Below are 57,671 nucleotides of genomic sequence, written 5' to 3' on the forward strand. Positions count from 1 at the left end.
ATCGGTGCGCGGATCACGGTGTCCTGTTCGTCCTGCTCGGCCAACTGTTGGCGGGCCTGCGCGCGGGTCAGCGCTGCCGCGCGCTGTTGCAGTTCTGCGTCAGCCTGGGCTGACCGGGCCTTGGCCATGGCCAGTTGTGACCGTTGTTGGTGCAGCGCGGCCTGGGCACCTTGCAGCGCGGCTTGTGCCTGGGTGGCATGGGCGCTGGCGGTTTCCAGGCGCTGCACGGTCGCGGCCTCGTCTCGCACAAGGCCACGGTAGCGTTGCATGTCCAAGTCACTGCGCCGCTGTTCGGCAGTGGCACTGCGCATGGCCGCTTCAGCCTGCAAGATGGCTTGTTGTTGCTGGTTGATACGCTCGCTGGCCACCTGCTGGCGGGCCTGGGCGGCGATCAGTGCCGCCTGGGCCTCGGCCACACCTGCCCGTGCCTGGTCGAGGCGGGCGCGGTAGTCGCGGCTTTGCAGGCGTACCAGTACATCGCCGGCTTTCACGGGCTGGTCGTCAGCCACTGCGACCTCGGCCACGTAACCGGCCACGCGTGGGCTCAGGGCCACCCAGTCGGCGCGCACGTAGGCGTCGTCGGTGGTCTCCAGGTAGCGGCCGGTGGTGAGCCAGTAGCTGGTGAAGGCCAGCAGGGCGATTGCTGCCAGGCTACCGCTGACGGTGTAGGCCAGGCGGCGACGGGATCTGGCTTTGGCCCGCTGTTCAGTTTCGGCTGGTGCGGTTTGTTCTACGGCGACATTCATGTACGGTTTCCATGCTTGATTTTTGGGGCTGCACAGCAGCCCCATTTGTTGTTACCTGGAGCTACCACCGCCCGCCCAGGGCGCGGAACAGGTTGACCTGTGCCTGCGCCAGCCGCCCTCGGGCTTCTACGTGGCTGGCCCGCAGGCGGATCAGTTCTCGCTCGCTGTCGAGCAAGGCCAGCCCGTCCAAGGTGCCGGCGCGGTAGTTGCCCTGGGCCAGGGCATAGCCGCGCTGGCTGTGCGCCAGGGCTGCATCCAGTGCCTGCAACCGCTGCCGCTCACCGTCATAGCGTGCAAGGGCCTGGCGCACGTCCTTGAGCGCGCTCAGCGCCATACCGTGGTAATGGGCAACCTGCGCCTGCTGCAACGCCTCGGCTTTGCCGACCCTCGCGCGGTTGGCTTTCATATTCGGAAACTCCCAACGGATCAGCGGGCCAATGCCGAACATCACCGCGCGGCTGTCGCCGAGGTTGGCCAGGTGATGGTCCGAGGAGGTCAGCGAAGCGCCGAAGCTGACCTTCGGATACAGGTCGGTCCGGACGATGTCGGTTTCCAGGGTGGCAGCCTGCAGTTCCCGTTCTGCCTGGCGCACATCCGGCCGGCGTTCGAGCAAATGCCAACCATCGCCGGCCGGTAGCGGCGCCGACAGCGTGGGGATGGTTGTGCAAGTGGTGGTGTCGGCCAGCGAGGCCTGGCCACTGAGCATGCCAAGTTCGTAAAGCGCCATCTGCCGCCCGGCTGCGAGCATCGGCAGCTGCGCCCGCACTTGTTCCCGTAAGCCCAGCAGGCGCTCGCTGTCGAGGGCAGTGGCCACGCCGGCCTGGCGCTGGCGTTCGCTTAGTTGCACGCTGTGGTCGAGGGTTTGCAGGGACTGCTTAGCCTCGTCCAGGCGCGCCGTGTAGATGCACTGGTCGAGGTAGGCGCGGCTGGTCTGGGCGACCACTTGCAGGCGCACCAGATCCAGCGCCGCAGCGCTGGCTTCAGCCTGGGCCCGGGCGCGCTCGATGGCAGCACGCACCTGGCCCCAGACATCCACCTGATAGGCCAACTCGATGCCTGGGTTGAATTGCCATTGCGACGGCGCGTGGCTGTCGGTCGCCTCGGCCAGGGTCTGGTCATCGGCGCTCTTGCCATAGGTGGCGGCAAAGTCCATCGAGGTTGACGGCCAGCGCCTGGCATCGAACTCGCCTATCCCCGCCAGCATGGCCTGCACATTGGCTTCGGCCTGGGCCAGGTCCTGATTGTGCGCCAGGGCTTGCTGTACCCAGTGGTTAAGTTGCGGGTCCTGGAACAGCGCCCACCATTGTTGGGGCAATGGTTGCCGGCTGACACCCGCCGGCACATTCGCCAGCGGGTTGGCCAGCAGCGCTGCGGGTGGCTCGGCAGGTGCGGGTTGCCGGGTGCACGCCGCCAGCACGCCAAGTATGGCGAGTACGGCAAACCGGGCAGGGGAGGGAAATGAAGGCAGTAAGGGCATCACACATGTCGCTCAAGGGTGGTGATGCGAGGTTAACGAGGGTGGGGCGCCCGCCGCTGCCGCAAGCGGGACAACCCTGCGCGCAAGTGGGACAACCTGGAGCTCAGTACCCGCGCGGAGTACTGTTTTGCCAATCACTCGGCGCGTAGCCGAGGATGCGCTTGAACATGGCGGCAAAGGCGCTGGCGCTCTGGTAGCCGTGCTCCAGCGCCACGTTCAGGATCGGTTGGCCATCGGCCAGGCATTGCTGGCTGAGCATCACCCGGGCACGGGCGCGCCATTCGCCATACGACATGCCCACCTCACGCTGGAACAGCCGTGCCACGCTGCGGGCACTCATGTTCAGTTGCGCGCCGCATTGTTCCAGCGTCAGGTCCTGGGCCGGGTCCTGCAGGAAGCGCTCGCACCAGGCGCGCAGTTTCGCCTGGTGCGGCAACGGCACAAAGGCATCGATGCGCCTGGCAGTGGCCAACTCAAGCCGGATCAGCGCCCGCACGTGCTCGCCGTCACGCAGGTCGAGCATGCGTGACGCAGCCAGGATCAGTTCGTGCAGCAGGCCGGTTACCACGATGACCTGGCAGCGCTCGATACGTGCTTCGAGCAGCAAGGTCCGCATGCAGACCACGCCTTCCATGCGGATGGCATGGCTGACCCCGGCGGGCATCCACAACGCATGCCCGCCAGGGATCACCCAGCTACCGCCTTCGCTGCTGACCCGCATGACGCCGCTGGCGGCGTAGATCAGCTGATCTTCGGCGTGGCAGTGGCTGGCCACTTCTTCGCCGTGTCCGTAGTCCATTTCCAATGCTTGCATGCGGGGCATCCTCGGTATTGGATCCGATTATACGGCGGTTTATTGATGCTTGATTGCGAAGGTTGGCGGTTCGGCGCAATTATTCATCGCCTGCGAGATCGAGCGCCGCCCGCGTGGCGCTTCGCGGGGCAAGCCCGCTCCCACATGTGTTTTGGGGCCAATTCTGCCTGTGCGATTTGCGCGCGAACGCCTTGGCGCATGACTCGATATCGCGTCGGACAAACAAGGCGGTCGCGCGCACCTGTCACAGGAGTAATTGGCCCGGAACAAATGTGGGAGCGGGCTTGCCCCGCGAAGCGCCGCGCGGGCGGCGCTCGGTCTTGTAGGCGCTGAAAATGTTGCGGCAAGCACCTGGTGGCCCTGACCGATCCCTTGGCAGGCACCTCAAAGCCATCCCCTGTAAGACATTTCTGAACATGAAACCAAACGCTTCAGAATCAACCCGCTTAGGAATTATCCTACGCGCGCTGCTGAACTATCGCCGTTGTCGGCGAAGTACCTCAGGGATAACGTTTTCGCGTCGCTCCGGCGACCGGGCATGAGAACCCGACAGTCAAGCTAGCAGCACCTTCATGGTGGCCGTACGTGGGCGGGCTTTCGCCTGGCCGGGCCTTTGCTAGCTTCTGCCCGGTTTTCTCACACCTGCGTACGGCTGCCGCCTTCAATCCATGAGAAAGATTCAGGTGGTGGTTCCTTCCCTAGAAGCTGGAATTACACAATGAAAAAGCTCGTCCCCGATCCACAGGATCTGCTGCGGGTCCAGCCCGGCATTCCTATCGATGATGCCTATGAGCAAGTTTCGATCCTGCTGAGCTACATCAAGCATCTGCTGCGCGAAGGCGATATGGAGGACGACCACAAATTCCTGGGCGCCGCCGATTACCTCACGGCGTTGGCCAAGGCATTGATGAACGAAGTCGAACTGACCAAAAATACCTTGCGCTGAACGGCTGCCCTGGGGGGCCGCTTTGCGGCCCTTTTTGCGACACATGGCCCGATGGACCGGTCCATCGCGGTGTGTGCCTTCTAGTCATGTCTTGGTGGGCAAGCTCATATGCAGCAAGGGGAACGGCCGGCCTTCGCCATCCAGCGGCGAGCGGCCGGTCTGGACGAAGCCGTAGTGCTCGTAGAACCCTGTTGCCTGGGGGTTCTGCTCGTTGACATCGACACTCATCGCGTTACGCGACTGGCGGCCAAAATCCAGCAGCGCACGGCCAATACCCTGGCCATGTCGCTCGGGGTCGACGAAGAGCATTTCCACGTGGTTTTCATTGAAACCGATGAAGCCCAACGGCTGGTCATCGGTATCTACTGCAACCCACAGCTCGACGGCCGGAAAGTACACGTCTTGCAGCTGTGGCAACAGCGCGTCGATGTCGGACGGTTGCAGAAAGTGGTGTGTGGCGCGTACGGCGCGCAGCCAGATGTCGAGCAGCTGCGGGAAGTCTGCAGCAATGCCTTGGCGAATGATCATAGGGTCATCCTGAATGTATAGATGGCAGATGGGCGCGCCAAAAGGTGGCGGCCATGCAGGTGTCGGCATCATGAATGACCGCTTCGCGATTTAACGCCTGGGCGGTGCACGGCAGGGGAAGCCGGAAGGGAAGATGGCAGAAGGTTACCCGGATTGCGCAGTGTGGGGCAATGCAGCCTGAGTCGGGTTTCCGGTTTTTACTCGACCGCAATCCATATCGATGCTGGAATTGAGTCCGCACGTCATGGCCATGGCCGGGAGCCCCAATGAACCGCAACGAACTGCGCAAAGCCGATATCAACCTGATGGTGGTGTTCGAAGCCCTGATGCAGGAGCGCAACCATGTCCCCGGTTGAAAATGTCAACGATGTCTCCGGTCTGTACCCTGGACAAGCCCGCTCCCACAAGTAGCGTGCTTGCGCCCTCATAGAACGACCGCCAGCCCGTTGATCCAGCACGGGCTTTGTGGGAGCGGGCTTGTCCCGCGAACACCGGCAAAGCCGGTGCCAGGCACCGCCTGTTCCATTCGCGGAACAAGCCTGCCCCCACAAGTGGCTTACCTGCCGTCTTTGTTCTCTGCACAATCTCCCACAACTGCGTCGTGATCGCTTAGAACGTGCCTTGCAAGGTCACCATGAAATTGCGTGGCTCACCATAGAAATTGCCCCACGCCGGCGCACCGATGGTGGCGTAGTACTTCTTGTCGAACAGGTTGTTGCCGTTTAGCGCGACTGTCCAGTTCGGGTCGATGCGATACTGCACGCGGCCGTTCCATACGGTGTAGCCTGCCTGCTCGACGCGGGTAGTGCCGGTGGTGCGGAAGTTCTCGCTCTGGCTGTTCAGGCCGGCGCCGACGGTGAAGCGCTCCAGTGCACCGCCCAGCTGGTAGTCACCCCACACCTTGAGCATGTGCCGCGGGATGAAGCTGGAGGTGAAGGTCAGCTCGGTGGGGTCGCTGTCTTCGATGGTATTCAGGTATTTGGTCTGGGTGTAGGTGTAGCCTGCAAGCAGCTGTAATCGCTCGATCGGCGAGCCGCTGATCTCAGCCTCGAAACCCTGGGCACGAACCTTGCCGCTGTCGGTGTAGCAATAGCCGTCGCCTGACGGGCAGGCTTCGTTGTAGTCGGTTTCCGCACGGTGTTTCTCCACAGTGCGGAACAGGTTGAACGAGGTGTTCAATGCGCCGTCAAGCAGTTCGCCCTTGATGCCAATCTCGTAGTTTGCACCGGTCTTGGGCTGAAGCGACTGCCGCTCGGCGTTCACCTTGTCGCTCTGCGGCTGGAAGATGTCGGCGTAGCTGGCGTAGGCGGTCCACTGCTCGTTCAGGTCGTACAGCACGGCGGCGAACGGCGTGACCTGGCCGTTTTCCTGGCTACGGTTATTCACCCAGTAATCGTAGAGCTGGGTATAGGAGTCGCTCTTGTTGCGGTACCAGCTGACCCGTGCGCCCAGCACCAGGGTCAGCGGCTCTGCCAGCTTCAGCCGCAGGTTGGCGTAAGTGCCATATTGGGTGGTGGTGGAATCGGTTGGCACGCTGCCACCGCGGCTCGGGTTGACCAGATAATCGCCTTTGGACGGGTGTGGGAAGTTCGAGGTTGGGTTGAATGGGTCCTGCTTGGCGTTCAGCAGCATCAACGCGAAGTAATCATGGGTTTTCTGCCGGCTGGCGTTGGCGCCGATGATCAGCTCGTGCTGCAAGCCGAACGCCTCGAACTTGCCATCGACATAGCTATCGAAGCCGTAGTCGTCCTGGTCGTAGTCGAAGCGGCCGGCGCGCACGTTCATGCTGGCGGTGCTGGCGCCGACCGGCACCGTACCTTCGGAGTAGGCGTATTCGATGTCCTGGGTGTTGTGGGTGTAGATCGAGGCGAAGTTCAGCGTCCAGTCATCATTGAAGCGGTGCTTGAGGTCGGCAAAACCGGTAATACGCTGGCTTTGCAGGTCGTTCCAGCTGGCCCCCAGGCAGGTAGAGCGCGACAGCTTCAGGTCACTGCCATTGGCGTAGCGTGGCAGGCCGGAATAGCACGGTGTGGCATCGACATCCTCGTAGGCCAGGCCAAAGCCAAGGGTGGTGTCGGCGGTGACGTCCCAGTCGATGGCACCGTACAGTATCTGGTCCTGGCGCTTGGCCGTGTCATAGAAGTACTGGCGGTCCTGCAGCGAGGCCACGGCGCGCCCGCGCACGGTGCCCGACTCGTTCAGCGGGCCGCCTACATCTACTTGGCCGCGGTAGTTGTCCCAGCTGCCGGCAGACAGGGTGACGGTGGTGGTGGCCTTTTCCTGGCCACGCTTGCGTACGAAGTTGACGCCGCCGGCGGAGGAGCCGGAGCCCTTCATCATGCCGGCCGCGCCCTTGAGGATTTCGACGCGGTCGTAGAACGCCATGTCGCTGGAAAAGCTGTTGGCCTGCACGTAGTTGCCGCCCACGTCCAGCGGCACGCCGTCATACTGGTACTGGCCGTCCAGGTTGAAACCACGGGAGTAGAAGTACTTGCCGCCCATGGGCGAGTCGTACACGGTGATGCCCGGGGTCTTGTCCAGCACCTGTTCCAGCGTATTGAGGTTCTGGTCGTCGAGCATCTTGCGGGTCATCACGGTGACCGACTGCGGGGTTTCCTTCAGCGTGTGCACGCCTTTGCCGATGGTTACTGCACGTGCCGTGTACGATTGGGTGCCCTCGCTGGTGGCGTCCAGCCGGTTGGCATCGATGTTCAGTGGGCCCAGTTCCATGGCCGCGCCGTTGTTGGCAGGCATCAGCACGTAGCCGCCATTGCCCTGGCGTTGTGCCTGCAAGCCGCTATTGGCCAACAGCCGCACCAGCCCTTCCTCGATGCTGTAGCTGCCTTCCAGGCCGGCGCTGCTCAAGTGGCGGGTCTGTGCGGTGTCGAACGAAATGGTCACGCCCGCCTGCACGCCGAACTGGGTGATGGCATTGCCCAGCGGGCCAGCGGCGACGTGGTAGGCGGTCTGGCTTTGGGCCATGGCCTGGGCAGGCATCAGCAGCAGGCCCGGCGCGCTGGCCAGGGACATGCCGAACAGCACCAGGCGTACGGCCTGGCTCAGCTTGGTTGCAGGGGTAGGGTGCAGGTGAGGCATTTCGTGATCCTTCCGAGTCATGGCAGAAAGTCGCTGTCGTCGCGGCTTGTGTCAGGGACGGACGAGAATCGAAATCAGCAAGATTGCGGCGAAAGTTTTTTCGCAATTGCTCAGGCGGGTTCCACACTCACCCAATAGCGGCTGAGGTAGCGCAGCTTCACGGGCAGTGTTTTTGGCAGGTTGGCCAAGGCGATATCGGTGTCGTCGATGCGGAATGCGCCGGATATGCTCATGGCCTGGATCGACGAGGCGCAGCGCAACACCCCTGGCCGATAACGCCCCAGCTCTTCGAGGAAGTCGCCCAGGCGCCAGTCGTTCACACTCAACATGCCATGCCGCCAGGCAGTCGAGTCAACGGGCAGGGCGTGCGGGGTGGCGAAGTCATTCTGGTCAAAACTCACCTGCTGCCCGGCTTGCAGTTGCAGCCTCCGCTCAACGTGGCGCTGCGGGCGAACCTCGACACTGGCCTGCAGTACCCCGACGCGCGTCTTGTGCGCGAGTTTGCGGATGCTGAACTCGGTGCTGCGGGCAAGGATACTGCCGTCCTCGGTGTGCACGATGAACGGACGGTGCTGCACCTCGCTGACAGGCCTGACCAGTATTTCTCCCTGGTACAGCTGAATCGCCCGCACCTTCGTGTCATAGCGTACATCCAGCGCGGTACCCACGTTCAGCTCCAGCTGCGAGCCGTCCGCCAGCGCTAGGGTGCGTCGCTCACCCGTGCCGGTGCGTTGCTGTGCCAGCAAGGCGCGATAGGGCACCTGTTCGGCTGCCAGCCAGCTGCCGCCACCCATGGCAACCAGCAGGCCCAGCACTTTCAGCACATCGCGGCGCTGCGCCTGCGCAGCGCCAAGGCTGGACAATGCTGCTTGCGCGGGCACCATGGCCCATTGCTGCTGCAGCTTCTCCACCCGCGCCCAGGCGGCAGCGTGGTGCGGGCTGGCCTGCAGCCATTGCCGCCACGCCTGGGTGCGGGTCTCGTCGCAGGCGCCATCGTTGAGCTGCACATACCAGGTGGCGGCGGCTTCGAGTGTCTTGAGATCCATCGCGTTCAGCCTTCAACTACCAGCAGGCAGCGGGTCATCGCCTTGATCAGGTGGTTCTTCACGGTGGTAACCGACACGCCGAAACGCTCAGCCGCAGCACCGTAGGTCAGGCCTTCAAGTTGAACGGCAAGGAAAATGGCGCGGGTCTTGGCGCCGAGTTCGTCGAGCAGGCTGTCCACGGCCACCAGCATTTCTATGATGGACAAGCGCACCTCCGGCGAGACGTCAACCGGCTCCGGGCGCAGGGCCAGGGCTTGGAGGTAGGCTTTTTCGATGGAGCGACGGCGGGCTTTGTCGATCAGCAGCGCGCGGGCTATAGCGCTGAGGTAGCTGCGCGGCTCGCGGATCGGCAACGGATTACGCGCGGTCATTACCCGCAAGAACGTGTCGTGCGCCAGGTCGGAAGCATCGGCGGCGTTGCCCAGGCGGGCGCGCAGCCAGCCCTTCAGCCAGCTGTTGTTTTCGCTGTACAGCTGGTGCAGGGCCTGGGGATCGAGCGTCGACATGCGTCAAGACCGCAATATTAATGGGAATTGATCGCATTGTCGTAGTAGGGCGGGCTGATTGCAAGGATCGTGTGCATGCACACAGCCTTGTGGGAGTGGGCGTGTCCGCGAAACAGGCAACACGTTGGATGGCACCGGCTCTGCCGGTGTTCGCGGGCATGCCCGCTCCCACAGAGGTTGCGCCAGCTTCTGGATCCTGAGCAAGGCAGTTGCTCACACAAAGGCAGGACGCACACATTGAAAACGTTGTTAGAACCCGGCCTCCAGGCTCAGCAGCTCCTGCACCGTCTGCCGCCGGCGAATCATCCGCAGCGCCCCGTCCTCGATCAGAAACTCCGGCAGTAACGGCCGGCTGTTGTAGTTCGACGACATCGATGCACCGTAGGCGCCGGCATCATGGATCACCAGCAGGTCGCCCACCTGTGCCTGGGGCAGGTCCTGCGGGGTCAGTTCCTGGTCATCCTGGGTGAACACGTCACCCGATTCGCACAGTGGCCCGGCCACAACAGTCGGCTGCCGTGGGCGGTCCACCGGCTGGCCGTTGGCGTCGAGCAGGGTCATGCCGTGATAGGCGCCGTACATCGCCGGGCGCATCAGGTCGTTGAAGCCGGCGTCGATCATGACGAAGGTATTGCGGCCCACTTGCTTGACGGCACGCACTTCGGCTACCAGGTAGCCCGACTCGGCCACCAGGAAGCGCCCAGGCTCAATCTCCATGCGCACGGGGTGACCCAGCATGGCTTCGATTTCCTTGCGCGCCACCGCCCAGGTCTGGGCGTAGCGCTGCAGGTCGACCGGCTTGTCGGTGCTGCGGTAAGGGGTGGACAGCCCGCCACCTATGGAGAAGGCCTCGATGTCCACGCCCAGGCGGCCGATCAGCTCGATCATCGAGCGAGCCACCTGTTCCAGGTGCTGGTAGTCCACCCCGGAACCAATGTGCATGTGCACGCCTACCAGGTGCAGGCCATGGGCCTTGATGCATGCCAGCGCCTCGTCCAGTTCCTCGTGCCAGATGCCGTGCTTGCTGTTTTCGCCGCCGGTGTTGGTCTTGCGGCTGTGGCCATGGCCGAAGCCCGGGTTGATGCGGACCCACACGCGGTGGCCGGGCGAGCGCTCACCCAGTTGGCGCAGCATGTCGATGGAGCCGGCGTTGACTTCGATCTTTTCTGCCACCACGCGCTCCAGGGTTGGCCGGTCCAGCGCGTCGCACGTCAGCACCACGCCGGCAGGATCACCGTCCACGCTTGCACCCGCAGCGAAGGCCCGCTCCATTTCACCCAGCGACACGGCATCCAGCACCAGGCCGTGGGCGCGCATCAGGCGCAGTACGTGCAGGTTGGGGTTGGCTTTCTGGGCGAAACGCACGGTGTCGAACACGTTCAGTTGCTCGACACGCTCAGCGATGGTGCTAGCGTCGTACGCCCACAGCGGCGAGCCGTGCTGGCGAACCGCCTCGGCCAGAAGGGAGAAGGGTGCGGTCATGGTGGCGCAACTCATATAAGGAAGGCCACAAGGATGAGCCAAAGCGGGAATTCATAAAAATAGCTATTTTTCCGTCAGTCATTCATATCTGATATACCCATCGTCTACTCATCGGGTATTGCCGTGAAACTGTCCGTGCGCCACATCGAAGTGTTCCGCGCCATCATGGCCGCCGGCAGTGTTACCGGTGCGGCGCGCCTGCTGTTCACCTCGCAGCCCACCGTTAGCCGCGAACTGGCGCGGCTGGAGCAGGTGACTGGCCTGAACCTGTTCGAACGCGAGGGAGGGCGCCTGGTGGCGACCGCCCAGGCGCTGCTGTTGATCGAAGAAGTCGAGCGCGCCTACGTCGGGCTGGAGCGGATCGATCGCTTTGCCCAGGCCATCCGCAATTTCGAGCAGGGGCGGCTGGCCATCACCTGCCTGCCGCTGTTCTCCCAGACCTTGCTGCCCAAGGCCTGCCAGCGCTTCCACCAGCAGCACCGCGGCGTGAGCGTGAGCATCCTGGCGCAGGAATCGCCGTTGCTGGAGGAGTCACTGGTCGCCCAGCAGCATGACCTTGGCCTGACCGAGGTGGAGCAGATACCGCGCGGCGCTTATGGCGAATTGCTGTTCAGCGCCAACATGGTGTGCGTGCTGCCCGAGCATCACCCGTTGCAGGCCAAGGCCGAGTTGGAGCTGAGCGATTTTCACGAGGTCGATTTCATCAACCTGGCCAGCCTGGACACCTACCGGCAGCGCCTGGACCAGCACTTTCGTGCGGCGGGGGTGAACCGCCGCACGGTGATCGAGACCACCAGTGCCGCCTCGGTGTGCGCCATGGTCAGGCAAGGCCTAGGGGTGGCGATCATCAACCCGCTGAGCGGGCTGGAGGCGGCACAGGGCGGGTTGCCGATCCGCAGGTTGCGGGTGTCGGTGCCGTACCAGGTGATGCTGATACGCCCCGACCACCGGCCGGCATCGGCAGCGGTGGAGCCGTTTTGCGAGGCGCTGCGGGTGCAGGCTAAAGCAATGCAGGCAGCATTGCGCTAGCGCCTGGCTCTCCTAAGGGGCTTTGTGCTGCCTGTGCCGGCGATGAGGCCAGTACAGGCAACAACGGTCGGCCCTATGTGCAATCTGCGGTTCAGAGTTCGCAGACGAAGGTCCCGGTCCCGGTCAGGATGTTTTCCAGGGTTTGCTTCACTTCGTCCAGGTCACTCAGGTCGCTGGTGAGGTGGATCTCCAGCACCTCGTCCCCCTTAAGCGCATCCTGGTCGCCGGCCGCCACTTCGATCAGCAGGCGCTTGGCACTCAGCGTCACCTTCAGCCCATCGAGCGTCGACGGCTCGTCATCCAGGGTCAGGTCGACGGTGTCTTCGTCCGGGTAGCGGGTAAGCAGGAACATCTGACCCTTGTCGCTGTGGCAGCACAGGGTCGCCATGTTGTCTTCCTCGTCATCGCAAGGGGTGGCGAACAGCAGGGCGGTGTTGATTTGCATGAGCAGGCTCGGATCAAAGGAAACGGAAGGGAATTCTGACAGTCTTGCGTACAGGCATAAACGTAAAGTTACCGCCCCTTGACCGAAATTGTCGCAGCGCTGCAAGCGTTGATGACCGATCAGTCGTTAAGCTTCGCCGAGCCCTGAGCGTGCCTGTGCACGTTCGACGCCTGGTTTTACCGTCCGCCTTGCCACGGGTTGGCTATCGTTGATCCGTACACGGCGCACGCAGCGACGCTTCAATTATTACAAAGCCCAAGCGGAGTACCACAGATGGCGTTCTTCACCGCAGCCAGCAAAGCCGACTTCCAGCATCAACTGCAAGCGGCCCTGGCGCAGCACATCAGCGAACAGTCCCTGCCACAAGTGGCGCTGTTCGCCGAGCAGTTCTTCGGCATCATCTCTCTGGACGAACTCACCCAACGCAGGCTTTCCGACCTGGCCGGCTGCACCCTGTCAGCCTGGCGCATCATCGAGCGTTTCGACCCCGAATACCCGCAAGTGCGGGTGTATAACCCTGATTACGAACGCAACGGCTGGCAATCGACCCATACCGTGGTCGAAGTGCTGCACCACGACCTGCCGTTCCTGGTCGACTCGGTGCGCACCGAGCTCAACCGCCGCGGCTACAGCATCCATACCCTGCAAACCACCGTGCTCAGCGTGCGCCGTGGCGCCAAGGGCGAGCTGCTGGAGCTGCTGCCCAAGGGCACACAGGGCGAGGGTGTGCGCCATGAGTCGCTGATGTACCTGGAGATCGACCGTTGCGCCAATGCCGCCGAACTGACCGTGCTGACCCGCGAGATCGAGCAGGTGCTGGCCGAGGTACGGGTGGCCGTGGCCGACTTCGAACCGATGAAGGCCAAGCTGCGTGAAGTGGTGGCGCAGGTGGAGCAGACCGCCTTTGGTCCTGCCCAGAACGAGAAGGGCGAGGTCAAAGCCTTCCTCGAGTGGCTGCTGGACAACCATTTCACCTTCCTGGGCTATGAAGAATTCACCGTCAAGCGTGACGCCGACGGCGGCCAGATGGTCTACGACGAGCAGTCGTTCCTCGGCCTGCCGCGCCGCCTGCGCGTGGGGCTGACGGCCGAAGAGCTGCGCATCGAAGACTACGCCGTGGCCTACCTCAACGAACCACTGTTGCTGTCGTTCGCCAAGGCCGCACTGCCCAGCCGCGTGCACCGCCCGGCCTACCCGGACTACGTGTCGATCCGCCAGCTGGACGCCGACGGCAAAGTCATCAAGGAACACCGCTTCATGGGCCTGTACACCTCTTCGGTGTATGGCGAAAGCGTGCATGCCATTCCGTACATCCGTGTGAAGGTGGCTGAAGTCGAGCGCCGTTCGGGCTTCGACGCCAAGGCCCACCTGGGCAAGGAACTGGCCCAGGTGCTGGAAGTGCTGCCGCGCGACGACCTGTTCCAGACGCCGATCGACGAGCTGTTCACCACCGTCATGGCGATCGTGCAGATCCAGGAGCGCAACAAGATCCGCGTGTTCCTGCGCAAGGACCCTTACGGCCGCTTCTGCTACTGCCTGGCCTACGTCCCGCGGGAAATCTACTCCACCGAAGTGCGGCAGAAGATCCAGCAGGTGCTGATGGAGCGCCTGAAGGCCAGCGACTGCGAATTCTGGACCTTCTTCTCCGAGTCGGTGCTGGCACGCGTGCAGCTGATTTTGCGGGTAGACCCGAAAAACCGCATCGACATCGACCCGCAGCAGCTGGAACGCGAAGTGATCCAGGCTTGCCGCTCGTGGCAAGACGACTACTCGACCCTGGTGGTCGAGAACTTTGGTGAAGCCCAAGGCACCAACATCCTGGCCGATTTCCCCAAGGGCTTCCCGGCCGGGTACCGTGAGCGCTTCGCCGCGCACTCGGCGGTGGTCGACCTGCAGCACGTGCTGAACCTGTCGGAAAGCAAGCCGCTGGCGATGAGCTTCTACCAGCCGCTGACCCAGGTGGGCGAGCGCATCCTGCACTGCAAGCTGTACCACGCCGATACGCCCCTGGCGCTGTCCGATGTGCTGCCGATCCTGGAAAACCTCGGCCTGCGTGTGCTCGGCGAGTTTCCGTACCGCCTGCGCCATGCCAATGGCCGCGAGTACTGGATCCACGACTTCGCCTTCACCTACAGCGAGGGCCTGAGCCTGGATATCCAGCAGCTCAACGACACCCTGCAGGACGCCTTCATCCACATCGTGGGCGGCGATGCCGAGAACGATGCCTTCAACCGGCTGGTGCTCACCGCCGGCCTGCCATGGCGTGACGTTGCGCTGTTGCGCGCCTACGCCCGTTACATGAAGCAGATTCGTCTGGGCTTTGACCTGGGCTACATCGCCAGCACCCTGAACAACCACACCGACATTGCCCGCGAGCTGACCCGGTTGTTCAAGACCCGCTTCTACCTGGCACGCAAGCTCACCCAGGACGACCTGGACGACAAGCAACTGCGCCTGGAGCAAGCGATCCTGACCGCGCTGGACGACGTGCAGGTGCTCAATGAAGACCGCATCCTGCGCCGCTACCTGGACCTGATCAAGGCTACCCTGCGCACCAACTTCTACCAGCCGGACACCAACGGCCAGAACAAGTCGTACTTCAGCTTCAAGTTCAACCCCAAGCTGATCCCCGAACTGCCCAAACCAGTGCCCAAGTTCGAAATCTTCGTCTATTCGCCGCGGGTAGAGGGCGTGCACTTGCGCTTTGGCAACGTCGCCCGTGGCGGCCTGCGCTGGTCTGACCGTGAGGAAGACTTCCGTACCGAGGTGCTGGGCCTGGTGAAAGCCCAGCAAGTGAAGAACTCGGTCATCGTGCCGGTCGGCGCCAAGGGTGGCTTCCTGCCGCGTCGCCTGCCGCTGGGGGGGAGCCGTGACGAGATCGCCGCGGAAGGCGTGGCGTGCTATCGCATCTTCATTTCCGGCCTGCTCGACATCACCGACAACCTCAAGGACGGCGGCGTGGTGCCTCCGGCCAACGTGGTGCGCCACGACGATGACGACCCATACCTGGTGGTGGCGGCCGACAAGGGCACGGCGACTTTCTCCGACATCGCCAACGGCATTGCCATCGACTACGGCTTCTGGCTGGGCGATGCGTTCGCCTCGGGCGGCTCCGCCGGTTACGACCACAAGAAGATGGGTATTACCGCGCGCGGCGCCTGGGTTGGTGTGCAACGCCACTTCCGCGAGCGCGGCATCAACGTGCAGGAAGACCCGATCACCGTGATTGGCGTGGGCGACATGGCCGGCGACGTGTTCGGCAACGGCCTGCTGATGTCCGACAAGCTGCAACTGGTGGCGGCGTTCAACCACCTGCACATCTTCATTGACCCGAACCCGGAGCCTGCGTCCAGCTTTGCCGAGCGCAAGCGCCTGTTCGACCTGCCGCGTTCGGCCTGGAGCGATTACGACACCAGCATCATGTCCGAAGGCGGCGGGATTTTCCCGCGCAGTGCCAAGAGCATCGCCATCAGCCCGCAGATGAAAGAGCGCTTCGCCATCGAAGCCGACCGCCTGACCCCGACCGAGCTGCTCAACGCGTTGCTCAAGGCACCGGTCGACCTGTTGTGGAACGGCGGCATTGGTACTTACGTGAAGGCCAGCACCGAAAGCCACGCCGATGTTGGCGACAAGGCCAACGACGCGCTGCGGGTCAATGGCAACGAACTGCGCTGCAAAGTGGTGGGTGAGGGCGGCAACCTGGGCATGACCCAGCTCGGCCGGGTCGAGTTCGGCCTGAACGGCGGCGCCACCAACACCGACTTCATCGATAACGCCGGCGGCGTGGACTGCTCCGACCACGAGGTCAACATCAAGATCCTGCTCAACGAAGTGGTGCAGGGTGGCGACATGACCGAGAAGCAGCGCAACCAGCTGCTCGGCAGCATGACCGACGAAGTGGGCGCCCTGGTGCTGGGCAACAACTACAAGCAGACCCAGGCGCTATCGCTGGCGGCCCGTCGTGCCCGCGAGCGGATTGCCGAGTACAAGCGCCTGATGGCCGACCTGGAAGCCCGTGGCAAGCTGGACCGTGCCATCGAGTTCCTGCCGTCCGAAGAGCAGTTGGCCGAACGCCTGGCGGCCGGCCAGGGCCTGACCCGCGCCGAGCTGTCGGTGCTGATTTCGTACAGCAAGATCGACCTCAAGGAACAGCTGCTTAAGTCGCTGGTGCCAGACGACGACTACCTGACCCGCGACATGGAAACCGCCTTCCCGCCGTCGCTGGTCAGCAAGTTCGCCGACTCCATGCGCCGCCACCGCCTGAAGCGTGAAATCGTCAGCACCCAGATCGCCAACGACCTGGTCAACAACATGGGTATCACCTTCGTCCAGCGCCTGAAGGAGTCGACCGGCATGAGCCCGGCGAACGTGGCCGGGGCCTATGTGATCGTGCGCGACATCTTCCACCTGCCGCACTGGTTCCGCCAGATCGAGGCACTGGATTACCAGGTGCCGGCAGAAGTCCAGCTGACCCTGATGGACGAACTGATGCGCCTGGGCCGCCGTGCCACGCGCTGGTTCCTGCGCAGCCGCCGTAACGAGCAGGACGCTGGGCGTGATACCGCACACTTCGGGCCGAAAGTCGCGCAACTGGGGCTCAAGCTCGATGAACTGCTCGAAGGCCCGACCCGCGAACGCTGGATGGTTCGCTATCAAGGCTTTGTCGACGCCGGTGTGCCAGAGTTGCTGGCGCGCATGGTGGCGGGTACCAGCCACCTCTACACCTTGCTGCCGATCATTGAAGCAGCCGACGTCACGGGCCACGACCCGGCGCAGGTGGCCAAGGCGTTCTTTGCCGTGGGGAGTGCCTTGGACCTGACCTGGTACCTGCAGGAAATCAGTAACTTGCCGGTTGAGAACAACTGGCAGGCGCTGGCCCGCGAAGCCTTCCGCGACGATATCGACCTGCAGCAGCGGGCGATCACCATCTCGGTCTTGCAAATGGCCGATGCGCCGGATGACATGGACGCCCGTGTGGCATTGTGGGCTGAACAGCACCGGGTCATGGTGGAGCGCTGGCGCGCCATGCTGGACGACCTGCGCAACGCCACCGGTACCGACTATGCGATGTACGCGGTGGCCAACCGCGAGCTGGTCGACCTGGCCATGAGCGGGCAGGCGGCGGTGGTACCGTCCTGAGCCTTATGGTGCGGTAAAACAAAGCCCCGGCAGTGATGCCGGGGCTTTTCTTTTGTCTGTACCGGCCTCTTCGCGGGGCAAGCCCCCTCCCATAGGTGCCCCACTGCCTTCAAGTTCAGTGCAGCAGCTGTGGGAGCGGGCTTGCCCCGCGAAGAGGCCGGTAGAGGCTTACTTGAACCGCCGCTCCACCCCTTTTTCCACCAGGATCTTGGCGGAAATCTCTTCCACTGAAAAATGCGTGGAATTGATGTTGGGAATGTTCTCCCGGCGGAACAGGCTCTCTACCTCGCGCACTTCGAACTCGCACTGGGCAAAGCTGGAATAGCGGCTGTTGGGCTTGCGTTCGTGACGGATGGCGGTGAGGCGGTCGGGGTCGATGGTCAGGCCGAACAGCTTGCTGTGGTGCTTTTTCAGCACCGCTGGCAGTTGCAGGCGCTCCATGTCGTCTTCGGTCAGCGGGTAGTTGGCCGCGCGGATGCCGAATTGCATCGCCATGTACAGGCAGGTAGGGGTTTTGCCGCAGCGGGACACACCCACCAGAATCAGGTCGGCCTTGTCGTAGTAATGGGTGCGCGCGCCGTCGTCGTTATCCAGGGCGAAATTCACCGCCTCGATGCGTTCCATGTAGTTGGAGTTGCCGCCAATCGAGTGCGATTTGCCCACGGAATACGACGAATGGGCGGTCAATTCCTGTTCAAGGGGGGATAAAAACGAAGAAAAGATGTCGATCATGAAGCCGTTCGAGGTCGCCAGGATCTCACGGATGTCCTGGTTGACGATCGTGTCGAAGATGATCGGGCGTACCCCGTCACGTTCGGCCGCCGCGTTGATTTGCTGGACCATGGTGCGTGCTTTGTCGGGCGAATCAATGTACGGACGGGTGAATTTGTTGAACGGAATGCTCTCGAATTGCGCCAGCAAACTCTGGCCCAGGGTTTCGGCAGTGATACCGGTGCCGTCGGAGATGAAGAACGCGGTTCGTTTCATTTGCGATCTGGGCCTTAAGCTGATGACGTTTCTTGGATATGATAAGTTCGGTTTGCCGAATGCGGCTGTCGGCATTCTCACTTATTTTCCAGGTACAGGCCACAAACGCCCGGCCAAGTCACCGAAGACAGGCGGGCGCCTCTTTGAGCTTTTCCAACACAGTTAGTGGAGAGATCACCTTGGTAGAGTACGTAGTTTCCCTCGATAAGCTCGGCGTCCATGATGTAGAGCATGTGGGGGGCAAGAACGCATCCCTGGGCGAGATGATCAGCAACCTTGCCGGTGCTGGTGTATCGGTGCCGGGCGGCTTTGCCACTACGGCGCAGGCGTACCGCGATTTTCTCGAACAGAGTGGTCTGAACGACAAGATTCATGCGGCGCTCGATGCGCTTGACGTGGATGACATCAACGCCCTGACCAAGACCGGCGCGCAGATCCGCCAATGGGTCATGGAAGCCGAATTCCCGGCACGTCTGGATTCGGAAATCCGAACCGCCTTCGCCGAAATGGCTGCCGGCAACGACAACATGGCGGTGGCCGTGCGTTCCTCGGCCACTGCCGAAGACCTGCCGGATGCTTCGTTCGCCGGCCAGCAGGAAACCTTCCTCAACATCCGCGGCGTTGATAACGTGATCCGCGCGGCCAAGGAAGTGTTCGCTTCGCTGTTCAACGACCGCGCCATCGCCTACCGCGTGCACCAGGGCTTCGACCACAAGCTGGTCGCCCTGTCTGCCGGCGTGCAGCGCATGGTCCGCTCCGAAACCGGCACCGCCGGTGTCATGTTCACCCTCGACACCGAGTCGGGTTTCCGCGACGTAGTGTTCATCACTGGCGCCTATGGCCTGGGCGAAACCGTGGTGCAGGGCGCGGTCAACCCTGACGAGTTCTACGTGCACAAGAACACCTTGCAGGCTGGCCGCCCGGCCATTCTGCGTCGCAACCTGGGCAGCAAGGCGATCAAGATGGTCTATGGCGAAGAAGCCAAGGCCGGCCGCTCGGTCAAGACCGTCGAAGTCGACCGTGCCGAGCGCGCGCGCTTCTGCCTGACCGATGCCGAGGTCAGCGAGCTGGCCAAGCAGGCCATGATCATCGAGCAGCACTACCAGCGCCCGATGGACATCGAGTGGGCCAAAGACGGTGACGACGGCAAGCTGTACATCGTGCAGGCACGCCCGGAAACAGTGAAAAGCCGTTCCAGCGCCAATGTCATGGAACGCTACCTGTTGAAAGAAAAGGGCACCGTGCTGGTCGAAGGCCGCGCCATCGGCCAGCGCATCGGCGCCGGCAAGGTTCGTGTGATCAACGACGTATCGGAAATGGACAAGGTCCAGCCGGGCGACGTGCTGGTTTCCGACATGACCGACCCGGACTGGGAACCGGTGATGAAGCGCGCCAGTGCCATCGTTACCAACCGCGGCGGCCGCACCTGCCACGCGGCGATCATCGCCCGTGAACTGGGTATTCCGGCCGTAGTCGGTTGCGGCAACGCCACCCAGGTGCTCAAAGACGGCCAGGGTGTGACGGTGTCCTGCGCCGAAGGCGACACCGGCTTCATCTTCGAAGGCGAGCTGGGCTTCGACATCAAGCAGAACTCGGTCGATGCCATGCCGGAGCTGCCGTTCAAGATCATGATGAACGTCGGCAACCCGGACCGTGCGTTCGACTTTGCCCAGTTGCCCAACGCCGGTGTCGGCCTGGCGCGGCTGGAGTTCATCATCAACCGCATGATCGGCGTGCACCCCAAGGCGCTGCTCAATTATGCGGGCCTGCCGCCGGAGCTCAAGGAAAGCGTCGACAAACGCATTGCCGGCTACAACGACCCGGTCGGCTTCTACGTCGAGAAACTGGTCGAAGGCATCAGCACCTTGGCTGCAGCGTTCTACCCGAAAAAGGTCATCGTGCGCCTGTCGGACTTCAAGTCCAACGAGTACGCCAACCTGATCGGAGGCAAGCTGTACGAGCCAGAAGAAGAAAACCCGATGCTGGGCTTCCGCGGTGCTTCGCGTTACATCAGCGAATCGTTCCGTGACTGCTTCGAGCTCGAGTGCCGTGCGCTGAAGCGTGTACGCAACGAGATGGGCCTGACCAACGTCGAGATCATGGTGCCGTTCGTGCGGACCCTGGGCGAAGCCAGCCAGGTCGTCGACCTGCTCGCCGAAAACGGCCTGGCCCGCGGTGACAACGGCCTGCGCGTGATCATGATGTGCGAACTGCCGTCCAACGCCATTCTGGCTGAAGAGTTCCTTGAGTACTTCGACGGCTTCTCGATCGGCTCCAACGACCTGACCCAGCTGACCCTGGGCCTGGACCGGGACTCGGGCATCATTGCCCACCTGTTCGACGAGCGTAACCCTGCGGTGAAGAAGCTGCTGGCCAACGCCATTGCCGCGTGCAACAAGGCCGGCAAGTACATCGGCATTTGCGGTCAGGGCCCATCGGACCACCCGGACCTGGCCAAGTGGCTGATGGAGCAGGGCATCGAAAGCGTGTCGCTGAACCCGGACTCGGTGCTCGAGACCTGGTTCTTCCTGGCCGAAGGCCAGGGCGCGGCCTGACGCAGTAAAACGCGGGGGGACGTCTGGCGTGCCCCCGCCTGGTTTTTTCCAGGGCGTGTTCCAGTAATGGTTCCCGCCCTTTTTTGTGCACCAAGCAACCTTATGCAAAGCAGCAGCACTCTATTTCCCGTGGCCCTGCTCAGTGCCGAGCGGCGCGGCGACCTCAGCGAAGACGTGTACCGGATCAAGGCTGGCAACAGCCCCGACCCTAGCGTCGAGCTTGCCCTCACCCGTCTGGGGCTTGCCGATCAGGGGCAGGCCTTTGGCGTGCCGGTCATTCTCCTGCACGGCAGTTTTTCCAATCGGCGTTTCTGGTATTCGCCCAAAGGGGTTGGCCTGGGCGCCTATCTCGCCCGTGCCGGTTTCGATGTGTGGATCCCGGAAATGCGCGGCCATGGCCTGTCGCCGCGTAACCGCGCCTGGCAGCACAACACTGTTGCCGCCTATGCCCGTGATGACCTGCCACTGATTGCTGCGTTCGTGCGCGAGCAGTCGGGCCAGGCGCCGCACTGGGTAGGCCACTCCCTCGGCGGCACGACCCTGGCGGCAGCCTTGGGCGGTGGTTTTCTGGCTGCCGGGCAGGTGGCCAGCGTGGCACTGTTCGGTACCCAGATCAGCCGCGTCTATTGGCCGCTGAAAGTGCCACCGCTGGCCTGGGGCGCGAAGCTGTTGCTCAAGCGCTGGGGGCAGATCTCCGGGCCGCGCTTCAAGCGTGGGCCGGAGGATGAGCCGATCGGTCTGGCGCTGGAGAGCATGCGCTGGCACGGCCTGTTCGGGCGCTTTGGCGACAAGCAGAGCGACTGGTGGGCGGGGCTGGCAGAGGTGGATGTGCCGCTGCTGGCGGTGGCTGGCGCGGGGGACTTCCAAGACCCGGTGTGGGCCTGCCGCAAGCTGTTCGAGCAACTGGGGGGTGAGCGCAAGCAGTTCCTGCGGCTTGGGCGTGAGGAAGGCTTCGACGCCTTCGGGCATGTCGACATGCTGGTGAGCAAGGCTGCGCAGGTGCAGGTGTGGCCGCTGGTGGAACGCTGGTTGCGTAACCCGCTGTTGCCGGTGCACGAGTCCATTGTGGCTGTAGAGCCTTTGCCAGCCAGCTGACCTTGTTTTGTCTGTACCGGCCTCTTCGCGGGTGAACCCGCTCCCACTGGGATTACACAGCACTGAAGTCTTGTGATATCCCTGTGGGAGCGGGTTCACCCGCGAAGAGGCCCGCACAGGCTGAAGATGACCGTTTGGTCCTTGGTGACTACGACAGCCTCCAAGGTGTAGCCTTGGCCGATACCCGCTTTCGTTGTGACTGACAGGAGCCTCCCCATGCAGCATTACGTAACGCCCGACCTGTGTGACGCCTACCCGGACCTGGTGCAGGTGCTGGAACCGATGTTCAGCAATTTTGGCGGCCGTGATTCGTTCGGCGGCCAGATCGTGACCATCAAGTGCTTCGAAGACAACTCGCTGGTCAAGGAGCAGGTCGAACTCGACGGCAAGGGCAAGGTGCTGGTGGTCGATGGCGGTGGCTCGCTGCGCCGTGCGCTGCTTGGCGACATGCTTGCCGACAAGGCCGCCAAGAACGGTTGGGAAGGCCTGGTGATCTATGGCTGCGTGCGTGACGTAGACGTATTGATCCAGACCGATGTCGGCGTACAGGCCCTGGCCAGCCACCCGATGAAAACCGACAAGCGCGGCATCGGCGACCTCAACGTGGTGGTGACTTTCGCCGGGGTAACCTTCCGCCCGGGCGAATATGTGTATGCCGACAACAATGGCGTGCTGGTCTCGCCAAGCCCGCTGAAGATGCCGGAGTGATGCGCCGCACGCGCTGATGGAGCTTTGATGTTCGAGGAAGACAACGCGCAGTGGGGGCTGGTCCATGCCCTGGTGCTCGATGGTAAAGGTAGCGCCCGCCCGATTGCCCGTACCGAACTGGACGACTTGCAGCTGCAACCTGAGCAGAGCCTGTGGCTGCACTGGGATCGCAGCCATCCACAAACCCGCACCTGGCTGCTGCATGACAGCGGCCTGAGCGAGTTTGCCTGCGAGCTGCTGCTGGAAGAAAACACCCGGCCGCGCCTGCTGCCCATGGCTGACGAACAGCTGTTGCTGTTTTTGCGCGGGGTTAACCTCAACCCGGGCGCAGAACCCGAAGACATGGTCTCGGTGCGTATCTTCGCCCAGGCGCAGCGGGTCATATCGTTGCGCTTGCGCCCATTGCGCGCCAGTGACGAGATTCTTCAGTTGCTGGAGCAGGGCAGGGGGCCGAAGTCGGCTTCCGAACTGCTGCTGCTGATGGGCGAGCTGCTGACCGAAAAGGTCCAGGGCCTGGTCAGCGACCTCTCCGAACTGGTCGACCTGGAAGAAGAAAAGGTCGAAGCCGACGAACGGTACACCCCGGAGAACGGCAGCCTGCAGCAGATCCGCCGTCGTGCAGCGGGCCTGAGGCGTTTTTTGGCACCGCAGCGGGAAATCTATGCCCAGCTGTCGCGCAGCAAATGGGGCTGGTTTGCCGATGCCGATGCCGATTACTGGAACGAGCTGAACAACAGCCTGATCCGCTACCTCGAAGAGCTTGAGCTGACCCGCGAGCGCGCTGCGCTGGTGCTGGAGAGCGAAGATCGCCGGCGCAGCGAGCGGATGAACCGCACCATGTACCGCTTTGGCATCATCACTTGCATCTTCCTGCCCATGAGCTTCATCACCGGGTTGCTGGGCATCAATGTCGGCGGCATCCCGGGGGCGGAAAACCCCTATGGCTTCCTGTTCGCCTGCCTCGTCGTGCTGGGGCTGGCGGTGGGGCAGTGGTGGATGTTCCGGCGGTTGCGATGGGTCTAGGTGTTCATTTTGAAACATTCGTGCCAATCGGATGTGTGACCCATTGCCCGGCCATCTCGTCTCTTGCTGACACTGCGCGAGGTGCACATGCACGATCCGTTTGAAGAATCCCTGCGTGACCTGCTCAAGGCGTCACCCTCCGGCAATGACCGGGATGACCTGGACGACGCTGCTTGCCTGGGTCGCGTGCTTAAAACTGCCAACCGTCAGGTTGGCGCGGGTGATCTGTTCAGCCTGCTTGGCCGCTGGAGCCAGGCGCTGCTGATTGCCGTCAATAATGGCTCGGCGCATGTCGCGCCGGTGCGTCGACACTCTTCCCGCAACGCTGCCAGCGGCAGCAAAGCAGATAAGGCCGATTGAATATGGAACTCGATCTCTGGACCCAGAGCCTGGTCACCGCGATGACCGCCCTTTGGACCAAGGTAGCGAACTTCATCCCCAACCTGTTCGGCGCGCTGGTCGTGGTGCTGCTCGGTTTCGTGGTGGCCAAGCTGCTCGACACGCTGCTGTCCAAGCTGCTGGCCAAGCTTGGCCTGGACCGCCTGATGGCCGGCACCGGCCTGACCAAGATGCTCGGCCGGGTCGGCATCCAGGTACCGATCTCTACCTTGATCGGCAAGATTGTCTACTGGTTCGTGCTGCTCATCTTCCTCGTCTCGGCCGCTGAATCGCTAGGCCTGGAGCGGGTTTCGGCCACCCTGGACATGCTCGCCCTGTATTTGCCGAAAGTATTCGGCGCGGCCTTGGTGTTGCTGGTCGGCGTGCTGCTGGCACAGGTGGCCAACGGCCTGGTGCGCGGCGCCGCCGAAGGCATCGGCCTGGAGTACTCGGCGGGCCTTGGGCGTATCACCCAGGGCTTGGTGATCATCATCAGCATCTCGGTGGCCATCAGCCAGCTGGAGGTGAAAACCGACCTGCTGAACCACGTGATCGTCATCGGGCTGATTACCGTTGGTCTGGCGGTAGCCTTGGCCATGGGCCTTGGCAGCCGTGAAATTGCCGGGCAGATTCTGGCCGGAATTTACGTGCGCGAGCTGTACCAGGTCGGCCAGCAGGTGCGAATTGGAGAGGTCGAAGGGCATATTGAAGAAATCGGCACGGTCAAGACTACGTTGCTGACCGATGATGGCGAACTGGTGTCGCTGTCCAATCGAGAGTTGCTCGAGCAGCGCGTCAATAGTCGCTAACCGCACAAAAGCTGTTAATGTATGCCGCCGCGAAATTCGACCCACGGGGTCGCGCGGCGACATTGACCTGACTGTCGGCCAGATCCGTTTTGAATAAAGTTCATTCGCCGCCCATGCGTTATGACCCCCGCGAGCTCACCGACGAAGAGTTGGTGGCGCGTTCGCATGAGGAGCTGTACCACGTTACCCGCGCCTATGAGGAGCTCATGCGGCGCTATCAGCGAACCCTGTTCAACGTCTGTGCGCGTTATTTGGGGAACGACCGTGACGCGGACGATGTCTGTCAGGAAGTGATGCTCAAGGTGCTGTACGGGCTGAAGAACTTCGAGGGCAAATCCAAGTTCAAGACCTGGCTCTACAGCATCACCTACAACGAGTGCATTACCCAGTACCGCAAGGAGCGCCGTAAACGCCGGCTGATGGACGCCTTGAGCCTGGACCCTGTTGAAGAGGCGTCCGAAGACAAGGCACCGAAACCGGAAGAAAAAGGCGGGCTGGACAAGTGGCTGGTGCATGTGAACCCGATTGACCGGGAGATTTTGGTGCTGCGTTTTGTCGCAGAGCTGGAATTTCAGGAAATTGCAGACATCATGCACATGGGCCTGAGCGCGACGAAAATGCGTTACAAGCGCGCGCTAGACAAGCTTCGTGAGAAATTTGCCGGCCTGGATGAAACTTAGTGGCGTGCAAATATCTCTAACGAACCGGCGAGTTCTGCTAGACTTGCCGTCGAGTTGTCCCCCTTGTTTGTGGTGGGACTGCTTAACTATCACCAGATGGGGATTTAACGGATGAAATTGAAAAACACCTTGGGCTTGGCCATTGGTTCGCTCGTAGCCGCTACCTCGATTGGCGCTATGGCACAAGGCACAGGCGCTGTGGAAGTCGAAGGCTTCTACAAGAAAGAGTTCTTCGACAGCCAGCGTGACTTCAAGAACGACGGCAACCTGTTCGGCGGCTCGATCGGTTACTTCCTGACCGACGACGTTGAACTGCGCCTGGGTTACGACGAAGTTCACAACGCTCGTGGCGAAGACGGCAAGAACATCAAGGGCTCGAACACCGCCCTGGACGCCGTTTACCACTTCAACAACCCGTATGACGCAATCCGTCCGTACGTTTCCGCTGGTTTCTCGCACCAGTCGCTGGGCCAGACCGGCCGTGGCGGTCGTGACCACTCCACCTTCGCCAACGTTGGCGCTGGTGCCAAGTGGTACATCACCGACATGTTCTATGCCCGTGCCGGCGTAGAAGCTCAGTACAACATCGACCAGGGCGACACCGAGTGGGCCCCAAGCGTTGGTGTTGGCCTGAACTTCGGCGGTAGCCCGAAGCAAGCCGAAGTCGCTCCAGCTCCAGTAGCTGAAGTGTGCTCCGACTCCGACAACGACGGCGTTTGCGACAACGTCGACAAGTGCCCAGACACCCCGGCCAACGTTACCGTTGACGCCGACGGCTGCCCGGCTGTTGCCGAAGTCGTTCGTGTTGAGCTGGACGTCAAGTTCGACTTCGACAAGTCGGTCGTCAAGCCAAACAGCTACGGCGACATCAAGAACCTGGCTGACTTCATGAAGCAGTACCCACAAACCACCACCGTGGTTGAAGGTCACACTGACTCCGTGGGTCCAGACGCTTACAACCAGAAGCTGTCCGAGCGTCGTGCCAACGCTGTCAAGCAAGTCCTGACCCAGCAGTACGGCGTAGAATCCAACCGTGTTGACTCGGTTGGCTACGGCGAAACCCGTCCGGTTGCTGACAACGCCACCGAAGAAGGCCGTGCTATCAACCGTCGCGTTGAAGCTCAGGTAGAAGCTCAGTCCAAGTAATTGGCCTGATGCTTCATGAAAAACCCGGCCTCGGCCGGGTTTTTCTTTGCCTGGGTTTTAACCGGCCTCACAGCCTGCTCCTGCAGTGAAGGGTATTCAGCCCGCGATTGAAACCAGCTCCAGAGCCTGCTGTTCCCCGACCACTTCCCCAATCACCAGAATCGCCGGGCTACGCAAGCCAAACCCACGCGCATCTTCAACCATGCCCCGCACATCGCTCCTGCACTCCCGCTGCTGCGGCATCGAGGCATTCTCGATCATCACCACTGCGGCTTGTTGCAGGGCGCGTACCGCCTTGAGGGTGAGCAGTTCAGGGTCGCCAGGGCCGGCACCCACCAGCCAGACTTTTGCACTCATCAGGTATTCCTCATCGGCAGGGTCCGCTCAGCCTTTTAGCAGGCTGAACAGCAAAATCAGGTTGAACAGCAGGGACAGCAAGGCCAGGGTGCGCCATACCTTCAGCGGCTCACGCTCCAGCAGTGGCCGTGGCCGGGTGGGCAGCTCCTGGCGGTCGCCGCGTTCAAGCAGCAGCAACCAGTGTTCGGCCGTTTCGAAGCGTTGCGCCGGGTCGGCGGCCACCGCCTGTTGCAGGTTGTGCTGCAGCCATTCCGGCAGGTCGGGGCGGTAGCGCGCGGCGTTGACTGGCTGGCCGAAGCGCGGGCGCTGGAAGGCTTCCACCTCGCCATACGGGTAGTGACCGGTCAGCAGACGGTACAGCGTCACGCCCACGGCATACAGGTCTTGGCGCGGGCTGGGCGGTTGGCCGTCAAACGCTTCCGGGGCGAGGTACGAGGGTGTGCCGGGCACGTCGTGCAGCGGGTCTTCGGACAGGCCTGGGCAGTAAGCCAGGCCGAAGTCCAGCAGGCGCAGCTGGCCATCGCTGCCCAAGTGCAGGTTGTCTGGCTTGATATCGCGGTGCAGCAGGTTGCGCCGGTGCAGCACGCCAACCGCCTGCAGCAGTTGCCGGGCCATTTCCAGCCACTGTGGCAAGGGCAGCGGGCCGTGTTCGGCCAGCAGCGTTGCAAGGGTCTGGCCGGGGTATTCGCGCATCACGTAGTACAGGTGCTGGCGCTGGCTGGCGGCATGCAGTTCGGGGAAATGTCGGCCAGCGACCCTGCGCAGGAACCACTCCTCCAGTAATAGTCCTTGCGCCGCTTTTGGCTCCTGCTCGCGTGCGGCAGGCAGGGTTTTTAGCAGCCACGCTTGACCTTGGCCGTCGCGCACCCGGTAGACCAGGGACTGGCGGCTGTGTGACAGCAGCTGTTCGGTGAGCCAGCCATCGATCACCTGGCCTTCGCGCAGCGGGCCGGGTACCGACCCCTGCTGCAGCTGTGCCAGGGTGTCGCCGAGGTTGGCCGTGCCCAGTTGCTCGACCTGCACCAGCAAGGCACTGGCGTTGTCCTGGCTGCCATTGAGGTGCGCACTGGTAACCAGCGTGTCGACGGCCAGTTGCAGGTCGGGCTGCTCACGCAACACCGCCTGTATATGCTGGTCGCCCAGGCTGGCCCAGACGCCGTCGCTGACCAGCAAGAAGCATTCACCCGCCTGCAGCTCGCCCTCCAGATAATCCACCAGCAGGTGTTGGTCCAGGCCCAGCGCGCGTTTCAGCACATGCTGCATGCCCGGCTGGTCCCACACGTGGTCTTCGCTCAGGCACTGCAGGTGCCCGGCGTGCCAGCGGTACACACGGCAGTCGCCAACATGGGCCAGGGTGAAGCGCCGGCCCCGCAGCACCAGTGCGCTGAGGGTGGTCAACAATGGCTGACCGCTGCCTTGGGCACGCAGCCAGCGGTTCTGTGCCAGCAGCAGGCGGTCGAGGGCCTGGGCCACGCTCCAGGTGGCGGGGGTGGCGTAGTAGTCCAGGGCCAGCGCCTGCAAGCTGGCGCGTGCTGCCAGGCCACCATCGGCGCATTGGCTGACGCCGTCGGCAAGGGCGAACAGGTAGCCCTTGCTGGCGGCCAGCTCTGGCGCTGGGGTAACCAGGCGCAGGGCGTCCTGGTTTTCCTCGCGCGGCCCGGTGGCGCTGGCCTGGGCGAAACTCAGTTGCAGGCTCATCGAGGTGCCTCAGACCCGCGCCGCAGTGACTGCAGCCGAGCCCCAGGTGGTGCGCCAGCGCTGTTTCACGCCGTGCAGGCCGAACCAGGCCAGCAGGCCGAGGCTGGCGAACAGCCACAGCCCCACCTGGTAATCGCCGGTGTGCTGTTTGATGGTGCCAAGCCCGGCGGCCAGCAGGAAGCCACCGATGCCCCCGGCCATGCCGATCAGCCCGGTCATTACGCCGATTTCGTGACGGAAGCGCTGCGGTACCAGCTGGAATACCGCGCCGTTGCCCGCGCCCAGGCCGAGCATGGCGCTGATGAACAGCGCCAGGGCGGCGGCGGCAGACGGCAGGTTGAAACCGACTGCGGCTATGCAGATGGCTGCAACGCTGTACATGCCCAGCAAGGTGCGGATACCGCCGAAGCGGTCGGCCAGGGCACCGCCGAGAGGGCGCATCAGGCTGCCGGCGAACACGCAGGCCGCGGTGTAGTAGCCAGCGGTGACCGGGCTCAAACCGTACTGGTCGCTGAAGTAGCCAGGCAGGGCACTGGCCAGGCCGATGAAGCCGCCGAAGGTGACACTGTAGAAGAACATGAACCACCAGCTGTCACGGTCGCCGAGGGCCTTGAGGTAGTCAGCCATGGCCTTTGGTTTTGGGCGCTGCGGGGCGTTGCGCGCCAGCAGGGCGAACACCACCAGCGCCAGTGTCAAAGGAATCAGCGCAAAGCCAAACACATTGTTCCAGCCAAAACCCGCGGCCAGCGCCGGCGCCAGCAGGGCGGCGAACACTGTGCCGGAGTTGCCGGCGCCGGCAATGCCCATGGCCTTGCCCTGATGCTGCGGCGGGTACCACTGCGACGCCAGCGGCAGCGATACGGCGAACGAAGCGCCGGCAAAGCCGAGGAACATGCCCAGCAGCAGCACCTGTTCATAGCTGTGTACGCCGAAGTGCCAGGCCACCGCCAGCGCGACGATCACCACCACCTGGCCGATCACGCCGGCGGTCTTGGGCGACAGGCGGTCGACCAGTACGCCCATGGCAAAGCGCAGTACTGCCCCGGCCAGGATCGGCATGGCCACCATCAGGCCCCGTTGTTGTGCGCTCAGTTGCAGGTCACCGGCAATCTGCACCGCCAGCGGGCCCAGCAGGTACCAGACCATGAAGCTCAGGTCGAAGTACAGAAACGCAGCGAACAGCGTGGGCACATGCCCGGATTTCCAGAAGCTGGTACTCATCGAACACCTCACTTGGCAATGCAGCGGAACGAAAAAGACGCCGCTACCCGCTCCACGGAGGTGGAGGGGAGAGCGACGTCTTTGTCGGGATTTAAGTGGGGCAACCGCCGTTGGCTACCGGTGCAAATACATCAGCAAGAGCCGGGCCAATTCGGAATATCGAGCAGCGCGGACTTTGTGGGAGCGGCCTTGTGTCGCGATAGGGCTGCGCAGCAGCCCCATGATTTCAGCTTCGCCGCTGAGATTGCCGGGGCTGCTGCGCAGCCCTATCGCGACACAAGGCCGCTCCCACAAAGGCCTGCACTGCTAGCCGAGCATTTCATGCATGGCAATGATCTGCTCTGCCACCTGAATCAGCTTCTGCTGCCGGCTCATGGCCTGGCGGCGCATCAGGGTGTAGGCCTGTTCTTCGTTGCAGTCTTTCATTTTCATCAGCAAACCCTTGGCCTGCTCGATGCGTTTGCGTTCGGCCAGTTGCTGGTCGCGTGCCACCAACTGCGCCTTCAGTGCCTGATCGCTTTCGAAGCGGGCCATGGCCACATCCAGAATGGGCTGCAACCGGGCGGCATGGATGCCTTCGACGATATAGGCACTGACGCCCGCCTGAATCGCCTGGCGCATCACCCCGGGGTCATGCTCGTCAGTGAACAGCACGATGGGGCGTGGCTGGTCACGGCTGACCAGCACCACCTGTTCCATCACATCACGGTCAGGTGAGTCGGTGTCGATCAGCACCACATCCGGGCGCACCGTTTCGATGCAGGCGGGCAGGTCGATGGTCAAGCCTGGGGCTTCGGTGACCTCGAAGCCCGCCTCGATCAGCGCCGCCTTGAGGCGGCCAAGTTTGTGCTGGGTGTCGTCAATCAGCAGGATGCGCAACATGTAGGTCTCCCTCACACGCCGACGCGGGCTTCGGGCAGGTCGCCCAATGCATGCAGGCTGAAACTGCGGGCGTAGCCGTAGGGGTCGCTGCCGTCCCAGCAGGTGCCGTCGATCAGCAGGCTGCTGCGCATCGGCAGCGAAGGGCACGCTACGCCCAGGCTTTGCGCCGCCTCGCTGTACAGTGCCAGTTGCTGTACCTGGCGGGCCACGCCGAGGTAGTCGGGGTCTTCGCGCAGCAGGCCCCAGCGGCGGAACTGGGTCATGAACCACATGCCGTCGGACAGGTATGGCAGGTTGGCCCGGCCGTGGTCGAACAGGCGCAGGGCATGCCGGTCTTGCCAGTGGTTGCCCAGGCCATCCTGGTAGTGGCCGAGCAGGCGTGGCTCGATACTCGCCAGCGGCGTATCCAGATAAGCGCTGCCGCTGAGCAGTTGCGCGGTGCTGCGGCGGTTTTCCGGGCTTTGCTCGATGAACCGGCTGGCGGCGAGGATTGCCTTGATCAGGGCGCGGGCGCTGTTGGGGTACTGTTCGGCGAAGGCGCGGGCGCAGGCCAGGACCTTTTCCGGGTGGTCCGGCCAGATCGACTGGCTGGTGGCCAGGGTGAAGCCTTGGCCCTTGGCGACCGCATCAGCGGCCCAGGGCTCGCCCACGCAGAAGCCGTCGATGCGACCGGCCTGGATGTGTGCGGCCATCTGTGCCGGTGGCACCACCACGCTGTCGACGTCGCGCAGTGGGTGGATGCCCTGGCTGGCCAGCCAGTAATACAGCCACATGGCATGGGTGCCGGTGGGGAAGGTCTGGGCGAAGGTCAGCCGTGCGCCTTGCTGGTGCACCAGCCGCGCCAGTGCTTCAGGGTTGGTCACGCCTTTGCGCTGCAGCGCCGGGGACAGGTTGATGGCCTGGGCGTTCTGGTTCAGTCCCATGAGCACGGCCATATCACTGGCGGGTACCCCGCCAATCCCCAGATGCACGGCGTAGGCCAGGCCATACAGGCAGTGCGCCGCGTCCAGCTCGCCGCTGACCAGCTTGTCGCGAAGCCCCGCCCAGGAGCCCTGGCGGTGGACGTTGAGGGTAAGTCCGTGTTGTTGGGCGAAGCCCTGGGTGGCCGCGACCACCACCGAGGCGCAGTCGGTCAGGGCCATGTAGCCGATGTTCAGGCTGGGCTTCTCGGGCGCATCGCTGCCGTTGACCCAGGCCAGGGGCGTTGCTCGGGGTACAGTGTTCACAAGGTTCCTCGCCTGTACTGATTAGGCTGTGGGCCAAACCGGTGCAACCGATGTGCCAGGGCTGCACTGGCCCATGATTTGCTGTCCTGCCAGCGCCACGGTGGCTATAATCGCCCCCTCACTTACCCCGAGCCTTGCCTGCCCATGTATACCCTGGCCCGCCAGCTGCTGTTCAAGCTTTCTCCGGAAACCTCCCACGACCTGTCCCTGGACCTGATCGGTGCCGGTGGCCGCCTTGGCCTTAACGGCATGCTGTGCAAGCAGCCGGCAGCATTGCCGGTCACGGTCATGGGCTTGAACTTCGCCAACCCGGTGGGCCTGGCTGCCGGCCTGGACAAAAACGGCGCAGCCATCGACGGTTTCGCCCAGCTGGGTTTCGGTTTTGTCGAAATCGGCACCGTCACCCCGCGGCCGCAGCCGGGTAACCCCAAGCCGCGGCTGTTCCGATTGCCGGAAGCCACGGCCATCATCAACCGCATGGGCTTCAACAACCTGGGTGTTGATAACCTGCTCGACCGGGTACGTGCGTCGCGTTACAAGGGCGTGCTGGGCATCAACATCGGCAAGAACTTCGACACCCCGGTGGAGCGTGCCGTCGATGATTACCTGATCTGCCTGGACAAGGTGTACACCGCCGCCAGCTATATCACCGTCAACGTCAGCTCGCCGAACACCCCCGGCCTGCGCAGCCTGCAGTTCGGCGATTCGCTCAAGCAGTTGCTCGATGCCCTGGCCGTGCGCCGTGAGCAGCTGGCCGCTACCCATGGCAAGCGCGTGCCGCTGGCCATCAAGATTGCCCCGGACATGAGTGACGAAGAAACCGCGCTGGTAGCCGCCGCCCTGATGGAATCGGGCATGGATGCGGTGATCGCCACCAACACCACGCTGGGTCGTGAAGGTGTCGAAGGGCTGCCGTATGGTGGCGAGGCGGGCGGCCTGTCGGGCGCGCCAGTGCTGGAGAAGAGCACCCACATCGTCAAGGTGCTGGCAGGTGAACTGGGCGGCAAACTGCCGATCATTGCTGCCGGTGGCATTACCGAAGGCCGTCACGCTGCCGAGAAAATCGCCGCCGGGGCGAGCCTGGTGCAGATCTATTCGGGCTTCATCTACAAGGGGCCGGCACTTGTCCGCGAGGCGGTGGACGCTATCGCGGCAATGCCACGGGTTTGATCGGCAGACAAAAAAAGGGCCCCTTCAAGGGGCCCCTGGGCCTTCGCCCGCCGCCCGGATGGGGCGTGCATGGTAAATCGAATTCAGTGTCCTCGATCAGCCAACGGCGTGATTTTCGTTGAGTCTATGGATACCAGCGGTGCCAGTCATTCCGTCCCAGTTATCACCGCGACCTTCGCGCCAGCCGTTGATCCAGGCTTGGCGAACAGAAGGAAGATTGAAGGGGCAAAGTTCGCGGGATTTGCCGGTGACCCCATATTGGTAGCCACGTGAATATGCTCTTTCCAACGGATCACGCTTAAGTCTTCTCATAGGGTGTTGCCCTCACTTGTTGACTGTAATGTCCCGTCGGCCTCTCTGAGGCCGGGCAGAGTCTTTCTGCCGGTTTGCGCTCGCTGCCGGCGTGGCGAGCTGAAAGTGCCGCCTCGTTGCGAAGCGGCCTGAGACCAGTTCTAACGAATGCGAGTCACGGTGTGAATGATCGATTTGTCATAAGCACGTAACCTTTCATAGGGTCAGGGGATAAGTAAATAAATGCGACTTAACCTTATTTGAGGTTTGGCCCGCTATGATCGGGGTTTGCTGATGATTGACGTCATTTCGCCAGCGTCTCTGGCGGGTGGCAGAAATAATTTGAAATGCGACGAAGGGTCACACAGGCCCCGGCATCGCCAGAATTTTTTGTACTGCCTGATGATCTAAGCTGTCTTTGCCACTGGGCCGAGCGCAGATCGGTCAGGCGGCCCGGCCCTTCGCGGCACGCTTATGTGCCGAAAGGGGCCACCCGCACGCCTGCTGGAAAGGCATGCGGGCAAACATCGCGGGGCGATGCGTCGCCTCGTCAGTCAAATAGCCCAAGGCTCTGGAATACTCATGTCGGACCGTTTCGAACTCTACCTCACCTGCCCTAAAGGCCTTGAAAGCCTGCTTGCCGAGGAGGCCAAGGGCCTTGGCCTTGACGAGGTGCGTGAGCACACCTCGGCCATCCGCGGCGCCGCCGACATGGAAACCGCCTACCGCCTGTGCGTATGGTCGCGCCTGGCCAACCGGGTGCTGCTGGTGCTCAAGCGCTTCTCCATGAAGAACGCCGACGACCTTTACGACGGCGTGAACGCGGTTGACTGGGCCGACCACCTGGCTGCCGACGGCACCCTGGCGGTGGAATTCAGCGGCCATGGCTCGGGCATCGACAACACGCACTTCGGTGCGCTGAAGGTCAAGGACGCCATCGTCGACAAGCTGCGCAACCGCGAAGGCCTGCGCCCGTCGGTGGAAAAAATCGACCCTGACGTGCGTGTGCACCTGCGCCTGGACCGTGGTGAGGCCATCCTTTCCCTCGACCTGTCCGGCCACAGCCTGCACCAGCGTGGCTACCGCCTGCAGCAAGGGGCTGCGCCGCTGAAGGAAAACCTGGCGGCGGCGGTGCTGATCCGCTCGGGCTGGCCGCGCATTGCCGCCGAAGGTGGCGCGCTGGCCGACCCGATGTGCGGTGTGGGCACCTTCCTGGTCGAAGCGGCGATGATCGCCGCCGATATCGCGCCCAACCTCAAGCGTGAGCGTTGGGGCTTCAGTGCCTGGCTCGGCCACGTGCCGGCGCTGTGGCGCAAGGTGCACGACGAGGCGCAGGCGCGGGCGCAGGCCGGCCTGGCCAAGCCACCGCTGTGGATCCGTGGCTACGAGGCCGACCCGCGGCTGATCCAGCCGGGCCGCAATAACGTCGAGCGTGCCGGGCTGGGCGACTGGGTGAAGATCTATCAGGGCGAGGTCAGCACCTTCGAACCACGCCCGGACCAGAACCAGAAAGGCCTGGTCATCAGCAACCCACCCTATGGCGAGCGCCTGGGTGACGAAGCCAGCTTGCTGTACCTCTATCAGAACCTGGGCGAGCGCCTGCGTCAGGCGTGCATGGGCTGGGAGGCGGCGGTGTTCACCGGCGCGCCGCAGCTGGGCAAGCGCATGGGTATTCGCAGCCACAAGCAGTACGCGTTCTGGAACGGCGCCTTGCCGTGCAAGCTGCTGCTGTTCAAGGTGCAGCCTGACCAGTTCGTGACGGGCGAGCGCCGCGAGGCACCGCCCGAAAGCGCGCAAGTCCGCGAACAGGCACCGTCGGTAGCCAGCGAGCCGGCGCGTCTGTCGGAAGGGGCGCAGATGTTTGCCAACCGTCTGCAGAAGAACCTCAAGCAACTGGGCAAGTGGGCTCGTCGCGAGCAGGTGGACTGCTACCGCCTGTACGATGCCGACATGCCCGAGTACGCCCTGGCAGTCGACCTGTACCACGACTGGGTGCATGTGCAGGAATACGCTGCGCCACGTTCGATCGACCCGGACAAGGCCCAATCGCGCCTGCTCGATGCCTTGGCGGCGATCCCTCAGGCACTGGGCATTTCGCCGCAGCGCGTGGTGCTCAAGCGCCGCGAGCGGCAGAGTGGTACCCGCCAGTACGAGCGCCAGGCCACCGAGGGCCGCTTCCAGGAAGTGAACGAAGGTGGCGTCAAGCTGCTGGTCAACCTCACCGACTACCTCGACACCGGTCTGTTCCTGGACCACCGTCCGATGCGCATGCGCATCCAGCGCGAGGCTGCCGGCAAGCGTTTCTTGAACCTGTTCTGCTACACCGCTACGGCGTCGGTGCATGCAGCCAAGGGCGGGGCGCGCAGCACCACCAGTGTCGACCTGTCGAAAACCTACCTCGACTGGGCGCGTCGCAACCTGGCGCTCAATGGCTTCTCCGAGCGCAACCGCCTGGAGCAGGGTGATGTGATGGCCTGGCTGGAAAGCAACCGCGACAGCTACGACCTGATCTTCATCGACCCGCCAACCTTCTCCAACTCCAAGCGCATGGAAGGCGTGTTCGATGTGCAGCGTGACCACGTGCAACTGCTGGACCTGGCCATGGCTCGGCTGGCGCCGGAGGGGGTGTTGTATTTCTCCAACAACTTCCGCAAGTTCCAGCTCGACGAGCACCTGATGGCACGCTATGCCGTGGAGGAAATCACCGCCCAGACCCTGGACCCGGACTTTGCCCGTAACAACCGCATCCACCGCGCCTGGCGTCTGCAATTGCGTTGAGCCGACGAGGTACGTTGCGCGGCTGATGGCCAATAGCTATAAATGAGGGCAGGGCAAGCTAATCCGCAGGACGCTGACGTGACGAGATGGGTGTATGTCAAAGTGTGGCGTGCGTGCGCGGTTATCTGGCCTGTGCACAGAAGCGGTGTCCGCCTGGGCGGTGGCGCTGGTGGTCTTGGTGGCGGGCGGCCTGTTGACGGCCGCCTTGGCGCTTGCCGCGCAGGGTGTCTACAAGCAGCAGTTGCGCCAGCGTTTCGAGTTGCTGGCCAGCGAGCGCTTCAGCCGCATTGCTGAACGCTTCGATGAACAGCAGCAGCGCCTGGACGGCCTGCGGCGGTTCTTCGGCTTTTCCAACACAGTCACCTCACTTGAATTTGACGGTTACGCCAGGCCGTTGCTGCAGCGCACGCTGGCCTACGCCTGGGCGCCCCGCGTCGAAGCTGCGCAACGCGCCGAGTTCGAGCGCCATGCGCGTGAGCATTCGGGCCCGGGCTATGTAATCCGTGACCAGGACGCGCAAGGCCAGTGGCGCCCCGCGCCACAGCGCGACCATTACTTCCCTGTGCTGTATACCCAATCGGGTGAAATGCCCGGGCTGCCGTATGGGCTGGATCTTGCCGGCCAAGGTGCGGCCCAGGCCGCGCTGGCGCGCGCACTCGGGCCTGGCAGCATGGCGGTGTCAGAACCCCTGGCCTTGTACGATATTCCTTCGTACGCGCGTGGTCTGCTGCTGGTGGCGCCGGTGTTTTCCGACGCAAACGAGCATGGCGCAGCAGCAGGCTACGTCATGGCCTTGCTGAGCATGCGCGAGCTGGTGAGCGATGGGCGGCCAGTGGCGACGGATGACAACCTGGTGGTGCGTATCGTTGATCCGTCCGGGTTGCAAGGGCCGGAAGTGATGTTCGACTCGCTGAACCAGGCAGCCCCCTTGTCGCTGGCCAGCAACCAAGTGTTGCAGCTGGCCGACCATCGCTTTGAGTTGAGCATCCTGCCGAGCCTGGCCTTCTTGCAGGCTAATCGTTCGTCAGCTGTGCTGGCAGTCGTTCTACTGGGCGGGTTGTTGAGCCTGCTGCTCAGCGCCTTGCTGTACAACCTGTTCAGCCAGCGCCAGCGCGCCCTGGCCCTGGTCGAGCAGCGCACCGCCGAACTGCGGGTCAGCGAGCAGTCGCTGCGAGGTACCCACAACCAGTTGCGCAGCGTGCTGGATGCGGCCACTCAAGTGGCGATCATTGCCACCAACCTCAAGGGTGTAGTGAGTACGTTCAATGCCGGTGCAGAGCGTATGCTCGGTTATCCGGCCAGCGAGGCGATCGGCCAGCTTCGCCTTGACCACCTGGTGCTGCCCGAAGAACTGAGCCAGCGGGCTCAGGCGCTGAGCCTGCGCTATGGCCGCACGATCGCCGGTGGTCAGGCCATGTTCGCCGAAACGGTTCAAGCGCAGGGTGCCGAGCCTGGGGAGTGGACATTGTTGCGCGCCGATGGCAGTCAGCTGGTGGCCAACATGCTGGTTACCGCCATGCTGGATGAACAGGGTTTGTGGGTGGGCTATCTGGCCATCTGCATTGATGTCACCGAGCGGCGTCGGGTGCATGAGGCGCTGGCGGCGCGTGACCGACTGCTGGAAAAGCTCAGCGCCGAGGTGCCGGGCGGTATCTACCAGTATCGCCTCGATGCCAATGGTCATTCGTGCTTTCCCTATGCCAGCCAAGGGCTGTACGACATCTATGAAGTCGACCTGCAGCAGCTGCGCGAGGATGCCACGCTGGTGTTCGAGCGTATCCACCCCGACGACCTGGACCGCGTGCGCCGCTCGGTGCGTTATTCGGCCGAGCACCTGGCGCCCTGGCGCGAGGAATACCGGGTATGCCTGCCGCGTGCCGGGCTACGCTGGGTGCGTGGCGAAGCGACGCCAGAGGTGGGTGAGCAAGGCTGCACGCTGTGGCATGGCTACCTGACGGATATCTCCGACCTCAAGGGCGTGGAGGAGGAATTGAGGGCGTTGTCGGTGACCGATTCGCTGACGGGCATCCATAACCGCCGCTACTTTCAGGAGCGGCTCAAGGTTGAGCTGGAACGCGCCCAGCGCGAAGGCTTGGCGCTGGCCGTGATCATGCTCGACATCGATCACTTCAAATGCATCAACGACCGCTTCGGCCATGCCATGGGCGATCGCGTGCTGCGCAGCTTGTGCCAGCGTATCGGCCAGCGTTTGCGGCGTACTGATGTGTTCTGCCGGCTGGGCGGGGAAGAATTCATGGTGCTGTGCCCGGGCAGTGATGCTGAGCAGGCGCGGTTGTTAGCGCTTGAGTTATGGCAAGGGGTGCGCACGTTGCCGGTGGAAGGCGTGGGCCAGGTGACCGCGAGTTTTGGTGTGGCTGGCTGGCGGCCGGGGGAGGGTGCCGATGCCTTGCTGCTACGGGCTGATGCGGGTGTTTACATCGCGAAACAGGCCGGGCGGGACCGGGTGGAGGGGGAGTCGGCCTGTTAGCTGCCAGCTGTCTGTGCCGGCCCTTTCGCGGCTAAAGCCGCTCCCACAGTGATCGCGCAAACTGTCACAGTTTGCGCAAGACACTTGCTCTCAGTCGCGAAAGGGCCGGTACGGACCAGCCAATCAGTTGGCCGCTGTGCTGCCGGCCAGCTTCGGCTGGCGGTACAGGTCCAGCAGGACCTGGTCGAGCACCTGCGAAGCACCCCACGGTTTCGGGTCGTTGAGAATCGCCGCCACCGCCCAGGTATGGCCGTTGCTGTCGCGGCTGAAGCCGGCAATTGCCCGCACGGTATTCAGCGTGCCGGTCTTGATGTGGCCTTCACCGGTCATGGCAGTGCGCTTCAGGCGCTTGCGCATGGTGCCGTCCATGCCCACCAGCGGCATGGAGCTCATGAATTCGGCAGCGTAGGGGCTCTTCCAGGCGGCCTGCAGCATCTGGGCCATCTCCCGGGTGCTGACCCGCTCGGCACGCGACAGGCCAGAGCCGTTCTCCATGACCAGATGCGGCGCGGTAATGCCCTTTTTTGCCAGCCACTGGCGCACCACGCGCTGGGCGGCGCGGGCATCGTCCCCATCGGCATCGGTGCGGAACTGCGCGCCAAGGCTCAGGAACAGCTGCTGGGCCATGGTGTTGTTGCTGTACTTGTTGATGTCACGGATCACTTCCACCAGGTCTGGCGAGAAGGCGCGGGCCAGCAGGCGAGCACTCTTGGGTACATTCTCGATGCGGTCGCCACCCTGGATACTGCCACCCAGCTCGTTCCAGATGGCGCGCACGGCACCGGCGGCGTAGGTGGCGTGATCGAGCAGCGACAGGTAGGTCTGCGAGTTGCAGCCGTCACCCAGCTGGCCGCTGACGGTGACGCTGATGCCATCGGCCTGTGGCACCGGGTTGTAGCGCACATCGCCTGTGCACTGCTTCGAAGCCACCGCCTTGACCTGGTTGTCGATGCGGATGCTGGCAATCGGTGGCTCGACCGCAACGGTCACCTTGCCGCCATCGTTGCGGGCCACGAAGCGCAGCGCCTTGAGGTTGACCAGCAGCGAATCGGGCTTGACCAGGAACGGCTTGTTTTCATCGCCGCCGTCATCGTTGAACTGCGGCAGGTTGGGCTGCACGAAGTGGCTGCGGTCCAGCACCAGGTCACCGGTGATGGTGCGCACGCCATTGGCGCGCAGGTCACGCATCAGCAGCCACAGCTTTTCCATGTTCAGTTTCGGGTCGCCGCCACCTTTAAGGTACAGGTTACCGTTGAGCACGCCATTGCTCAGGGTACCGTCGGTATAAAACTCGGTTTTCCACTGGAAGGTCGGGCCGAGCAGTTCGAGGGCCGCGTAGGTGGTGACCAGTTTCATGGTCGAGGCCGGGTTCACCGACACATCGGCATTGAACACGGTGGGCGTGCCGGGGCCGTCCAGCGGCAGCATGACCAGCGACAGGGCCGTGTCCTGCAGCTTGTTGGCCTTGAGCGCCTGCTGCACTTTGGCGGGCAGGGTGGTATTGACGGTGGCGGCCTGGCTGGGCAATGCGAGTGGCAACAGCAGGCTTGCCAGAATGAGGGGACGAAGCGTTTTGATCATAATGGATAAATACCCTGCGGCGAGGGAAAAGGGCATTGGGGCTGTAAGAGATGATGGCCCCACGACGAAAGAGTACGCATTATGCCCCAAGCGTAGCGACGATGCGCCACGTTCGACGGAAAAGCACCGCCAATAAAAAAGGCCACCACAAGGGCAGCCTTTTCAGCGATCAAGCCAGGCAGGGATCACTCAGCCTTGTTGATCGGCTTTTCCGGGTACCAGGCGTCCAGCAGCGGGCTGACTTCGATCTTGGTCAGTTCGCTACGGCCCTTGAGCCAGGTTTCAACGGCAGCACGCTGTTCTTCGCTGACCGATCCGCGTTTGACCGAGCACACCAGGCCGTAATCGTCACCGCCTACATAGTCCAGGCCGTTGGCGTCCATCGCTTCTTCCAGGAACGCATCGAGGAAAGCATCGATTGCCTGGTCATCCAGATCTTCCTTGAATTCCAGGTTCAGCTCGAAGCCCAATTCCTGAAACTCGTCGACACACAGCTTTTTGCGCAGACGACGGGAGCGGTTTGTGGCCATGAAACAATCCTCTTAGGTAATAACGCCGCGCAGTCTACCAGTTAACACGTGGGGCTGCCTGCCTGAGTGCATGCGCCGGTAGTCAGTTCGTTGGCCAACGCCCGTTCCACACGGCACATGTGCCGCGCCAGTGCCTGACGGCGCAAGCGCAACTGGGGGGTAGGCAAGCCGCGGGCCTCCAGGGCTTCGCAGGCCGCCATCAGGTCGTGGGCTTCCAGCATGCGCGCGGCACTCAGCACCTTGTGGGCCTGCTCGGCAATGGCCTCGCTGTCTTGCTCCGGGTGCAGCGCCATCAAGCTGGCCCGGTCGGCCTGCAGGCTTTGCTGCAAGGTCAGCAGGAAGCGCTGGCGGTCGTCGGGGTCATGCCCGATCACTGCAGCCAGGCCTTCCAGGTGGTACAGCTTGCGCCGGGGCTTTTGCTGGCGGCGCGGGCGAATGCCCGCCAGGCGCTGGCTGAGGGTGCCCAGGCTGATCGGCTTGAGCAGGCAGTCGTCCATACCGGCGCTCAGGCACTGGCGGCGCACCTCTGGCTGTGCGTTGGCGGTGTAGCCGAGAATGGTGCAGCGCTGCCGCTTGCCATGGCGTTCTTCGGCACGGACGGCGGTCGCCAGTTGGTATCCGTTCATGTGCGGCATGTTGCAGTCGAGCACCAGCACATCGAAGTCGCCTGCGCGCCAGGTGGCCAGGCCTTCACGGCCATCGCGGGCGCTGGCGTGCGGCAGGCCCAGGTAGCCGAGCTGCTGCGCCATCAGCTGCAGATTGGCCGGGTGGTCATCGATCACCAGCACATTCAGCCGCGGGTCAGGCACCTCGAGGTGTTCGAAGGGCGGCGCTGAATGCGGGGCGGCGTCAATGCGCTGCAGCGGCATTTTCAGGCGCACCTGGGTGCCAACATCTTCCAGGCTCTTGATGGTCAGGCTGCCGCCCATCATTTCGCACAGGCTGCGGCAGATGGCCAGGCCCAGCCCGGTACCCGCGCGGGCGCCCTGGCTATGCGGGTTGGCCTGTATGAACGGATTGAACAGGCGCTGCAGGTCGTCGGCATGGATGCCGATGCCGCTGTCGCGCACTTCCAGTTCCAGCACTGCGGGCAGGGTGCTGCCGTCATCCAGCAGGCCTACGCAGATGCGAACCTGGCCATGCTCGGTGAACTTGATGGCGTTGCTTACCAGGTTGGACAGCACTTGTTTGAAACGCAGCGGGTCGAGCAGTGCGTGGCAACGCGCGGCGGGTGCAATCATCACCTCCAGGGCAAGGCCTTTCTGGCGTGCCTGCCCCTCGAAAATGCGCCCTACCGATTCGACCAGGGCCGCAAGGTCGACGGCTTCCGGTGCCAGGGACAAGTGCCCGGATTCGATACGCGCGATATCGAGAATATCGCCGATCAGGCCCAGCAGGTCTTTGGCTGAGTGGTGGGCCAGTTCCAGTGCGCTGCGGTCCACCTGGCCCTGGTCGGCGCGTTTGACTGCCAGTTCGAGCATGCCGATGACGGCGTTCATCGGGGTGCGGATCTCATGGCTGATGGTGGCCAGGAAGGTGCTCTTTGCGCGGTTGGCGTCGTCGGCCTGCTGCTTGGCCTGACGCAACTCCATGACCAACTGGCGGCGTTCGCTGATGTCGATCCAGCCGCCGATGATGCCCTGTACTTCGCCCAGTGAGTCACGGTACGGCAGTATCCAGTGATAGATGGTCATTTCGCGGCCCTTGATCCGCAGTGGCCGGTCCATGATCAACGGCGAGCCTGCGGCCATGACTTTCAGATAGTCGGCCTGGATCTGTCGAGTCTGCTCGCTGTCGGCAAACAGGCTGGCGTCCAGCCGTTTGCCGATGACCTCGTCGGAGCGGGCCTGCACGGCTTCCAGATAGCTGTAGTTACAGCTTTGCAGGCACCCCTCGCGGTCACGCACGTACATGGGGTGGGGCGTGCCGTTGAGCAGGGCGCGCATGAACGCCAGTTGGTCGTTCAGTGCGCGTTCGGCGGTTTGGCGCTGGCGAATCTGCAAGCGCAAGCGGGCGTTCCAGAGCAAGGCCAGCAACAGCAGCGCGACCATGCCCAGCACCACTTGTAGCGCAAGCTGGCTGTAGTCTTTGCCACTGCCATCGTCGTGCTGCCCGAAGCCGCGCCAGCGGTTGTTGATCACCCCCAGCTCTTCGGGCGAGATGCTCAGTAGCGCCTTGTCGAGGATCGACTGCATCGCCTGTGACGGGGTGCTGGTGGCCATGGCGAAGTTGGCAGGCTCGCTGCCGACCGTGGTGCGGATGACCAGCCCAGGGTTGCTGGCCAAGGCATGGTTGGCGTCGATCAACGTGGTGATCACCGCATCGACGGCACCGCTGTTGAGCAAGGCCATGGAATAGTACGCGCTCTCGGTCTCGACCCAGCCGATTTTCGGATAGTGCCGGGACAACAGGGTGTCCATGGCGCTGTAGCGGGTAATGGCCACGCGATGCCCCTGCAACTGCTCCAGCGTGCTCATGCCCTTGTCATCCTTGCGGCCGACCAGCACGAAGGCGCTCTCCAGGTAGGCCCGGCTGACCTGCAGGTCGTCTTTGGTCACCCCGCCAGTGGCCAGTGCGGCAATCACATCGGCGCGGCCATCCTTGAGGCGGGCGATCATGTCGGCAATGCCGCTTGCACGCTGCACGTCAAAACGCAAACCGGTGCGCAGGCTGATGAGCTCCAGCAGGTCGGCTGTGATGCCGCGAAAATGCCCTGAGCCATCGAAATAGGATAGCGGCGCAGCCGTATCATCGATCGTTACGCGCATCACCGGGTGATCTTGCAGCCACTGTTCCTCGGCATCGGTCAGTTGCAGCTTGCGGTCAGTCAGCAGCAGGTCGCTGCCGGCGCTCCAGCGTTTGAAGATGCTGGCACGCAGTGCCGCAGGCTGGCTGTCCAGTGTGGTGTTCACCAGCGCCAGCAGTTGCGTGTCTTGCTGGCGCAAGGCAAAGCCGAAGCCGATGGCCTCGTGCTGGCCGAAATTGGCCATGCGCAGGCGTGGCAGGTGGCCGCGGTTAAGCAGGTAGTGGGTGGAGATGGTGTCGCCGATGTACACGTCGGCCTGGCCGAACGCCACGGCGTTCAAGGCTTGGCTGGAGGAGCCAAAGGCCAGTAGCTCGGCCATGGGGTAGGTGCGGCGTACCTCCTGCTTGGGCAGGTAATGGTAAAGCATGCCGAGGCGCAGGCCGGTCAGGTCCGCGTCCAGCGCCCGGGTTTCGTCTTCGCGTGTTACCAGCACCGGTTGGTCAACGGCATACGGATGCGACAGCGCCAGGCCGTCGCTGGCCGCTTCGTAGCCATTGGCGGTGCCAAGCAGGTCGATATCGCCATGCCTGAGCGCCTCCACTGCCGCCTGCCGGCTGGAGAAACGCAGCACCCGCACGGGTAACTGCAGGGCCGTGCCGATCAGGCTCGCGTACTCGGCGGTGAGGCCCTGGTAGTCGCGGCCGCCACTGGTGATGTCGAACGGTGGGTAATCCGGAGCCGACGTGCCCAGTACCAGTTCCTGACGGCTTTCGAGCCATCGCCGTTGTTCGGCCGTGAGCATGGGGCGGGTCGGCTTGGCTGATGACCGAGCCAGTAACGTATAGGATGAGGCCTCTTGATAGGTGGCCTGCACGACGCCGCTGAACAGGAGCAGGGCGAACAGCAGGCGAGCGAAAGGGCGCGGCATGACCATCCTCAGACCAGCGCGTTGCGTTTGGCAATTTCGATCAGGTCAACCAGTGTGTTGACCTGAAGTTTGTGCATGAGGCGCTTCTTGTAGGTGCTGACAGTCTTGCTGCTGAGGAACATGCCCTTGGCAATTTCCTTGTTGCTGCGGCCTTGGGCGAAGAGTTGCAGTACCATCAGTTCGCGGTCATTTACCTGCCTGAAGAGTTTCAGCTCGGCATCGGCTGTCTGGTCATGCTTTATTGCCTGGCTGGGGAAATAGTTGTAACCGGCCAGGACCGCCTTGATAGCACTGAGCAGTTCGCTCAGGTCTTCCTGCTTGCACACATAGCCTGCGGCGCCGGAGTGCATGCAACGTACGGCAAACAATGCGGGAGACTGCGCGGTCAATACCAGAACCTTCAATGGCAGGGCCATGGCCTGGAAGCGGGAAAGCACCTCCAGCCCGTCTAGCTTGGGGATGCTGATGTCGAGGATGACCAGGTCAGGGGCGGCTTCACGAATCATCTGCATGGCGTCCACGCCGTTGTCCGACTCGCCGACAATCTTGTAGTTCTGGTTTTCCAGCAGCATACGGACGGCCAGGCGGATGACAGGATGATCGTCGACAATAAATATGGAATGCATGTTCAACTTCCCTGCGGGCGATTGAGGGGGATAATCGGCACCTTATCGCAGTTGGAAGTCGTCAGACATGCGAGGAAGGGCGATTCGCCCTTTATGGGAAATGGCTTACAAGATAAAACAAAACGGGCTACGAATTTTGTGTGTTTGACCCAATGTCAAAGCGTGATTGGTAACTTTTCGTGCACTTTTACTCGGGCTGTTTAATTTGCCGTCAGTATATGTAGGAAGTTTCCTGCAATATGCGGTGCAGCACTGGCTCAAGGACCGTGGCTGCACCGGCGTGCTTCAGGTGGGGCTGGAGCGCCCGGTCATTTCCCGGGCCATTTCGCTGGCATAGCTGTCGGTCATCCCGGCGATGAAGTCGATCATGCGCAGGAAGGCACTGTGCAGCGAGGCACGTGGGTCCGGAGCATTGTTGCCGATCAGGTCCAGTACCCGGCGGCTCTTGAACGAGGGGGTGCGCCCACCGTGCTGTTCGAGCGCTGCGCCACAGAAGGTATTGAGCAAAATCTCCAAGGTGGTATAGGCACCAATTTCGTGCAGGGTTTTGCGCTTGTCCTGGAAGATCTTGTTGCGTGCCATGTCCTTGGCCTGCAGCACGCAGCGCTTGGCCGGGCCGTGCATGTGCTCTACCAGGTCGCCTGCCAGGTGCCCGGCCAGCAATGCCTGCTGCTGCTCGACGAACGCGTGGGCGGCAGCGTTGGTCAGGTGTTCGATAGCCTTGCCACGCAGAATCGCCAGTTTGCGCCGGCGGGAATCACGGGGGCCGAGCTGGCGGTAGGTTTCTGGCAGGTCTTCACCGACCAGGTCAAGCAGCAGGGCTTCGACTTCAGCGTATTCGAGCAACTCCATTTCCAGGCCGTCTTCCAGGTCGATCAGCGCATAGCAGATGTCATCGGCAGCCTCCATCAGGTAAACCAGCGGGTGGCGCGCCCAGCGCTGTTCTTCCAGTTGCGGCATGCCGAGCTTGCGGGCGATCTGCTCGAGCAGGGGCAGTTCGCTCTGGTAGCTGCCGAACTTGTGCTTCTTGTAGCCCAAGGCGTCGGCGTGGCGCGCGCTCCAGGGGTACTTCAGGTAAGTGCCGAGGGTGGCATACGTCAGACGGGTACCGCCGTCGAATTGGTGATACTCCAGCTGGGTGAGCACACGAAAGCCTTGGGCATTGCCCTCGAAATTCAGAAAATCGGCCCGCTGGTCGTCGCTCATGTCATCCAGCCAGCCACGCCCGGCTGCCTGCTGGAACCAGTGGCGGATGGCGTCCTCGCCGGAGTGGCCGAAGGGTGGGTTGCCGATGTCGTGGGCCAGGCACGCTGACTGCACGATCATCCCCAGGTCGCTGGGGGCGCACCAGTCGGGCAGGTTGTCGCGCAGTGTTTCGCCGACGCGCATGCCCAGGGAGCGACCGACACAACTGACTTCCAGTGAGTGGGTCAGGCGTGTGTGGATGTGGTCGTTGCTGGAAACCGGGTGTACCTGGGTCTTGCGCCCGAGGCGGCGAAAGGCACCAGAGAAGATGATGCGGTCATGGTCTTTGTGGAAGGGGCTGCGCCCGAGTTCATCGGCGCTATAAAGGGCTTTGCCCAGGCGTTCGCGGGTGAGCAGGGTGTGCCAGTCCAAGGCGCATTCTCCTGTGGATCGAAGGAAGCAGCATATCCTGAAGGAGCAGCCTTGTGCTGCGAAGAGGCCTGTTTGAGCGATACACGGGTATCGCCGGGCCGGGCTCTTCGCAGCACAAGGCTGCTCCTACAAAGGAATGTGCAGTGTTCAGGGGCGGCGGTTACCTTGCAGGTACAGGCGCACCAGCGGCAGCAGGCTGCTGCCCAGGCGGACCAGCCGCGCCAGGTTACCGCTGCGCACGCCCTTGCCAGTGAGGAAGCCCAGCGCCACCACGGCACCAATCCCCCATAAAGGCGCATGCTTGATCCCCAACCCTGCGTGCAGTGAGCTGCCCATACCGCGCACGCGGCGCAGCGGCTCCATCAGTTGCCCGGACTCATGGCGGATTTCCTGGCGGTGCATCTCCATGCGCAGGCGCAGCAGTGCTTTGCGCAGTTCGCGCGGGTTACGGGTGTTTGGCAGTTGTGGCAGGCTCATGGCAACAGGCGCTCCCGGTCCTTGGCGAGTTCTTCAAGGGTGGCCCCGAATGGCGACGATTCGTCGAACACCGCTGCCTTCAGGCGCAACCCGCAGTACAGCGCGGCAAAGCCATAGAACACGCACAGGCCGATGATGCCGGCCAGGCGATAGCTGTCCCACAGGAGCACCAGTAACAACCCGGAAAGGGCTGTCAGCAGCAGCAGGGCGAACACCAGGGCCAGGCCTGCGAACAGCAGCAACCGCAGGGTGCGGCCCTTTTGCTCCTGCAATTCGATGCCAAGCAGTTCGATGTGGCTGTGCAGCAGCCCCAGCGCAGCTGCGCCCAGGCGCTTGCCCGAGGCGCTGGCGCCGTTGGCGTCATTCTCCATGGGAACCCCTCAGCGCCGGTTGGCCAGCAGGCCGATCAACAGGCCGACGCCGGCGGCGATGCCGATTGCCTGCCACGGGTTTTCCTGCACGTACTGCTCGGCGCTGCCCAGCGCGGCCTGGCCGCGCTGGCGCACGGAGTCCTGGGTCAGTTGCAGGGTTTCGCGAGCCTGGGTCAGGCGGTCGTGAATCTGTTCGCGCAATTCGTCGGCCTGGTCGCCGGCCAGGTTGGCAGTGTCGGCCAGCAACCTCTCGGTGTCGCGTACCAACGCCTGGAAGTCAGCCATCAGTATCTCTTGTGCAGTCTTTGCCGATTTGCTGGCCATGGGCCTCTCCCTGTCGATGAGTGTTGGTAGTTCGAGTAATAGCACGCGCGGAAGGTTCAAGTGCCGGTGCTGGTATGGGCCTTGCTAAGTCATTGCCACGTTGCGGGGCGTCGCTGGCAGCGATTGCGCCGATTCAGGGCGTCAGCGCAGCGTGTACCGATAAACCTTAACCCAATCCACGACAAACCCAAGAAAAAACCACGCAGGCTCCGACCCGCTCACCGAAACAGGGCAGGGGGCTGGCACCGATTCGGTGCAGGGATGCAGGTTCTTGAACTGTCCTGGTGCCTTTTTTAGCAGGCCTGCCTATTTCATGGAAAACATGCACAGCGCAATGGACTCCCTCGTCCACGGTTCCAACACTCTGTTCATTCTCATGGGCGCCATCCTGGTGCTGGCGATGCATGCCGGCTTCGCCTTCCTTGAAGTGGGCACGGTACGCCACAAGAACCAGGTCAACGCCTTGTCGAAGATCCTCAGCGACTTTGCCATCTCGGCACTGGTGTATTTCTTCATTGGTTACTGGATAGCCTATGGTGTCCATTTCTTCCAGCCGGCAGCGGCGCTGGCCGTTGACCATGGTTATTCGCTGGTCAAGTGCTTCTTTCTGCTGACGTTCGCTGCGGCGATCCCGGCGATCATCTCCGGGGGCATCGCCGAGCGCGCGCGCTTCGTGCCGCAGTTGTGTGCCACGGCGTTGATCGTGGCGTTTATCTACCCGTTCTTCGAGGGGGTAGTGTGGAATGGCAACCTGGGGCTGCAAGCCTGGTTGCAGGCCCGCTTCGGCGCGCCTTTCCACGATTTTGCAGGCTCGGTGGTGGTGCACGCCATGGGCGGCTGGCTAGCCCTGGCGGCGGTATTGCTGCTGGGCGCGCGGCGTGGGCGCTACCGGGACGGCCGTTTGGTGGCGTTTGCGCCGTCGAGCATTCCGTTTCTGGCGTTGGGGTCGTGGATTCTGATCATCGGCTGGTTCGGCTTCAACGTGATGAGTGCACAGACGCTGCAAGGCGTCAGCGGCCTGGTAGCGATCAACTCGCTCATGGCCATGGTCGGTGGCACCCTGTCGGCCTTGCTGGCCGGGCGTAACGACCCGGGCTTCCTGCACAACGGGCCGCTGGCCGGCCTGGTGGCGATCTGCGCCGGCTCCGACCTGATGCACCCGATTGGCGCACTGGCCACCGGACTGGTGGCTGGCGCGTTGTTCGTCTGGACCTTCACTGCAGCGCAAAACCGCTGGAAGATCGACGACGTGCTGGGCGTGTGGCCACTGCACGGCCTGTGCGGCGTGTGGGGTGGCATTGCCTGCGGCGTCTTTGGCCAGACGGCACTGGGCGGCATGGGTGGTGTCAGCCTGGCCAGCCAGCTGCTGGGCAGCCTGATGGGCGTGCTGGTGGCATTGGCCGGCGGCTTTGCCGTGTATGGCGCAATCCGTGCGCTGCATGGGCTGCGCTTGAGCCATGAGCAGGAGTTTCAGGGCGCGGACTTGTCGCTGCACCGTATCGGCGCCACCAGCCAGGATTGAGCCAGGTCAGGTGCATGACGAGTGCGAGAGACCTAGAATAGGTATCTCTGCATGCCAACCGGGACCTGAGCCATGCTGCCTGAATGCCAACTGTTCGGTACCCTCGGCTGCCACCTGTGTGAAGTGGCCGAGGCCGTGCTGATGCCTTTTGTCGATCATGGCCTGTTGGTCGAGCTGGTCGACATCGCCGAGAGTGAGGTGCTGTTCGAGCGCTATGGCCTGATCATTCCGGTGTTGCGACGCTGCGACAATGCTGCTGAGCTGCACTGGCCGTTCGATGCCGAACAGGTGGTGGCGTTCCTGGGGCAATGATGGCTGCAGAGGAGTTGCAACCCTGCTCCATGAAGGGTGAAGCGAGCTGATGATCAGGTGCCGGCGCACTGGCGCCGGTCACCTTTCCCATCATCGGAATAGTTCGCCATGTTGATCACTCCACATTTCACGCTCGATGAAATGACCGTTTCCCAGCTCGCCGCCAGGGACGGGTTCGATAACACCCCACCTCCTGATGCCCGGGCCAACCTGCAATTGCTGTGTTGTGCGCTGGAGCAGGTGCGCGCACTGTTCGGCGTGCCGATCATCGTCAGCAGCGGTTTTCGCAGCGAGAAGGTTAACCGGCTGATCGGCGGTGCCACCAACAGCCAGCATATTCAGGGGCTGGCGGCTGACTTCACGGTGATGGAAGTCAGCCCTCGGGAAACCGCTCGGCGGATCAACGAAAGTGCCGTGCCGTTCGATCAACTCATCCTGGAGTTCGACAGATGGGTGCATCTTTCGGTAACCCGTGGCACCCCGCGCAGGCAGGTTTTGACCCTGCGCAGAGGCAGCGGCTACCTGCCGGGGCTGCAATGAACCGCATTGACGGCGGCAAGGGGATGTTCGTATGCTGTATATAAATACAGTGTCGAGGTAACGTCATGCTCAACGTCGAGCAACTCAAGTACAGCGTCAACCGCATGCCCGTGGATCGGGTGGCTGACGCCGTTCTGGAACTGCGCCTCGAAGGCCTGGTGACCGACGACCGCACGCCGTTCGGTAAAGTCCACTTCAATACCTGCTTCGCCGAGATCGAGGCCTTGTTCCAGCGTGCCGGCTATCACCGCGGGCTGGATGTGGTGGGTTACCAGGGGTTGCTCTATGCCCTGTACGACCCCGGTCGTTGGGAACCGGTGCAGGTGTTGCGCTGGCTGAAGGAACGCAGCGAGGCGATAGTCCAGGCTGGTTGAGGGCGCGGGCTTGGGCGATAATGCGCGGCCGTGAACGTTTCGAGCCCTGCCATGACCGCGCCCTTCGACCCCGCCCGCCAGCAAGCCAGCACGGTGTGCCTGCCCCCCGGTAACTGGGCGACGGTGCTCGATTGCCTGTGCGACCATTTCAAGGCCATCGACCGCGCCCAGTGGCTTGACCGTTTTGCCCGTGGCCGGGTACTGGATGCCGAGGGGCGGGCGATTGCTGCCGAGTTACCCTACAAGCGTGGCCTGCGTTTGCACTACTTCCGCGAAGTGGCGAACGAGCGGCCGATCCCGGTGCAGGAAGTGGTACTGCACGCGGACGAACACTTGGTGGTGGCCGACAAGCCGCATTTCCTGCCGGTGACGCCGACGGGCGAGTACGTCGAGCAGACCTTGCTGCGCCGCCTGATTCGTCGCCTGGATAACCCGCATCTGGTGCCGTTGCACCGCATAGACCGGCACACCGCCGGGCTTGTGCTGTTTTCCGCCAACCCGCACAGCCGCAGCGTTTACCAACGCCTGTTCCCCGAGCGGCGCATCGACAAGCGCTACCAGGCCATTGCGGCGGCGATGCCGCAGCATGCATTTCCGCTGGTGCACAAAAGCCGCCTGGTGCATGGCGAGCCGTTTTTCCGTATGCATGAGGTGGAGGGTGAGGCCAACAGTGAAACCTTGGCCGAGGTGCTGGAAAAGAATGGGGAGCTGTGGCGCTATGGGCTGTCACCAGTGACCGGCAAGACCCATCAGTTGCGCGTGCACATGGCAGCCTTGGGGGCGGGAATCTGCAATGACCCGTTCTACCCGCAGCTGCTTACTGCAGAGGATGACTACCAACGGCCGCTGAAACTGCTGGCGCAGAGCTTGCGTTTCGAAGACCCGTTGAGCGGCGAAGAACGCTATTTCGAGAGCCGCCTGCGGCTGGACTGGTAACACAGGCCGCAGGCATACGCGGCCCTTGTGGCAGCGGGCCTGCCCGCGAACACCGGCAGGGCCGGTGCCATCCACCGCGTTGGTTTCTTCGCGGGCACGCCCGCTCCCACAGGTACGTCGCAGGCTCCAAGGTCACTAGGTTCCTGTGGGAGCGGCTTCAGCCGCGAATACCGGAGCGTCAGCGGTTGAACCGCTCCACCAGCGAATACTGGCTACCCGCTGTGCTGGTCAGCGCCTCGCTCAGCAGTGCTGAATGCTGCGCCTGTTCGGCGGTCTGGTCGGCCAGTTCGGCGATGGTGCTGATGTTGCGGCTGATCTCGTCGGCCACTGCAGTCTGCTCCTCGGTCGCAGCGGCAATCTGGGTGGCCATATCGGTGATGTTGGCCACCGCTTCGCTGATCCCCACCAATGCCTCATCAGCCTGCATCACCCGGTCGACACCTTCCTGCGCCTGACGGTGGCCGGTTTCCATGGTCAGCACGGCGTTGCTGGCAGTTTGTTGCAGCTTGGCGATCAGGCCGTGGATCTGCCCGGTGGATTCGGCAGTGCGCTGGGCCAGCTGGCGGACTTCGTCGGCCACCACGGCAAAGCCACGGCCCATCTCGCCGGCACGCGCCGCTTCAATGGCCGCGTTCAGTGCCAGCAGGTTAGTCTGGTCGGCAATGCCCTTGATCACATCGACCACGCCACCAATCTCGTCGCTGTCCTTGGCCAGTTGGGTAACCGTCTGACCGGTTTCGCCCACCGCTGCCGACAGACGCTCGATGGCCTCGCGGGTTTCCCCGGCAATCTGCCGGCCCTGGCTGGTCAGGCGGTTGGCTTCCTGGGTGGCGTCGGCCGTGCGCTGTACGTGGTTGGCCACTTCCTGCGTGGTGGCGGCCATCTGGTTGACGGCGGCGGCGACCTGCTCGGTTTCCACCCGCTGGCGCTCCAGCCCCGACGAACTCTTGTGTGCCAAGGCGTCGGACTGGCGCGCCTGGTCGCTGAGGTGTTCGGCACTGTCCTGCAAGCGGGTCAGGCAGGTTTTCATGCGGGCATCCTGGCTGAGCATGGCCATCTCCAGACGCGCCTGCACGCCACGGCTGTCGGTGTACATCTGCGCGATCAGCGGGTCGGAGGTGGTCTGTTCGGCCAGGCGCAACAGGCGTTTGAGGCCACGCTGCTGCCAGCTCAAGCCCAGCAGGCCCAAGGGGACGGATAGCCCGGCAGCCAGGGCAAAGCCCCAGGAATGGCCCAGCCAGTTGCCGATCAGGAAGCCTACCTGGCTGATCAGGATGAACGGCAGCCAGTCCTGGAGCACCGGCAGCCACTTGTCCCTGCGAGGTACTGCGGGCTTGCCTTGGTTGATGCGTTGGTACAGGGCCTCGGCGCGGCGAATCTGCTCGGCGGTTGGCTTGACCCGCACCGACTCGAAACCGATGACCTGGTTATTGTCGTAAATCGGTGTGACGTAGGCGTTGACCCAGTAGTGGTCCCCGGACTTGCAACGGTTCTTGACGATGCCCATCCACGGCTGGCCCTGCTTGAGGGTTTGCCACATATGGGCAAACACGGCAGGCGGCACATCGGGGTGGCGCACCAGGTTGTGCGGCGCCCCGGTCAACTCCTCGCGGGTGAAACCACTGATGTCGATGAAGGCATCGTTACAGTAAGTGATCACGCCCTTGGCGTTGGTGGTGGAGATCAACCGCTGCTGGGCAGGGAAAGTCCGTTCTCTCTGGGTAATCGGCTGGTTGTTACGCATGGGTTGATAGTCCGCAGGGCTTTGGACAGGTATCGGCAAGCTATGGGTTTTATTGAATGATTATTTAATGTGGCTGCGTTTGTTCGTCGTTGGGGCTCTGGCGCCTGTGAAATCGAGCGCCGCCTGCGCGGCGCATCGCGAGCTGGCGCTCGCTCCTACGTTTGTTTCGGGCCAATTTTTCCTGTGCAATTTGCGCGCGAACGCCTTGGTGCATGGCGCAATATCTCGTCGTACACACAAGGCGGTCGCGCGCGCCTGCCACAGGCATAACTGGCCCGAAACAAACGTAGGAGCGAGCGCCAGCTCGCGATGCGCCGCGCGGGCGGCGCTCGGTCTCGGGAGCGCCGCAAATCTGCAGCCGAACCTCCCAGCCTCAGCCAGCGATCATCTGTCGCAACACATAGTGCAGGATTCCGCCGGCCTTGAAGTACTCCACCTCATTCAAGGTATCGATCCGGCACAACACTTCGATCTGTTCCTGCTGCCCGTCTTCGCGGGTAATGCGCAACGGCAGGCTCATGCCCGGGCGGATCTGTGCACCGTTCAAGCCCAGCACATCGATCCGCTCCTTGCCGGTCAGCACCAGTTGCTTGCGGTCGTGGCCGGCCTTGAACTGCAGCGGCAGCACGCCCATGCCCACCAGGTTGGAGCGGTGAATGCGCTCGAAACTCTCCGCCAGCACCGCTTTGATGCCCAGCAGGTTTGTACCCTTGGCCGCCCAGTCGCGGCTCGAGCCGGTGCCGTATTCCTGGCCGGCGATTACCACCAGTGGGGTGCCTTCCTGCTGGTAGCGCATGGCCGCGTCGTAGATCGACAGCTTTTCGCCAGTAGGCACGTGCAAGGTATTGCCGCCTTCTTCCCCGCCCAGCATTTCGTTGCGGATACGGATGTTGGCGAAGGTGCCGCGCATCATGACTTCATGGTTGCCGCGCCGCGAACCGTATGAGTTGAAATCGCGCGGTTCCACGCCCTTTTCACGCAGGTAGCTCCCGGCAGGGCTGTCGGCCTTGATGTTGCCGGCAGGGGAGATGTGGTCGGTGGTCACCGAGTCGCCCAGCAGCGCCAGCACCCGGGCGCCTTGGATGTCGGCGATTTGTGGCGGCGGCCCGGCGATATCGTCGAAGAACGGCGGGTGCTGAATGTAGGTTGAGTCGGCCTGCCACACATAGGTGGCAGCCTGTGGCACCTCGATGGCCTGCCACTGCGCATCGCCGGCAAACACTTCGGCGTATTCCTTGTGGAACATCGCGGTATCGACCTTGGCCACGGCCGCAGCAATTTCCTGCTGGCTGGGCCAGATATCGTGCAGGTACACCGGTTGCCCGTCCTTGCCGGTGCCCAGCGGGTCGCGAGTCAGGTCAAGGCGAACGCTGCCGGCCAGTGCGTAAGCCACTACCAACGGTGGCGAAGCCAGCCAGTTGGTTTTGACCAGTGGGTGCACGCGGCCTTCGAAGTTGCGGTTGCCCGACAGCACCGAGGCTACGGTAAGGTCGGCGCTGCCGATGGCTTTCTCGATCGCTTCGTCCAGCGGGCCCGAGTTGCCGATGCAGGTGGTGCAGCCATAGCCGACCAGGTCGAAGCCCAGTTGCTCAAGGTAGGGGGTGAGCCCGGCGGCCTTGAAATAGTCCGTGACAACCTTGGAGCCTGGTGCCAGGGAACTCTTGACCCAGGGTTTGCGTTGCAGGCCTTTTTCCACGGCCTTTTTGGCCACCAGCCCGGCAGCCATCATCACGCTGGGGTTGGAGGTGTTGGTGCACGAGGTGATCGCCGCAATTACCACGGCGCCATCGCGCAGGGTGTGAGTCTGGCCTGCATGGCTGTAATCGATCTCGCCAGCCTGGTCGGCGTTGCCCACCGCTACGCCGCCCCCGCCCTCGCTTTCCAGGCGGCCGACTTCTTTTGCCAGTGGCTTGGGCTGCAGTTCGATGAAATGGTCAAAGGCCTGACTGACCTGGCCCAGCGCCACGCGGTCCTGTGGCCGTTTCGGCCCGGCCAGGCTTGCTTCGACCTCGTGCATGTCCAGTGCCAGGCTGTCGCTGAACAGCGGCTCCTGCCCCGGCAGGCGCCACAGGCCTTGGGCCTTGCAGTACTGCTCGACCAGTTGCACTGTCGCTTCGGGGCGGCCCGACAGGCGCAGATAGTCCAGCGTCACCTGGTCAACCGGGAAGAAGCCGCAGGTGGCGCCATATTCGGGCGCCATATTGGCGATGGTCGCACGGTCAGCCAAGGGCAGCTCGGCCAGGCCGTCGCCATAAAATTCGACGAACTTGCCCACCACACCCTTCTTGCGCAGCATCTGCGTCACCGTCAGTACCAGGTCGGTGGCGGTAATACCTTCGCGCAGCTTGCCGGTCAGTTTGAAGCCGATTACCTCGGGGATCAGCATCGACACGGGTTGGCCGAGCATGGCCGCCTCGGCTTCGATGCCACCGACACCCCAGCCGAGCACGCCCAGGCCATTGATCATGGTGGTGTGCGAGTCGGTACCGACAAGGGTGTCGGGGAAGGCGTAGGTGCGGCCATCGGCTTCACGGGTCCAAACCGTACGGCCCAGGTATTCAAGGTTGACCTGGTGGCAGATGCCGGTGCCCGGCGGCACTACGCGGAAGTTGTCGAAGGCGCTCTGCCCCCAGCGCAAGAAAGCATAGCGCTCGCCATTGCGCTGCATTTCGATGTCCACGTTCTCGTGGAAGGCCTGCGGCGTGCCGTAATGGTCGACCATTACCGAGTGGTCGATCACCAGGTCCACCGGTGACAACGGGTTGATCCGCTGGGGGTCGCCGCCGGCCTTGGCCATTGCCGCGCGCATGGCGGCCAGGTCGACCACGGCCGGCACACCGGTGAAGTCCTGCATCAGCACCCGCGCCGGGCGGTACTGGATCTCGCGATCAGAACGCCGCTCGCTCAGCCACTGGGCGAGGGCGCGCAAGTCGTCGCCGGTGACGGTATGGCCGTCCTCCCAGCGCAGCAGGTTTTCCAGCAGCACTTTCAGCGACATGGGCAAGCGTTGCAGGTCACCCAACTGGCGGGCGGCCTCGGTAAGGCTGAAATAATGGTAGGTCTGGTCCCCGACCTGGAGGGGCTTGAGGGTGTTCAGGCTATCGAGCGAGGGCATTGCCAACTCCTTCTGCGCCGGTGCCCGGCAAATATTAAAGGTCTGCCGGTGTCACCGCTCTGTGTCGATCCGCACGGTACGGACCTGGCTGAGTGGTCAGGTTAGACCGCTTTGCGGCCCCTGACCCTTTTCTGGACCGGCGGGGCGTGTCGCAGGTTCCGAACTTCCTTTATCATCGCCGCCCTGCCGGCGCCTGTTGCGCGCCAGCCGTAGTGGAGTGAGAGATGAATACCCTGTTCATGCATTGCCGGCCTGGTTTCGAGGGCGAGGTGTGCGCCGAAATCAGCGAACATGCTGCCCGCCTTGGCATTGCGGGCTACGCCAAAGGCAAGCCGCACAGTGCCAGCGCCGAGTTTGTCTGTACCGAAGAAGGCGGTGCCGAGCGGCTGATGGGGGCACTGCGTTTCAGCGAGCTGATTTTCCCGCGGCAGTGGGCCCGGGGCGGTTATGTCGAGCTGCCGGAAAGTGACCGTATCAGTGTGCTGCTGGCGCAGTTGGCCGAACTGCCGGTGTTTGGCAGCCTGTGGCTGGAAGTGCTGGACAGTAACGACGGCAAGGAATTGTCCACGTTCTGCCGCAAGTTCGAAGTGCCGCTGCGCAAAGCACTGGAAAAGGCCGGCCGCCTGGTTGAAGACGCCAGCCGCCCACGCCTGCTGCTCACCTTCATCAGCGGCCGGCGGGTGTTTGCCGGTGTTGCCCCGGTCAACAACAGTGCGCTGTGGCCCATGGGTATTGCGCGCCTGAAATTCCCCCGCGAGGCGCCCAGCCGCTCGACCCTCAAGCTGGAGGAAGCGTGGCACCAGTTCATCCCGCGCGAGCAATGGGACCAGCGCCTGGGGGATGACATGACCGGCGTTGACCTGGGCGCCTCGCCAGGTGGCTGGACTTACCAGTTGGTGCGCCGGGGCATGCTGGTGACCGCCATCGACAACGGCCCGATGGCCGAAAGCCTGATGGACACTGGCCTGGTCCAGCACCTGATGGCTGATGGTTTTACCTGGCAGCCCAAGCAGCCGGTTGACTGGATGGTGTGCGACATCGTCGAGAAGCCGGCGCGCACCACCTCGCTGATCGAAACCTGGCTGGGGGAGGGGTTGTGCCGCGAGGCGGTGGTCAACCTGAAACTGCCGATGAAGCAGCGCTATGCCGAAGTGCGCCGGCTGCTCGACCGCATGGAGGCGA

General features: G+C 63.0%; 45 protein-coding genes and 2 pseudogenes (2 of these 47 cut by a window edge). 20 read left to right on the forward strand and 27 right to left on the reverse strand.

What is annotated here, in order from left to right; genetic code table 11:
* From LU684_RS23555 to LU684_RS23565, 3 genes are all read right to left on the reverse strand, one after another.
* On the reverse strand, positions 1–746 hold the 5' portion of the coding sequence (locus tag LU684_RS23555) for an HlyD family secretion protein (protein ID WP_232895091.1). It extends 400 nt beyond the left edge of the window; 746 of the gene's 1,146 nt are visible here — the first part of the coding sequence; its start codon is at positions 744–746; its stop codon lies beyond the left edge, outside the window.
* A gap of 61 nt (positions 747–807) precedes the next feature.
* Positions 808–2,223 (reverse strand): efflux transporter outer membrane subunit, encoded by a 1,416-nt coding sequence (locus tag LU684_RS23560; RefSeq protein WP_232895092.1) that lies wholly within the window; start codon positions 2,221–2,223, stop codon positions 808–810.
* Between the two features lie 103 nt (positions 2,224–2,326).
* Positions 2,327–3,037 (reverse strand): AraC family transcriptional regulator, encoded by a 711-nt coding sequence (locus LU684_RS23565; RefSeq protein ID WP_232895094.1) that lies wholly within the window; start codon positions 3,035–3,037, stop codon positions 2,327–2,329.
* Between the two features lie 718 nt (positions 3,038–3,755).
* On the opposite strand from LU684_RS23565, the gene LU684_RS23570 reads away from it, so the two are divergent.
* Positions 3,756–3,983, forward strand: coding sequence for a DUF3077 domain-containing protein (locus LU684_RS23570; RefSeq protein ID WP_023048213.1), 228 nt, complete (start codon positions 3,756–3,758; stop codon positions 3,981–3,983).
* 84 nt (positions 3,984–4,067) lie between these two features.
* Here the strand turns inward: LU684_RS23570 and LU684_RS23575 are convergent, their stop codons facing one another.
* The 5 genes from LU684_RS23575 to lysA form a co-directional block, all read right to left on the reverse strand.
* Positions 4,068–4,511: an acetyltransferase gene (locus LU684_RS23575; RefSeq protein ID WP_016485579.1), complete on the reverse strand. Its 444-nt coding sequence runs from the start codon at positions 4,509–4,511 to the stop codon at positions 4,068–4,070.
* Between the two features lie 609 nt (positions 4,512–5,120).
* Positions 5,121–7,607, reverse strand: coding sequence for a TonB-dependent siderophore receptor (locus LU684_RS23580; protein WP_023048215.1), 2,487 nt, complete (start codon positions 7,605–7,607; stop codon positions 5,121–5,123).
* Between the two features lie 110 nt (positions 7,608–7,717).
* A complete protein-coding gene (locus LU684_RS23585) occupies positions 7,718–8,653 on the reverse strand; it encodes a FecR domain-containing protein (RefSeq protein ID WP_016485581.1) in 936 nt (311 codons plus the stop codon).
* A gap of 5 nt (positions 8,654–8,658) precedes the next feature.
* On the reverse strand, positions 8,659–9,159 hold the full coding sequence (locus LU684_RS23590; RefSeq protein WP_016485582.1) for a sigma-70 family RNA polymerase sigma factor: 501 nt from the start codon (positions 9,157–9,159) through the stop codon (positions 8,659–8,661).
* A gap of 249 nt (positions 9,160–9,408) precedes the next feature.
* A complete protein-coding gene (lysA, locus tag LU684_RS23595; protein ID WP_023049222.1) occupies positions 9,409–10,641 on the reverse strand; it encodes a diaminopimelate decarboxylase in 1,233 nt (410 codons plus the stop codon).
* A 123-nt stretch (positions 10,642–10,764) separates the two neighbouring features.
* Here lysA and LU684_RS23600 point away from each other — a divergent pair, with 123 nt between their 5' ends.
* Positions 10,765–11,670, forward strand: coding sequence for a LysR family transcriptional regulator (locus LU684_RS23600; RefSeq protein WP_070086965.1), 906 nt, complete (start codon positions 10,765–10,767; stop codon positions 11,668–11,670).
* A gap of 91 nt (positions 11,671–11,761) precedes the next feature.
* Here LU684_RS23600 and LU684_RS23605 read toward each other — a convergent pair whose 3' ends face one another.
* The gene (locus LU684_RS23605; RefSeq protein WP_016485585.1) at positions 11,762–12,115 is read right to left on the reverse strand and encodes a hypothetical protein; all 354 of its coding nucleotides are present in this window, start codon (positions 12,113–12,115) and stop codon (positions 11,762–11,764) included.
* 273 nt (positions 12,116–12,388) lie between these two features.
* Between LU684_RS23605 and LU684_RS23610 the strand changes: the two genes are divergently transcribed.
* Positions 12,389–17,254: an NAD-glutamate dehydrogenase gene (locus LU684_RS23610; protein ID WP_023047423.1), complete on the forward strand. Its 4,866-nt coding sequence runs from the start codon at positions 12,389–12,391 to the stop codon at positions 17,252–17,254.
* Between the two features lie 168 nt (positions 17,255–17,422).
* On the opposite strand, the gene ppsR is transcribed toward LU684_RS23610, so the two are convergent.
* Positions 17,423–18,241, reverse strand: coding sequence for a posphoenolpyruvate synthetase regulatory kinase/phosphorylase PpsR (gene ppsR / locus LU684_RS23615; protein WP_016485587.1), 819 nt, complete (start codon positions 18,239–18,241; stop codon positions 17,423–17,425).
* Positions 18,242–18,420: 179 nt separating this feature from the next.
* Between ppsR and ppsA the strand changes: the two genes are divergently transcribed.
* The 8 genes from ppsA to LU684_RS23655 all read left to right on the forward strand — a co-directional run bounded on the left by ppsA (position 18,421) and on the right by LU684_RS23655 (position 26,635).
* On the forward strand, positions 18,421–20,796 hold the full coding sequence (gene ppsA, locus LU684_RS23620; RefSeq protein WP_016485588.1) for a phosphoenolpyruvate synthase: 2,376 nt from the start codon (positions 18,421–18,423) through the stop codon (positions 20,794–20,796).
* Positions 20,797–20,898: 102 nt separating this feature from the next.
* Positions 20,899–21,891 (forward strand): alpha/beta fold hydrolase, encoded by a 993-nt coding sequence (locus LU684_RS23625; protein ID WP_031311814.1) that lies wholly within the window; start codon positions 20,899–20,901, stop codon positions 21,889–21,891.
* A 216-nt stretch (positions 21,892–22,107) separates the two neighbouring features.
* On the forward strand, positions 22,108–22,599 hold the full coding sequence (gene rraA, locus LU684_RS23630; protein ID WP_016485590.1) for a ribonuclease E activity regulator RraA: 492 nt from the start codon (positions 22,108–22,110) through the stop codon (positions 22,597–22,599).
* Between the two features lie 27 nt (positions 22,600–22,626).
* A complete protein-coding gene (locus LU684_RS23635; RefSeq protein ID WP_016485591.1) occupies positions 22,627–23,622 on the forward strand; it encodes a zinc transporter ZntB in 996 nt (331 codons plus the stop codon).
* A gap of 87 nt (positions 23,623–23,709) precedes the next feature.
* Positions 23,710–23,982 carry a hypothetical protein gene (locus LU684_RS23640; protein WP_024717346.1) on the forward strand — a complete coding sequence of 91 codons (273 nt, stop codon included), beginning with the start codon at positions 23,710–23,712 and terminating at the stop codon, positions 23,980–23,982.
* 2 nt (positions 23,983–23,984) lie between these two features.
* Positions 23,985–24,809: a mechanosensitive ion channel family protein gene (locus LU684_RS23645; RefSeq protein WP_016485593.1), complete on the forward strand. Its 825-nt coding sequence runs from the start codon at positions 23,985–23,987 to the stop codon at positions 24,807–24,809.
* A gap of 113 nt (positions 24,810–24,922) precedes the next feature.
* Positions 24,923–25,489 (forward strand): RNA polymerase sigma factor SigX, encoded by a 567-nt coding sequence (sigX, locus tag LU684_RS23650; protein ID WP_003248665.1) that lies wholly within the window; start codon positions 24,923–24,925, stop codon positions 25,487–25,489.
* A gap of 111 nt (positions 25,490–25,600) precedes the next feature.
* Positions 25,601–26,635, forward strand: coding sequence for an OmpA family protein (locus tag LU684_RS23655; RefSeq protein WP_016485594.1), 1,035 nt, complete (start codon positions 25,601–25,603; stop codon positions 26,633–26,635).
* 96 nt (positions 26,636–26,731) lie between these two features.
* Here LU684_RS23655 and LU684_RS23660 read toward each other — a convergent pair.
* The 6 genes and pseudogenes from LU684_RS23660 to LU684_RS23680 all read right to left on the reverse strand — a co-directional run.
* Positions 26,732–26,902, reverse strand: a pseudogene (locus LU684_RS23660) (uroporphyrinogen-III C-methyltransferase); the annotation flags it as partial.
* A pseudogene (locus tag LU684_RS30830) lies at positions 26,890–26,992 on the reverse strand (SAM-dependent methyltransferase); the annotation flags it as partial. The pseudogenes LU684_RS23660 and LU684_RS30830, both read right to left, overlap by 13 nt.
* A 27-nt stretch (positions 26,993–27,019) precedes the next feature.
* Entirely contained in the window at positions 27,020–28,690 is a 1,671-nt protein-coding gene (locus LU684_RS23665; protein WP_016485596.1) for a bifunctional protein-serine/threonine kinase/phosphatase, read from the reverse strand.
* Between the two features lie 9 nt (positions 28,691–28,699).
* Positions 28,700–29,911 (reverse strand): nitrate/nitrite transporter, encoded by a 1,212-nt coding sequence (locus LU684_RS23670; protein WP_016485597.1) that lies wholly within the window; start codon positions 29,909–29,911, stop codon positions 28,700–28,702.
* Between the two features lie 306 nt (positions 29,912–30,217).
* Positions 30,218–30,793 (reverse strand): ANTAR domain-containing response regulator, encoded by a 576-nt coding sequence (locus LU684_RS23675; protein WP_016485598.1) that lies wholly within the window; start codon positions 30,791–30,793, stop codon positions 30,218–30,220.
* Between the two features lie 11 nt (positions 30,794–30,804).
* Positions 30,805–32,019 carry a CmpA/NrtA family ABC transporter substrate-binding protein gene (locus LU684_RS23680; RefSeq protein ID WP_024717345.1) on the reverse strand — a complete coding sequence of 405 codons (1,215 nt, stop codon included), beginning with the start codon at positions 32,017–32,019 and terminating at the stop codon, positions 30,805–30,807.
* Positions 32,020–32,163: 144 nt separating this feature from the next.
* On the opposite strand from LU684_RS23680, the gene LU684_RS23685 reads away from it, so the two are divergent.
* Positions 32,164–33,189 (forward strand): quinone-dependent dihydroorotate dehydrogenase, encoded by a 1,026-nt coding sequence (locus tag LU684_RS23685; protein ID WP_060519036.1) that lies wholly within the window; start codon positions 32,164–32,166, stop codon positions 33,187–33,189.
* A 96-nt stretch (positions 33,190–33,285) separates the two neighbouring features.
* Here the strand turns inward: LU684_RS23685 and rmf are convergent, their stop codons facing one another.
* Positions 33,286–33,501 (reverse strand): ribosome modulation factor, encoded by a 216-nt coding sequence (gene rmf / locus LU684_RS23690; RefSeq protein WP_003248687.1) that lies wholly within the window; start codon positions 33,499–33,501, stop codon positions 33,286–33,288.
* Between the two features lie 561 nt (positions 33,502–34,062).
* Here rmf and rlmKL point away from each other — a divergent pair.
* Both rlmKL and LU684_RS23700 read left to right on the forward strand, forming a co-directional pair.
* The gene (rlmKL, locus tag LU684_RS23695; RefSeq protein ID WP_232895095.1) at positions 34,063–36,258 is read left to right on the forward strand and encodes a bifunctional 23S rRNA (guanine(2069)-N(7))-methyltransferase RlmK/23S rRNA (guanine(2445)-N(2))-methyltransferase RlmL; all 2,196 of its coding nucleotides are present in this window, start codon (positions 34,063–34,065) and stop codon (positions 36,256–36,258) included.
* A 94-nt stretch (positions 36,259–36,352) separates the two neighbouring features.
* Positions 36,353–38,746, forward strand: a complete 2,394-nt coding sequence (locus LU684_RS23700; protein ID WP_232895097.1) for a sensor domain-containing diguanylate cyclase — start codon at positions 36,353–36,355, stop codon at positions 38,744–38,746.
* A gap of 123 nt (positions 38,747–38,869) precedes the next feature.
* Here LU684_RS23700 and dacB read toward each other — a convergent pair whose 3' ends face one another.
* The 8 genes from dacB to LU684_RS23740 form a co-directional block, all read right to left on the reverse strand.
* A complete protein-coding gene (dacB, locus tag LU684_RS23705; RefSeq protein ID WP_016485602.1) occupies positions 38,870–40,327 on the reverse strand; it encodes a D-alanyl-D-alanine carboxypeptidase/D-alanyl-D-alanine endopeptidase in 1,458 nt (485 codons plus the stop codon).
* Positions 40,328–40,512: 185 nt separating this feature from the next.
* Positions 40,513–40,857, reverse strand: coding sequence for a YggL family protein (locus LU684_RS23710; RefSeq protein WP_016485603.1), 345 nt, complete (start codon positions 40,855–40,857; stop codon positions 40,513–40,515).
* A gap of 41 nt (positions 40,858–40,898) precedes the next feature.
* Positions 40,899–44,531 carry an ATP-binding protein gene (locus tag LU684_RS23715; protein WP_432443562.1) on the reverse strand — a complete coding sequence of 1,211 codons (3,633 nt, stop codon included), beginning with the start codon at positions 44,529–44,531 and terminating at the stop codon, positions 40,899–40,901.
* A gap of 8 nt (positions 44,532–44,539) precedes the next feature.
* On the reverse strand, positions 44,540–45,157 hold the full coding sequence (locus tag LU684_RS23720) for a response regulator transcription factor (RefSeq protein WP_016485605.1): 618 nt from the start codon (positions 45,155–45,157) through the stop codon (positions 44,540–44,542).
* 285 nt (positions 45,158–45,442) lie between these two features.
* Entirely contained in the window at positions 45,443–46,774 is a 1,332-nt protein-coding gene (locus LU684_RS23725; protein WP_016485606.1) for a deoxyguanosinetriphosphate triphosphohydrolase, read from the reverse strand.
* A gap of 147 nt (positions 46,775–46,921) precedes the next feature.
* On the reverse strand, positions 46,922–47,251 hold the full coding sequence (locus tag LU684_RS23730; protein WP_016485607.1) for a hypothetical protein: 330 nt from the start codon (positions 47,249–47,251) through the stop codon (positions 46,922–46,924).
* Positions 47,248–47,622, reverse strand: a complete 375-nt coding sequence (locus tag LU684_RS23735; RefSeq protein ID WP_016485608.1) for a phage holin family protein — start codon at positions 47,620–47,622, stop codon at positions 47,248–47,250. Before LU684_RS23735 ends, LU684_RS23730 begins: the two co-directional genes overlap by 4 nt.
* Positions 47,623–47,631: 9 nt before the next feature.
* Entirely contained in the window at positions 47,632–47,946 is a 315-nt protein-coding gene (locus LU684_RS23740) for a DUF883 family protein (protein WP_016485609.1), read from the reverse strand.
* Between the two features lie 313 nt (positions 47,947–48,259).
* Between LU684_RS23740 and LU684_RS23745 the strand changes: the two genes are divergently transcribed.
* From LU684_RS23745 to LU684_RS23765, 5 genes are all read left to right on the forward strand, one after another.
* Positions 48,260–49,468 carry an ammonium transporter gene (locus LU684_RS23745; RefSeq protein WP_016485610.1) on the forward strand — a complete coding sequence of 403 codons (1,209 nt, stop codon included), beginning with the start codon at positions 48,260–48,262 and terminating at the stop codon, positions 49,466–49,468.
* A gap of 72 nt (positions 49,469–49,540) precedes the next feature.
* On the forward strand, positions 49,541–49,780 hold the full coding sequence (locus LU684_RS23750; protein ID WP_016485611.1) for a glutaredoxin family protein: 240 nt from the start codon (positions 49,541–49,543) through the stop codon (positions 49,778–49,780).
* Between the two features lie 108 nt (positions 49,781–49,888).
* Positions 49,889–50,320 carry a D-Ala-D-Ala carboxypeptidase family metallohydrolase gene (locus tag LU684_RS23755; protein WP_016485612.1) on the forward strand — a complete coding sequence of 144 codons (432 nt, stop codon included), beginning with the start codon at positions 49,889–49,891 and terminating at the stop codon, positions 50,318–50,320.
* 65 nt (positions 50,321–50,385) lie between these two features.
* Positions 50,386–50,694 carry a hypothetical protein gene (locus tag LU684_RS23760; RefSeq protein WP_016485613.1) on the forward strand — a complete coding sequence of 103 codons (309 nt, stop codon included), beginning with the start codon at positions 50,386–50,388 and terminating at the stop codon, positions 50,692–50,694.
* Between the two features lie 51 nt (positions 50,695–50,745).
* Positions 50,746–51,630, forward strand: coding sequence for a pseudouridine synthase (locus LU684_RS23765; RefSeq protein WP_016485614.1), 885 nt, complete (start codon positions 50,746–50,748; stop codon positions 51,628–51,630).
* Positions 51,631–51,808: 178 nt separating this feature from the next.
* On the opposite strand, the gene LU684_RS23770 is transcribed toward LU684_RS23765, so the two are convergent.
* Positions 51,809–53,374: a methyl-accepting chemotaxis protein gene (locus LU684_RS23770; protein ID WP_016485615.1), complete on the reverse strand. Its 1,566-nt coding sequence runs from the start codon at positions 53,372–53,374 to the stop codon at positions 51,809–51,811.
* A gap of 373 nt (positions 53,375–53,747) precedes the next feature.
* Positions 53,748–56,489, reverse strand: coding sequence for an aconitate hydratase AcnA (acnA, locus tag LU684_RS23775; RefSeq protein WP_232895099.1), 2,742 nt, complete (start codon positions 56,487–56,489; stop codon positions 53,748–53,750).
* Positions 56,490–56,713: 224 nt separating this feature from the next.
* Here acnA and rlmM point away from each other — a divergent pair, with 224 nt between their 5' ends.
* On the forward strand, positions 56,714–57,671 hold the 5' portion of the coding sequence (gene rlmM / locus LU684_RS23780) for a 23S rRNA (cytidine(2498)-2'-O)-methyltransferase RlmM (RefSeq protein ID WP_060519028.1). Its footprint extends 107 nt past the window's final position; the window shows 958 of its 1,065 coding nt (coding positions 1–958); its start codon is at positions 56,714–56,716; its stop codon lies off the right edge, out of view.

The sequence above is a fragment of the Pseudomonas sp. NMI542_15 genome (assembly GCF_021283425.1).
In the GTDB taxonomy this organism is placed as follows: domain Bacteria; phylum Pseudomonadota; class Gammaproteobacteria; order Pseudomonadales; family Pseudomonadaceae; genus Aquipseudomonas; species Aquipseudomonas fortuita.

Coding starts and splice junctions, on each gene's coding strand:
- LU684_RS23560 (WP_232895092.1), bottom strand. CDS start 2,223: ATGCCCTTACTGCCTTCATTTCCCTCCCCTGCCCGGTTTGCCGTACTC.
- LU684_RS23580 (WP_023048215.1), bottom strand. CDS start 7,607: ATGCCTCACCTGCACCCTACCCCTGCAACCAAGCTGAGCCAGGCCGTA.
- LU684_RS23565 (WP_232895094.1), bottom strand. CDS start 3,037: ATGCAAGCATTGGAAATGGACTACGGACACGGCGAAGAAGTGGCCAGC.
- dacB (WP_016485602.1), bottom strand. CDS start 40,327: ATGATCAAAACGCTTCGTCCCCTCATTCTGGCAAGCCTGCTGTTGCCA.
- sigX (WP_003248665.1), top strand. CDS start 24,923: ATGCGTTATGACCCCCGCGAGCTCACCGACGAAGAGTTGGTGGCGCGT.
- LU684_RS23645 (WP_016485593.1), top strand. CDS start 23,985: ATGGAACTCGATCTCTGGACCCAGAGCCTGGTCACCGCGATGACCGCC.
- LU684_RS23730 (WP_016485607.1), bottom strand. CDS start 47,251: ATGAGCCTGCCACAACTGCCAAACACCCGTAACCCGCGCGAACTGCGC.
- LU684_RS23570 (WP_023048213.1), top strand. CDS start 3,756: ATGAAAAAGCTCGTCCCCGATCCACAGGATCTGCTGCGGGTCCAGCCC.
- LU684_RS23670 (WP_016485597.1), bottom strand. CDS start 29,911: ATGAGTACCAGCTTCTGGAAATCCGGGCATGTGCCCACGCTGTTCGCT.
- LU684_RS23710 (WP_016485603.1), bottom strand. CDS start 40,857: ATGGCCACAAACCGCTCCCGTCGTCTGCGCAAAAAGCTGTGTGTCGAC.
- LU684_RS23700 (WP_232895097.1), top strand. CDS start 36,353: ATGTCAAAGTGTGGCGTGCGTGCGCGGTTATCTGGCCTGTGCACAGAA.
- LU684_RS23760 (WP_016485613.1), top strand. CDS start 50,386: ATGCTCAACGTCGAGCAACTCAAGTACAGCGTCAACCGCATGCCCGTG.
- LU684_RS23585 (WP_016485581.1), bottom strand. CDS start 8,653: ATGGATCTCAAGACACTCGAAGCCGCCGCCACCTGGTATGTGCAGCTC.
- LU684_RS23605 (WP_016485585.1), bottom strand. CDS start 12,115: ATGCAAATCAACACCGCCCTGCTGTTCGCCACCCCTTGCGATGACGAG.
- LU684_RS23735 (WP_016485608.1), bottom strand. CDS start 47,622: ATGGAGAATGACGCCAACGGCGCCAGCGCCTCGGGCAAGCGCCTGGGC.
- acnA (WP_232895099.1), bottom strand. CDS start 56,489: ATGCCCTCGCTCGATAGCCTGAACACCCTCAAGCCCCTCCAGGTCGGG.
- LU684_RS23625 (WP_031311814.1), top strand. CDS start 20,899: ATGCAAAGCAGCAGCACTCTATTTCCCGTGGCCCTGCTCAGTGCCGAG.
- LU684_RS23770 (WP_016485615.1), bottom strand. CDS start 53,374: ATGCGTAACAACCAGCCGATTACCCAGAGAGAACGGACTTTCCCTGCC.
- LU684_RS23635 (WP_016485591.1), top strand. CDS start 22,627: ATGTTCGAGGAAGACAACGCGCAGTGGGGGCTGGTCCATGCCCTGGTG.
- LU684_RS23590 (WP_016485582.1), bottom strand. CDS start 9,159: ATGTCGACGCTCGATCCCCAGGCCCTGCACCAGCTGTACAGCGAAAAC.
- LU684_RS23665 (WP_016485596.1), bottom strand. CDS start 28,690: ATGAGCCTGCAACTGAGTTTCGCCCAGGCCAGCGCCACCGGGCCGCGC.
- LU684_RS23575 (WP_016485579.1), bottom strand. CDS start 4,511: ATGATCATTCGCCAAGGCATTGCTGCAGACTTCCCGCAGCTGCTCGAC.
- LU684_RS23655 (WP_016485594.1), top strand. CDS start 25,601: ATGAAATTGAAAAACACCTTGGGCTTGGCCATTGGTTCGCTCGTAGCC.
- LU684_RS23685 (WP_060519036.1), top strand. CDS start 32,164: ATGTATACCCTGGCCCGCCAGCTGCTGTTCAAGCTTTCTCCGGAAACC.
- LU684_RS23755 (WP_016485612.1), top strand. CDS start 49,889: ATGTTGATCACTCCACATTTCACGCTCGATGAAATGACCGTTTCCCAG.
- LU684_RS23720 (WP_016485605.1), bottom strand. CDS start 45,157: ATGCATTCCATATTTATTGTCGACGATCATCCTGTCATCCGCCTGGCC.
- rlmKL (WP_232895095.1), top strand. CDS start 34,063: ATGTCGGACCGTTTCGAACTCTACCTCACCTGCCCTAAAGGCCTTGAA.
- LU684_RS23765 (WP_016485614.1), top strand. CDS start 50,746: ATGACCGCGCCCTTCGACCCCGCCCGCCAGCAAGCCAGCACGGTGTGC.
- LU684_RS23640 (WP_024717346.1), top strand. CDS start 23,710: ATGCACGATCCGTTTGAAGAATCCCTGCGTGACCTGCTCAAGGCGTCA.
- lysA (WP_023049222.1), bottom strand. CDS start 10,641: ATGACCGCACCCTTCTCCCTTCTGGCCGAGGCGGTTCGCCAGCACGGC.
- LU684_RS23745 (WP_016485610.1), top strand. CDS start 48,260: ATGGAAAACATGCACAGCGCAATGGACTCCCTCGTCCACGGTTCCAAC.
- rraA (WP_016485590.1), top strand. CDS start 22,108: ATGCAGCATTACGTAACGCCCGACCTGTGTGACGCCTACCCGGACCTG.
- LU684_RS23740 (WP_016485609.1), bottom strand. CDS start 47,946: ATGGCCAGCAAATCGGCAAAGACTGCACAAGAGATACTGATGGCTGAC.
- LU684_RS23715 (WP_432443562.1), bottom strand. CDS start 44,531: ATGCCGCGCCCTTTCGCTCGCCTGCTGTTCGCCCTGCTCCTGTTCAGC.
- rmf (WP_003248687.1), bottom strand. CDS start 33,501: ATGAGAAGACTTAAGCGTGATCCGTTGGAAAGAGCATATTCACGTGGC.
- LU684_RS23610 (WP_023047423.1), top strand. CDS start 12,389: ATGGCGTTCTTCACCGCAGCCAGCAAAGCCGACTTCCAGCATCAACTG.
- LU684_RS23750 (WP_016485611.1), top strand. CDS start 49,541: ATGCTGCCTGAATGCCAACTGTTCGGTACCCTCGGCTGCCACCTGTGT.
- ppsR (WP_016485587.1), bottom strand. CDS start 18,241: ATGAAACGAACCGCGTTCTTCATCTCCGACGGCACCGGTATCACTGCC.
- LU684_RS23675 (WP_016485598.1), bottom strand. CDS start 30,793: ATGTTGCGCATCCTGCTGATTGACGACACCCAGCACAAACTTGGCCGC.